The sequence below is a fragment of the Psychrobacter sp. AOP31-B2-9 genome (genome assembly GCF_052378005.1).
Classification (GTDB): domain Bacteria; phylum Pseudomonadota; class Gammaproteobacteria; order Pseudomonadales; family Moraxellaceae; genus Psychrobacter.
Genome location: NZ_JBQSXG010000008.1, coordinates 1 through 49552 on the forward strand (window position 1 = coordinate 1; position 49552 = coordinate 49552).

The window sequence follows — 49552 nt, forward strand, 5'->3', positions numbered from 1 at the left end:
ATAACGACTTCCCACAATACAATTCCACAATAGATAGCTGCAAACTACCTCTTTTCTCGCTACAATACGCGTATGATGTGCACGCTGTATAACTGAGCAACCACCGCCTTTTATTTACCCATTATCCGAGAATCCTATGAGCCACCCACTAAATCATAAGCCACCTGCTGACCTATTAAAAAATGCCGAACACTGGCGCGAAGATATTAACTTTCGCCAAGACGTATTGGGCAAGCCGTTTGATTTTTCGACCACGTGGGGTATTTTTTCACCGCAAAAGCTCGATGACGGTAGCTTGATGCTGCTTGATTATGTGGATTTTGAAGCTGACGATGATTCAATTGATTTGGGCTGTGGTTATGGCGTACTTGGTATGACGGCAGCACGTGAATGTCCGAATGGTCAACATACGCTGATCGATAAAGACTTTATGGCGGTAGAATACGCATGCCGTAACTGTGAAAAAAACGGTCTAACCAATGTCGATGTGCATTTATCAAACGGCTTTAATCAAGTGGCAAAAGACAAAGACTTTAGCCTGGTGATGTCAAACTTGCCAGCCAAAGTGGGCAAAGAGCAGCATTATTTATACTTCCTTGATGCTTATGAGCGTATGCGTACGGGTGGTCGCTTTTATGTGGTTACTATCAACGGCCTACGTCAGTTTGTGAAGCGCTCATTTACCGAAGTATTTGGCAATAGCGATAAGATCAAGCAAGGTAAGACGTACACCATTACCATGGCAACCAAAGACTAATACCAACCGCCAAAAATACGATTAGCTGTGTCAAAATCGCTTAGCTTACAATGCGTAGTACTTGCGCTCTTTTTCCTTGCTACTCTAATTTTTGTGAATGGTATAAATTTTTGAAAGTGATAAAAATAAGAAGCCCGCTAAAACATAGTGTTTTAGCGGGCTTCTTTATGGTAAATGATATCTGGCTACATCTGCCGTTTGAGCAGATATCCACCCAATGCCGCACTACCGATGATGGGTAATAGCACCATGAGTAGCGGCGACACTCCAGTAGCGAGCGAGATAAAGCCAACCAAATCTTGCATATAACTAAACAGCAAACCAAACAATAGCGCTACCACGATACGCAAGCCCAAACTATGCGTACGCAGTGAGCCAAAAACAAATGAACAGGCGACAATCACCAATGACAAAATAGAAAATGGTGATAATAGCTTTTGCCAAAACGCCAGCTCATGATTCAAAGAGCGCTGACCCTGTTGACTCATAAACTGGCGATGCTCATATAGCTGAGTCAATGACAAGTCCTCCGCCTTGCGAGTGAGCAAATACACAGACTCAGGAGCAAACGGTAGGCTCAATGTATCAGAGGGTGAGATGGCTTGACTGCTATCAAACCCCTGACCGATATTCAGTTTGGTCATATTATTCAGCTGCCACTCATAGCGATACTGCTCACTTGGTGCATCAATGGTCATATCGACTGGTTCACGACCAATATACTGCCCATTTTCTGCATAGATGGCCGTTTGTAAGCTACCATTATTATCCAAATGCCAGCGTTTGACCTCACCGATGTTGCCTTGAACATCAGCATAATCAATATATAACACATCACTGCCATCCGACATGGTACTACCATCAGCAGCATTTTCAAAGCGTGGCTGCACAGTCCAATAACCACGTACCGATGTGACCAATGCGCGGCTATCGGCATCATTGATCTCTTTTGCCAACTGATTAGAGTATGGTAAGACGAACTGGTTAATCGCCAAAGCAAGCAACACAAAAATCATGGCAGGCTGTAACACCCAACCGACAATGCGATATACGCTCACTCCAGCAGCACGCATCACCACCAGCTCGCTTTTGTTAGCGAGTAAGCCTAAGCCTACAACCGCACCAAGCAATGCTCCTGTTGGCGTAAACTGCTCTAAAAAATAAGGTGAGCGATAAAAAATATACTTAATTGCCTGCCCCATCGTATAACTGTCGTCTAGTGAGTCAAGCTCTGACAAATAAGAAAAAACCAACTGCAACGCCCACAGACCTAAGACCGCTCCGACAATCGCAAAAAATGCATTACGTTTGACATAACGGCTAAGAACTTTTAGGTTGGCAGGCTTTTTAACCAACTTAGAGAATAAAGCGCTCATTAAGGCTGTCCTCCTTGTGAGCCAGTGCTTTGACTATCGATAACCGTTAATGGCGCATTTTGTTGTTTACGAAAACGCAGTCGATGCTGTACGCGACTTCCCCAATTCATATAAAGTGCTAGTACCATGAATCCAAGAACCAACCACGCATAAGCCCACACACTCACACTGCCTTTGCTTACTGCATTTTTTAGTGAAATAATACCCAACGCGCAGCTGACAAATAATAAAATAGAGGGAAATAAGCGTAACCAACGACCTTGACGAGGGCGTACTTGTGCGAGCGGTACGGCCAGCATAGGCGCGATAATCATCAGCCATGGTAAAGCAAAACGATATCCAAGCTCACCTTGTGCTGCACGTAGCGTATTGGTATTACTTACTTGTGCACCGCCAGTAGCCGCCTGCCATAATGGTCCTATTGCTTGCGTTTCAATGTTGTTTTCGGTGACGACTTCTTCTGATGACTCAGTCAAAGTGATACGGTAGCGATCAAAGCCCACCTGATTGTATTTCAGACTACCTGCTCCAACTTCATAGCGACGACCTTGGAACAAATCCAACTGGGTTACACCGCTATCACCCGTATCTACTTGTTCCGCACGAGTGGCGAGCGTGATAGTATCTTTGCTGATATTAGAGTTTATAACAGCGGCTGGTAGCTCTGGTATACCCAATGACTCTGCTGTTTCTGGGTCAATGGTATTACCAGCATTGATAGCCTCTTTGTCAGCAGCACTGCCCTTTTCTTCAGGTTCAGACTGAATGAGGATCACATTTTGTAATTGTTTTTTATCATCACTTAAGCTGCCCACATACAAATGATAATTGCCACTACTGATAAATTCATTTGGACGTATCAAATCAAATGCGCTAGTCACAGCTTGCTGTTGCCAAACAGCTTCTGATGAACGCACCCCCCACGGTTTTCCGACAATGGACAATGCAGCTTCACCGACAAACAAGGCCAATATCAGGGGCGTAATCAAACGAGCAAGTTTACCACGCGAGACACCACTGGCATTGATAACAGCCATTTCTTGATCGACATACAGGCGCCCAAATACGAGCATCAATGCGATAAAAAATGCTAAAGGCAGAATTAACTCTAAGAAGTACGGCAAATTATAACCAATGATGGTAAATAATAAGCTGATATCAAGATTACCTTCTGCGGCAATACCAAAGTAGCGTATCAAACGACCACCTAGCATCATCACCACTAAAAACCCTAATACTAGAGCAGTGGTTGAAGCGACTTGTTGGGTCATATAGCGGCGTAATATCACAATAGGTACTCTTAAAAAGGGTTGGTATTCTTAATCATTCGTCGCATAATTATGGACAAAATAATGACAATTTTATGCTCCATAGTTGTAGCATGTTAAACATTCAATCACAGCACTAAGCAGTATAGAAACAATGCCGTTCAGCCCAAGTCTTAAACAGATATAAAGATAGCAGTATCACTTATTAGCAATACCTTATAAATATTGGTGATCAAGATGACCGCTAATGCTAGCATGTTTTGCCTAAGAATGGCGGTGAAATGTGTTTGAAAACATTACGCATGCCTTACTGAATAGGCGACAGGCTCTAAAGATGTATAGCAAGATCGTGCAGCAAATATATACGAAATCTTTACCTAACCCTTGCCGACAGCGCAATCATTACCTGATATGCTACACTACAACTATAGCCGAAGACCCCAACTGCTTTAGCCAACCACTTTAGATAGTTAGGATATATTTAATACACATGAACGATAACGTCATCACTCTCGGTGCAGGATTCACCACTATAAGATGAGTGATGCCTTGTCACGTGTGATGTTTCTTATGTTTGAGGCCTTGATCTAGTAAGTTGCTCTAACCTTGAAAGCTGTCGTTAATAAATAGAGTCATCCATATTGACTCACTGTTACGACACTCGTTTTATAACTCTAATAAGGATAACGATATGAATATTAAATTGTCTCAGCACCTACCAAAAACTCATACGCAAAAAATTCTAAAAAAAGAAGCGAAGAGTAAAGATGAAGCGTGTCTGGTTGTTTTAATCGATGATAACAAAAACATCTTTGCCGAATCTGTTCTGACCGATTACACCTCACGTATTGAGCAACTGATTGATGTGTCACATTTTAATGGTAAGGCTGGTGAAACTGTAGTCGATTACGCATTGGCAGGCGACAAAAAAACCACCAAGCAAAACCCTGTACAACTATTATTAGTCGGTGTAGGTAATACCGATAAGCTTAATAACACTGTCTTGAAAAAAATTGCTAATACCATTTATAGTAGCACGCAAAAGCGTGTGTCTTCTATCACTGTTGCGTTGAGCGATGCCTTAGAAGAAAGCCAGTTTGGTCAATTTGCTCTCAACCTATTGGCAGCAAGCTACCGCTTTGACAAATACAAATCTGAACAAGCTTCAACGATACTGACGGACATCTATCTCGTGGCTGATGCTGCATTACAGCCTGCGCTAGCATTTGCACAATCAGTGTTTGCAGGTCAGAGTCTGACTCGCGATGTAGCCAATGAACCAGGTAACATCTGCTTCCCAGCTTATATGGCAGAAAAAGCCCAAGAGCTTGCAGTAGCCTATCCTGACCTATTAACAGTGAAGGTATTAGGTGAAGATGAGATGTCAGAATTGGGTATGGGCTGCTTTTTGTCTGTTGCCCAAGGCTCTACCAAAGAAGGCAAACTCGTACTCATGGAATACCGCGGTAAGTCTGACTTCAGTAGCGATGCTGGCTCCACTAAAGCCGCGACTAGCAGTGCCAAAGTCAGCGGTGGTCTAAAAGCATTGGCTGATAAACTACCAACTAAAAAGTCTGCTAAAAATACTAATACAACTAGCACTGACTTATCAACTGCAAATGATGACGCTCCTATCGTATTGGTCGGTAAAGGCGTCACGTTTGACTCAGGCGGTATCTCTATCAAACCTGGTGCAGCCATGGATGAGATGAAGTTTGATATGGGTGGTTCAGCCTCAGTACTAGGTACTATCAAGGCGTTATGTGAAGCACGTCTACCGATCAATGTCGTTGGTGCGTTAGCCTGTGCTGAAAACATGCCTTCAGGTGATGCAACTCGTCCAGGCGATATCGTCAAAGCCATGAACGGTCTATCAGTCGAGATTTTGAATACAGATGCTGAAGGTCGCTTAGTACTGGCAGATACCCTATGCTATGTACAGCGCTATCAGCCAAAAGCCATCATTGATGTTGCTACCTTAACTGGCGCTTGTGTGGTTGCACTTGGTCATGTACGCTCAGCAGTCTTTAGTAATAACGAAGACGTATTGTTTGAGCTAGAAAACGCCAGTAACTTATCAGGTGACCTTGTTTGGCATATGCCGTTAGATGATGAGTATCAAGCACAGCTCGAATCACCTATCGCAGACTTACAAAACATCGGTGGTAGAGCTGCTGGTGCCGTCACTGCTGCTTGCTTCTTATCTCGCTTCATCGAAGAAGGTCAAGCATGGGCGCATTTAGACATCGCTGGCACGGCATGGAACTCAGGCAAAGACAAAGCTGCCACTGGTCGCCCAGTACCATTATTTATGCAATATCTAAAAAATAGCGCGGATATGGCATAATCGATTAATGACAGCCAATCAACGACAGTCAATTTATGAAAATTAGCTTTTATGTTCTAAGTGAAAATAAAGCCCAAGAAATCTTGGGCTTTATTTGTCAACTGACCCAAACGGCGCTTAACAAAAGCACTCAGTCGCTGCTTATTCTGATCGAAGATGAAGCGTTACTGTCATCGCTTGATGAGGCGCTATGGGCACAAGATTCTACGAGTTTTATACCGCATCAACGCCTTGTAGATGCTTCTAAAAATACTGATGTGGATACTACTGCTGACACCATTCCCAATACTATCAACACTGGTAACCAGTCACTAGCACCTGTCCTACTTGGCAATCATATGCCAGCCGATTTCAAAGGTATCGTACTCAATACCACGATACATCCTGTAAACAGCTTTATGGCAGTGACCAGTAATGCCCAACCAACTCGAGTCCTTGAGCTGATAAAACCTGATGCGCTAAGTGTTCAAGAAGGTCGCAACAAGTATAAAGCTTACCAACAACTAGGCTATGAGCTGACCCACTTTAAAGTGTAATCAGCCTCTCTTTTTCATTTCTCACGATACAACACTATCCTACCTTTCTCATATTGGGCACTTTTCGGTAGCCCTATCAGCTTATGCGGATACGGGGTAGAGGTAGGCGCTTATCCAAAAAAATGCTACCATCCTTCGGTTATTTTTCTGTTCTTATTACAAACGTCTTATTTACAGTCGAATTATTTCAAAATGGCGACAAAGCACCCCTGCATATACTGCGTATTTTAAGTAAGGATCATGCTGTAGCCATTTATAAATGCTTTGACCATATTGACTAAATCGAGGGTGTATAGATGCGTTCATTGATTGCGATGTACCAACGTATAGGGCTGGTTCCGCTCATTATCATTGGTTTGATTTTAGGGGTGTTGATTGGTTGGCAAGCACCAGACATCGGCATTGCATTAGGATTATTGGGCACGCTGTTTGTAGGTGCGTTAAAAGCCGTTGCGCCTATACTGGTATTTGTCTTGGTCATGGCTGCTATCAGTCAACACCGTAGCGGTAACAAGGTTTATGTCAAACCAGTACTTATTATGTATATGTTCGGCACTTTTTTGGCTGCATTGACTGCGGTAGGTGCTAGTTTTTTATTCCCGACTAACTTAGTGTTGATAAATGCGACGATTGAGCAAGTACCACCCGCCAACTTAGAAGCCGTATTGACTAACTTATTAATGAATTTGGTGGCTAACCCTATCAATGCCATCGCTGAGGCCAATTATATTGGTATTCTAGCATGGGCCATCATCATCGGCTTTGCACTACGTCAAGCCAGTGATACTGCGCGCACCGTAGTCAGTGATTTTTCTGATGCGATCTCGCAAGTGGTCAAATGGGTCATTGCTTTAGCACCCTTTGGTATATTAGGTTTGGTCGCAAATACTGTCGCTGAAACAGGCTTTGCTTCTTTGGCAGGTTATGCACGTATCCTGATGGTTCTCATCGGTTGTATGCTATTTATCGCGTTAGTCGCCAACCCAATTATCGTGTTGGTCAAAACGGGCAAAAACCCTTATCCGCTCGTGTTTAGATGCTTGCGTGAATCAGGTATTACGGCTTTCTTCACTCGTAGCTCAGCGGCTAATATTCCTGTAAACATGAACCTTGCTCGCAAACTGGGTCTGCATGAAGACACTTATTCTGTGACGATACCGCTAGGTGCCACTATCAATATGGCAGGTGCGGCGATTACAATTAACGTCTTAACGCTTGCAGCGGCACACACTTTGGGTATCGAAGTGAGCTTTGCGTCAGCACTACTACTGAGTCTGGTCGCAACCATCAGTGCTTGTGGAGCCTCTGGTGTCGCTGGTGGTTCATTGCTCTTGATCCCACTTGCCGCTAGCCTATTTAACATTCCAAACGAAATTGCCATGCAAGTGGTAGCGATTGGCTTTATCATTGGTGTGATACAAGACTCGGCAGAAACAGCGCTGAACTCGTCAACTGACGTACTATTCACCGCAGCCGCTGATCCGACGTATTCTCGTTAATTTGTAGAAGATTAAACGCTATAAATAGAGAAACTAAAAACAATAAAGGGCCCAATTTATTATTGAGGCCCTTTTTTATTGGCTATTTCTTAGGGCGTGTCTTCATTTACCAAATTATTTACTTTATGTGATCAATGTCCACTTCTATCACTGGCGTTTGTAAGTCTAATTGACGTTTTAGTTGGCGTAACTGTTCCACCTCATCTAACAGCTCCAGTATCAAACCAATCGCTGGGACGCTGGCTTCAAAATCACGGCTAAGGCGTGAGGCACGGCGCACGGTTGTCAGCTGATAGCCAGTAAACTGCTCACGCTCTGGCACATCATACTCAATGATATTTTCTTCCATCAACTCGATGACCCATTGGCGCTCTTGGCCACAGGCAGATACTAGCTCATCCAAGCTCATGATGATATCGGTAAATTCAGGCGAGTGTTTCATAACTATTATCCTCGTTTTCTTTCTATTTCATCGTTATCGTATGCATCTCTATTGCGGTGATAAATGACTGCTATCAAGGAGTTGAGTTAACGGTCAATATGGACATCAGCAAAGGCCTGCTTTAATTGCTCATAAGCATTGGTTGCCGCTTCACTACTGATATCAGGATTGACAATATTTAAGGTCAAATACAAATCACCTGCTTTCTTGGCAGGAATACCCTTGCCTTTGAGACGCAAATTACTACCAGATTTACTGTTTTTGGGGATAGAAACACCAAGCTTTCCTGCTGGCGTACTGACATTGATTTTTTCACCCAATGCCGCCTCCCATGGAGCGATATTGACGGTCTGATAGACGTCAGCACCTTCAACACGAATATTATCTGCATGACGGATTTTTACTTTTAAAAATAAATCGCCGTTTTTGCCACCACCTATACCAGCCGCACCTTGTCCTGCTAGGCGAATCTGCTTGCCATCAGTAATACCTTTCGGAATTTTAATTTTGAGCGTCTTATTGTCATAGTCCACGCTGCCATTGGCCTGACGAACCGGAACGTTTAATTTGATACTATAATCGTCACCGTTATAAACTGATGCCAAATCGACCGTAATCTCTGCATGCTGATCTTGACCTTTGCTATCTTGTGACCCAAAGCCACCACGCTGTGATTGTCCGCTCGCGCCACGACCAAATGCAGAAAAAATATCATCGAAGCGAAAACCACCATCGCCATAAGCTTCGCCGTCACCAAACTGATCTTTGATGTCTTCCCAACGGAATCCACCCTGTCCAGCCCCTGCCGACTGACCACCAAAGCCACCAGCGCCAGCTTGACCCGCAAAAGGATTGTCTAGCATGGCATCATATTCTGCACGCTTGTCTTTATCTCGGATGGTTTCGTAAGCATTGTTAATCTCCGCAATCTTATTATCAGCATCTGGATGATCGCTAACATCAGGGTGATATTGACGAACAAGCTTACGGTATTTTTTTTTGATATCGGCGTCTGAGGCGTCTTTTTTGACCCCTAAAATGTCATAGTAGGTTTTCTCTGCCATGTTATTTTTCCTCAAAATAAAAGTATGTTGATAAGATTGGTATGCCCATTTTCAACGATACGGTATGGAAATTTGTGTGACTGCGATATAAAAGGTTGTCGCTATACTTTAATTATAGTAGCAACCAAAATAAAAATGGTTAGATAAATATTACCAATAATGATGCCAGGCTATAGCAGCATTTAATTTACCTCTATCATCTAATATAGCATTATTATCAGCCGTAACTGTGTCAGAGTATGTCACCACAATTCGAGCATCGTCATTCTTTGATAACTGTTGACGTAATGTCAATTTGGTAAAATCCATACTAGCGCGCCCTTCTCGTTTTGAGGCGGTATAAGACAGCTCAGCACTTTGTCTATCACGTTTTGCACGCACACCTACCTCAATACCGATATCGGCATGCTTGTCTTGATCATGGACAGTCGCATTGACCATACTGTAGCCCAGTATATGCTTGCCAAATTTAGCACCTGCACCAACGCCCGCTTGAGCATAAGGACTGTGACGGTTGCCAGTAAAAACATCTGTACGAGCGCCTGTTTTTAGCTGCCAAGACAGTTTAGGCTCGCCTGATAGCGGCTGCCTAAGATCTTCAATCTGCTGCATGTCCAAAAACACAAAATCCGTCAACGTCAATTGACGCGAATCAAAGTTATAGCCCAATGAAAGCTGTACAGCTTCAAAACGCTTATCAATATCTGTATAGGCGTTGAGTGGGTCTTTCACAAATAATGATAAACCGATTTCTGTCATCTCATCAGATAAAGCGACTTTGGTTTGCGTGGTTTTATTACTCAATGCTGGTGACGCTTTATTTGGTACAGTCAATTGAGCCAAACCATCACTCACTGGTAGTCTAAAACGCTGACTGAGCAACTCACTTTTAAAAGCTTGCTGCTGTGGCGTATCGTCCTGTGATATTGTATATGTACGATGCAAAATCAAAAAATCAAGTGCAAGTGCCTTATCCTCATCATTCAAATTGGCAAGCAGTTCGATATTTTCTGTACGAATTACGGTATTGATAACATCTTGTATAGGCTTAGGTAGTTGTACAAACTTCTCACGCAGTTGCGTTTGTTCAGAGGGCAAATAACGTATCGAAGATACTAATGACTCGGCACCATCTTCATGCTCCAGCAGCTGATCAAACACATAGTCTGGTGCATACCAAGGGCCTATGCGTTCCGTTGTTTTGACATCGCTGATCAGCTCAAGTATCTCACCTGAACGATAGCCACAGTTTTGCTTAATAAAGTAATAATCAAACCGAGCAGATTTTGCTTCATATAAATGATAGTTCAATAATTGGGTTTCATACGATTCAAGGTTAAGTACATACTCCCACATATCTCGCTGTTCATTTTTAGAATACACTGCGTCTTGCTTAAAAAACTCTGTCTCCGAAAATCCAGCATCATAAAGCCCAAAAAGCCCTTTGATAGCGTACATGGCGCCATTTTCATTTGCTGGAATGCTAGCACCAAAGTTATAAGAACTATTAAGCAAATCCTCACTCGATAGCTCTCTGACTTCATTAGTGTTCTTGTTTTTGGCGTTCTCGTTTTTGGCACCTGCTGGTAGGCTGGTTTTTACCAATACATGACCAAAGGAAGAAGCGGGGTTTTTTAGATAATTACTGACTAAAATCAAGCTTATTTCTTGATTGGGATCTGGCAATTGGGCGCACTCGTTAAGATTGACATGCAATTCAGGTAGGTGGTGAGTAAGCCATAAATATCTGGCCGGATATTTACAAACGACCTTTTCATCATCAATGCTTTCTATCGTTGCCATCAGCTCCGCATAAGGATCAACATCCTTTTTTGAGCGTGGCTTTGGGTTGGTCAAATAAAATCCTGGTGAGATAACTTCTGCTTTACCATCTTTATAAAATAATAAATGTTGCCACTGTCGATGCTGGGACAGGGATTGTAGTTTTATGGGGTCAATCGTTACGTCTTTATTGACGTCTTGTTTTGGCTCCGAAAATGACGCTTCATGGGTCGCTTCTATACTGCGTCCATTATCTGGCAAGCTATCCATTTCGCTGTCAGCCCTGCGATAAGCATCGTTATCAGCCGTGGCTGCCTCAATAACACCATCCTCACTAGAGTCGGTTTGTTTGCTCTGATCCACCGATGCGAGCTTAGGCCTATAACCGCTTGAATCGACCATACTCAACTCATCAACTCCTACTGCATAAGCAGTAGATGCCGAAAAACAAGCCAACCATAAAAATACTTTTTGCATGTTATCTAGACACCATAAATACATAAGCAATAAAAAACACGTAAGCACTAGGTTTACGTGTTTTTTATCATTAAATCATTAAAAGCTTCAGCATTAAACGAATTGCTTAATAACTGACATTTTCAATATTTAGATAGCGCAGTTTTGCTGAACGATATTAAATAGCGTTTCTGCATTTTGATCTTGTGTAGCGGTACGATACGCAGAAGTCTGAGCATATTGACCATATTGTGCACGTACGCTCGCAGCTGAATCACAGTTAGCAACGTTCTGTAGTGCAGACAAATGAGCACCTTGGCCTGAAGCTAAGTCTTTTTCAACACTTGGAAAGGCTTCTTTGATCAAAACAGCGGCCCTAACATTACCACCTTGGCAAGTGTTAGGAGACATAGAGTCAGAAGTAGCAGCCGTGGTGCCTAAATCCCAAGTTACGTTAGAGATAATAGCAAGAATAGGGCTTGAATTACCAAATAAAGCGCCGCCAATACCGCACTGCTTATAAATCTGCTCGATGGTACGACCGGTATCTGCTGTCTTAAAATTAGAACCAAGATCAGCATTCGCTGTGCTAAATGGAATCATTGCAGCGACAACTGAAGCAAACGCAATTTTCTTCAACATAAAATTTCCTCACAAGACAATAAAAGATAGATTTTCTCACCATACAATCGAAAACTATGAGTGTTTCTAAAAAATCTAAAACAATGTTCAACCTTTGGTATTTTACAAAATAGTAAGAATATAGCAAGATTTTTTTCTTATATTAATGATATTAACTTATATCCAATAACATGAAACCTTTTATCTCATTATACTTGTCTATTTAAATATAATAGAGGCTTTTTATATTATGAATATTTTCTTAGAAGGCAGAATTGGCTTTTGTTGCAGCTTTAAAGCAAACAAACCTTATTTATTTTTAATGCAAGAGCAGTAAATGAAAATCACTTATATTAGTATAGTCAATTCCACCTAAAAATGTTATAAAATAATTAACAAATTCAATTGTTATTATAAAGACCATGACTTACTCACTAGATTTCCGCAAACAAGTACTAAAAAGCTTAGACGAGGGTATGACCTTTGCCGAGGCAGCTAAATTCTATAACCTCAGCCCAACCACCATACAAAACTGGAAGAGACGTGTTCATAGTAAAACAACCAGGCAAACCAAACCCTATAAAATACCAGATGACGTGCTACTCAATGATGTCAAAGAACATCCTGATGATTATCAGTATGAGCGAGCACGTCGTTTAAACTGTAGTAAAACAGGCATTCATCATGCCCTAAAGCGCCTAGGCATCAGTCAAAAAAAAGACATTAGAGCATCCAAAAGCTTGCCCAATAAAAAGAGCGGTGTATCAGGGAAAGCTTGATAGCTTTAGGCAGCAAAGCTATCCCATCGTTTATATGGACGAAAGCGGCTTTGAGGCTGAAACCATTCGTTCTCATGGTTACGCGCCTATTGGTAAGCCTTGTATTGATCGCTACAACTGGCAAGGTAAAAAGCGAACCAATGTCATTGCTGCTCTTTATGAGAAGATGCTGTTTGCACTTGATTACTTTAAGTACAACATCAACAGCAGCATATTCTACAACTGGTGCAAACAAACCCTCATCCCAAGTCTTAAAACCAAATGTGTGATTGTCATGGATAACGCTCGGTTTCATAAAAGTAGACGTATCCAAAAGCTACTCAACAGACATGGTCATCGTATTCTTTGGTTGCCGCCGTACAGCCCAGACTTGAACCCTATTGAAAAGAAATGGGCACAAGTGAAGTTTCTACGCCAAGGCTGGATGGAAAACGACTTATCCAAATTGTTTTATGATGTTTGCCCTAACCATAACAATTTTATTTTGAGCTGACTATAACCTGAAACATATTATAAAATAGACTGAACTCGTGGTTTTTTACAAAATGGTAAGGACGTGGCAAGCTATTTATTGTAAAATATCTATATTATTCATACTCATAGGGAGTACGGATAACATAGGCAAGAGTACCTGTCTATTTTATAAATTGCTTAAAGGTATTAAATGTCTTATTTAATCAGGTCTTTGGTTATCACTTTGTCACTACTACTTAGTACCACTGTTTTTGCTGGCAATACCAGTTATTACGGCAGCAAATTTCACGGTAAACGTACCGCTAGTGGCAGTATCTTCGACATGAACTCATTAACTGCTGCACATCGCACGTTACCGTTCGGCACCAAAGTCCAAGTAACTAACCAAAAGACAAAGCAGAGTGTTATTGTAAAAATTACAGATAGAGGGCCTTTTATTCGAGGTCGTATTCTTGATTTATCAAAAGCCGCTGCTGGTCAAATAAACTGTCAGTTGTGTACAACGACAATGGAAATATTATCTTATGGTGATGGTAAGTACCGTAAGGAATAATGTAATAAAAAGGGAGGGCGATTGCCCTCCCTTTTTTATAACTACCTTTACAAATATCGTTATCAGCTAAAAATAGCTTAACAAACAATATCTACTAAGCCACATCATCTACTCAAGGCCAGCTTCCATTTCCTCTAACGTCGTCATCGATAATAATAATTTTTCTTCATTATCACTATGTTGCTGTTGTAGTGCTGTTTGCTCATTGAGCAGAACAAGCAAATCTGACTTCCGGCTTTCTTCATACAATGTTGTATCCGCCAACTTTTCTTCAAGTACCGCTAGCTGCTTATCAATTTTAGCCAATGATTTTTCTGTACTCTCAATATCACGGCGTATCGGAGCGGTTAGCTTGCGTTGTTCAGCAGCCTGTTTACGCTGGGCATCTTTGCTAAGTGCAGGCTCAGCATTTTTATTCTTTGATGGTGCAGTAGACGCTTTATTGCCTACTTGACTATCAGTTGTTTCACGTGAAACAAACCTTTTACTCTCTTTTTTACTTTTTTTCTTACCTGTGTTTTTATCTTGTGCGTTTTCCTGCTTACGCTTTTCGGCGAGCCATTTACCATAGTCTCCGATATCACCATCAAACTCTTCGATAATACCGTCATGTACCAAGTACAGCTCATCACAAACGTTAGCAATCAGTTCACGATCATGCGAGACCAATACCACTGCGCCTTCAAAACCTTGTAGTGCGATGGTCAATGCTTGACGCATTTGTAAGTCTAAATGGTTGGTTGGCTCATCAAGCACGAGAACGTTTGGGCGCTGCCAAACAATCAAGGCCAATGTCAAACGCGCACGCTCACCACCAGAAAACAGCTCACTAGGGGTATCAATACGATCACCACGGAAATCAAAACTGCCCAAAAATGAACGTAGTATCGCATCCGAAGTCTTACCCGCTAGGCGACGCATCATCTCTATCGGTGTGGCCTTTGCGTCTAAGATGTCCATTTGATGCTGGTTAAAATAGCCTAATTTCAGCGTATCAGATACTCGATACGTGCCTGTTAATATGCCAAGCTCGCCAACCAATGCCTTAATCAGTGTTGATTTACCTGCACCATTCATACCGAGTAAACCCAGACGCGTATCGGGAGTCACCTGCACATTGGCATTGTGCAGCAGTGGTACGTCGCTATAACCAATGTCTGCTTTCGTCAGCTCAATCAGCGGTGAGCTCATATTTGCTGGCTCATAAAAACGGAAGGAGAAAGGGTTTTCTGCCATCATTGGTGACAGCTCCGCCATACGCTCAAGCTGCTTAATACGACTCTGAGCTTGCTTGGCCTTACTGGCTTTCGCACGGAAACGACGAATAAAGTCATCCAAATGTGCCTTAGTCGCTTCTTGCTTCTCAAACGCTTGCTGCTGCTGTGCCATACGCTCATGACGCGTACGAATGAACTGCTGGTAGTTACCTGTGTAGAGCGTGATTTTTTGTTGTTCTACATGAAGGATATGACCAACCGTCGCATCCAAGAATGCCTGATCATGCGAGATGACAATCACCAGACCCATATATGCATTGATCCAAGTCTCTAGCCAAAGAATCGCATCCAAATCCAAATGGTTGGTTGGCTCATCAAGTAACATTAAATCAGCGCGGCTCATCAATGTTTTGGCAAGGTTTAGACGCATGCGCCAGCCACCTGAGAAACCTTCTACTGGTAGCTCATGCTGGCTAGTATTAAAACCCAGTCCCGCCATAATTTGAGCGGCTTTGGTCGGTGTGCGATAGCCATCAATTTCATCAAATTGCTGATGCAATATGCCAATCTGCTCATCACTGACACTGCTCAAATCATTTAACGCGGCATTAATCTCATACCACTGTTCATCGCCACTTAATACATAGTCAACCGCTGTCTGCTTGGTTGCGCCCACTTCCTGTGCCATGTGTGCCACATGCCAGCTATCAGGAATACTTACTTCGCCCCTATCAAGAGTGACTTCGGTATCGCCCGTACCCATTTGCGTCAGTAATAAAGCAAACAAGGTGGATTTGCCAGTGCCATTATTGCCTGTTAAGCCAACTTTGTGACCCGGATGTAGCTGAAAGCTTGCACCGGCAAACAATTCACGACCATCACGGCGAACACCAACGTCTTTAAATTCGATCATATAATTTCTTCATCTCAACAGTAATATAAAATATAAGGCAATAAGAAAAACACACATCTGGCATGTTAACTGCCGGCTATTATTTCAAACGCTTGCTCCATAGGCAAACAATTAAATAACTATTTCAAAACTAAGTATTTATTCATTCATTAAAAGCCAATTCTGATGCATTAAATTCAGTGAGTGACATCACTCTTGACAAACGAATCACTATCCCCATTATGATATACTGCTATAAAGTAAGTACCAACTATATGCTCAACCATTTTGACGGCACCAATATTGTATTTATAATGTGTTAACAGCCTTGCCATAATGACAGCACCCAATTGAATCAAACGCCGTACGTATCTTTATTTGCAACCATTTAATTGCAAACCCAAACAGGACGACGATAGCATTTGATCCTAGCAACTGAGGTAGATATGAACGAATCAGCCAATCAATTTAGTCCAAGCGCCAGCCAACCAGTAGATCCAACCGTATTAAGCCTAACTGACAGTGCTGCACAAAAAGTACGTCGCTTACGTGAAGAAGAAGGTGATAACAACCTTATGCTGCGTGTCTATGTCACTGGCGGTGGCTGTTCAGGTTTTTCTTATGGCTTTAACTTTGCCAATGAGCTAAATGAAGACGATGCCAACTTTGACAATGGGGATGTGACCTTAGTCGTCGACTCACTTAGCTATCAATACCTACAGGGCTCTACCGTTGATTATACCGAAGGCTTAGAAGGTGCGCGCTTTGTCGTGACCAACCCAAATGCTACCACCACTTGTGGCTGTGGTTCATCCTTTTCTATTTGAGTTAACCGCACACATAACTCTTGATCTAAATACCCAAGTTGTTGGCTACAGCGATGCTCAATAACTGAACGCTGTATATCAAAAACCTCTATCTGCTAGGTAGATATTTTTTTATTTGCAGAGGGCTTTAATCAAAGACTGCTTACAAATAATACGGTCTAAATATCCTCTAATATTCAGGCAGACAAGCCATTGTAAAGCTTGTCGTATTTGTAACTATCCGTGGTTTTAAAAGCTGCTTTGAGCTAAACTGACGAAACTCTTAACCCAATATCTACCTCTTTTATGGTCAAGCGCTAGTCGTGTTTTGAACCACCATAATGAATAACAATAGATGACTATTATGACTAATTTTGTGAGTAGCTTTGTTAACTTTGAAATTCCTAACTGGTTTGATAGCAAGCATTTAACAGGCATGCTCCGTGGTATCGAAAAAGAAGGACTGCGTGTCAAACCTGATGGCTACTTGGCTCAAACACCGCATCCGACCAAACTCGGATCAAAACTTACACACCCTTTTATCACCACAGATTATTCAGAAAGCCTACTTGAGCTGATTACCGATCCAAAAGCCTCTCCAAAAGAAACCCTTAACATGTTGCGTCAACTGCACGTACTGGTGTATCAAGCCATGCCAGAAGGTGAGCTGATGTGGCCATTGTCTATGCCATGTATGCTGTCCTCAAATGATGAAGATATTCCACTAGCCGATTATGGCAGCTCTAACACTGGCAAACTTAAAACGCTATATCGTAGTGGTCTGGGTATTCGTTATGGTCGCCGCATGCAAACCATCGCAGGTTTGCATTATAACTTGTCTTTTGGTGACGGACTGTTTGAAGACTGGCAAGCAAAAACACCTACTGCGCAAAGCCAAACGTTGGCAGAGTTTAAAAATGAAAAGTACTTGGGACTTATTCGTAATTTCAAACGACTAACCAGTCTTGTACTGTATTTATTGGGTGCTAGTCCAAGCGTCTGTCCTTGCTTTTTGGCCAATCGTAAGCATGATTTAGAGCAGATGAACAGTTCTACTTATTATAAACCTGCTGCCACCAGCCTGCGTATGGGTAAACTTGGTTATACCAATAGCGTGCAAGAGCAACTCGATATTCGTTACAACTACTTGCCAGAATATGTCGCTGGACTACGCCGTGCGATTCAGACACCACATGAAAGCTTTGCTAAGCTTGGCTTAGATGATGCGGATGGCAATCCTATTCAAATCAATAACCATATCTTACAAATAGAAAATGAATACTACAGCCCTATCCGACCAAAACAAATAGCAATGAGCGGCGAAACACCGACTGAAGCGCTTGAGCGTCGTGGTATCGCTTACGTTGAATTCCGCGCCATTGATTTGGATCCTTATAGTGATGTCGGTATCCGTTTATCTAGTGCTTGTTTCTTAGAAGTAATGGCGCTCTACTGCCTACTTAGCGACTCACCTGACTTGCTACCTGAAGAAGAAGAAACACTCGCGATTAATCTTGAGCGCGTGGTAAACGAAGGTCGTCGCGATAATCTACATATTATCAATAATGGTGAGGAGCAATTACTTGAGAGCTGGATGCTGACACATCTAGAGCGCATGCAACCACTTGCTGCACTACTTGACGCGCATTATGGTGGCAACGACTACCGTACTGCTGTTGCCCTGATGCAAGGTAAAGCTGGACATTCTGAGGCAACCATCTCTGCACAAGTAAACTCTGATAGTCAGCGTTTGGGTAGCTTATGGCGGCTTGGTTTCACCTTAGCACAGCAGCATCGTAAGTCTTTATTACAGCAAACGCTCAGTCCAAATACCCAAGCCAAATACGAAGTACTGGCAGAAAAATCGATACTCCAACAAGCAGATATCGAAAAAGCAGAAACAGAAGATTTTATGGAGTTTTTGCAACAATATCGCTAATTTTGATAATTAGATATTTATAACCATGTTCTGATCAGTATTTAATGTCTGTAGATGACTAATTTATAAGAGTAACTGCCCGATGCTAAAGCTAACCACTTACCGTAACTTGCAAGTATTTTTAGTAATAATGAGCATAGTAGGAATGAGTTTTGCGCTGTTCTTTTTACAGCGCTATTTAGGGTTTTCCCCTTGTCCACTTTGTATTTTCCAACGTATTGGCTTGATTATTATGGGTATTTTTGCCCTAATGTCAGCACTGTTTAATCCAAAATCTAAAATAATCAGACTGCTATTGTGGCTTGGTAGTGTGGCTGGAATAGGCTGGTCTACGGCAGTAGCCGCGCGTCATGTATGGCTACAGCACTTACCTGCCGATCAAGTGCCTTCCTGCGGTCCTGGTCTCGATTATTGGCTAGACACCTTACCAATTCTACAAGTGTTCAAAGAAGTTTTCGCAGGTTCTGGCGAATGCGCTTCTGTTGACTGGACATTCATAGGATTGAGTATTCCTGAGCAGTCTCTGATTTTGTTTAGCGTACTATTGCTAGTACATGTGTTGATACTGTTACATATCATTCGACCAAGCACCAGCAACCGTCTTGGATAATAAACAGTTATGATATGTTAAACATATCACCACGGCAGTGACAGTGACTATTTTTTGGGTAGTACAATGTTGAAAATAGAGGTTTAGTTCATTCTAAGCCTTTATTTTTAACTATAAAAGGTCGAAAAATAGTCCTGTCCTTGCGAGCTAATACCATGCACAAAAATTAGAGTAGCAAGGAAAACAAGTGCAAGTACTACTCACTGTAGACTAAACAAGTTTGACACCGCTAATCGTATTTTTTGGGATTGGTATAACTTTTCTAATTCATCAAATCTCCAGTACCTTATACCCCCTCTTTTGTATAAAACCGCCATAACAAAAATTCTACAGAGATATCCTCAATCTTTGCTATCTTGACACTGCTTATTTGCTGTTTCGGTTAATCAATACGACCAATATTATTCAACAGAATTAAAGTAACCAGCGCTATCTCTTATAGACTGAATGATTTTGACACTTATGCCTTCTATTATCTGTCGTTTTTGACAATAAAATGACATTATCGATAGCATGGACAATCTTTAAAAACCCTATGTACAAACTGTTTTTTGGTGTGACCATGATGTACTTTGCGCCTATTGGCTCTACCACATTGACTGTCATAAAACGCTATGGTCGGTCTTTGCTAGCGCTCCCTATCTGTGTCGTTCTTATTGGCTGTGACAACGCTGAACCCAATGATCATAAGGACTTGGCAACGCAAGTCACACCTGTTGATAGCACCGTACCTTCTAACTCAGAGAATGCCAAAAATAACTTGCAAGATAATGACGATCGTTTATCTAGTGTTGATGACCAGTCTAATGAAGCAGTAGAAGGACAGTCATTGATTGCGGCAGCTCAGCCGAGAAACGAGGCACTTACCTCTGGGTCACGAACGACCAATGACACACATAGTAATATCCTACAAGCCACACTAATGGGCGACTACGGAGGCATGGTGCCTTGCACTTCTTGTGACAGTGTCGATATCACACTAAACCTATTTGCTGATGGTTCAGTGCTAAAAACCAGTATTTATAACAACCCTGACACACCGCATACACCACTTTTTGAGTCTGGTATTTATCGTCAAGATAATAATAATATTACGATTGTCTACGAAGACAAAAATATTGAGACGTATCGTATTCAAGACAATCATCTTATCTTAATGAACAAAGACAAAAGCCCTAATAATGACTATACCTTGTCACGTAAATAAAAAACACACAGCGAGTTAGATATAAGTAGTCTCAGATAAAAAACTAAGACACCAAGTACCGTAGCAAACAACGCCTACCTTTAAGGCGTTTTTTATTGGTCATCTAATGGGCTTTACTTTACAATGAGTGACTGTTCACCGCGTTGATATTTTGACAACCGTTTGCTATTTCTGCGACAAAAGGTCGTTAACATGACCATAATCATGTGGGTCGGTTCTATCATGAGCAGCCATGTATTGCGGCTAGACTCACAGATAACGCTTTATTCTATTCTCTTAATTTAAGCTCGTACGGAACGTCTATGCATATTCATATTCTTGGTATTTGTGGTACTTTTATGGGCTCGCTAGCCCTACTGGCGCGAGAGCTTGGACATACCGTCACTGGCTCCGATGCCAATGTTTATCCCCCTATGTCCACCCAACTCCAAAATGCAGGCGTGACTATCGAAGAGGGTTATTTGATAGAACACTTACAGCCAGCGCCAGATTTGGTCGTCGTTGGTAACGCGATGAAGCGCGGTATGGATGTGGTTGAGTATATGCTAGACACAGGACTGCGTTATACCTCAGGTCCACAGTTTTTATCAGAGCAAGTCTTACAATCTCGCCACGTGATAGCCGTTGCTGGTACTCATGGTAAGACGACGACAACGACAATGCTTGCGTGGATATTGCACTATGCTGGTATCGATACTGGGTTTTTGATTGGTGGTGTACCATTAGTCGATACCACTGACGAGCACCTACAGCAGGTCTTCGCGCATAGTAGCTATTTGGGTGCAGAAGCAAGCAGCAATGACAACGCAAAGAGAGGATATTTCGTCATTGAAGCGGACGAATACGACTCTGCCTTTTTTGATAAGCGTTCAAAATTCGTTCATTATCGCCCGCGCACAGCTATCTTAAACAACCTTGAATTTGATCATGCCGATATCTTCGCTGATCTCAATGCCATTCAGACTCAGTTTCATCACATGATACGTATGATTCCAAGTACTGGACAAATCATCATGCCATCAGCTACCAGCAGTTTAGAGGACACTCTAGCAAAAGGAGTTTGGACGCCTGTTTGGCGCACGTCAGTGATTGACAAGAACGCAGCTGACAACCTCGGAAATGATAGCGATTGGCACGCTGAACTTATTAGCGAAGACGGTAGTCAATTTAAAGTGAGCTTTGGTGCAGATAATGACGCTATCGGCACTGTTAATTGGGCAATGAGTGGCATCCATAACGTTAATAACGCTCTAGTTGCTGTGGCAGCTGCTTATGATGTTGGTGTTAGTATTGCCACGGCTTGTGAGGCATTATCCGCATTTGCTGGTATCAAACGTCGCATGGAGTTAATCGGTGATGTGAATGACATCTTAGTTTTCGATGATTTTGCACACCATCCGACTGCCATTACCACGACTTTAGATGGTGCCAAAAAGAAACTGGCTGATAGACGGATTTGGGCCATCATCGAGCCACGTAGTAACACGATGAAAATGGGTATTCACCAAGACAGCCTAGCTGAATCTGCTGCCCTTGCTGATCACACGCTATGGTATGAGCCTACTGGTCTAGAATGGGGCTTAAAAGACGTCATCGAGCAAGCCAATGTGACCAATCCTAATATCAGCAACCAGCAAGTACTGACTAGCACTGATGATATCATCGAACATATCAGCACGCATGCTCAAGCAGGTGATGCGATTGTCATTATGTCTAATGGTGGCTTTGAAGGAATCCATCAACGTCTATTAACAGCATTAGGTGACAAATAGCAGATTTACTGTCCACTTATCACAAGCATCTACATTAAAGCGTGGCATCGTGATCAACGAGCCACGCTTTTTTATTATCAAACAGCCTACCTGTACCGGTGATTAATCAGTATGCATCGCGGTCAGTATTTGCGACTTTGCTACCTTTGTAACCTTTCATTTACCTATCCTGTCTTAATATTAGCAAATTGGCAGTTTTCCTCACATAGCTCATACACTGGTAACATTTCGTGCTTACCTTTACTTCTATGCAGTGCATACAATAACTTCATCAGAGTTCGTTATACATTATAAATGATAATAAATTAGGAGAATAACATGAGCTTTATTTGGATGATTATTGTAGGTTTGGTCGCAGGTCTGTTGGCACGTGCTATCAAGCCAGGTAATGACTCTATGGGCTGGATTATGACTATTGTCTTAGGTATCGTCGGCGCATTAGTTGGTGGTTTCCTTGCCCGACTAGTCGGTATCAACGCTGACGGTGGCTTTACTGGTCTGATATTCTCAGTGATTGGTGCCATCATATTACTGTTTTCCTATGAGATGATTACCAATAAACGTGGCGTATAACTGAACGTAGCATTGACGGTTATGAAGTAGTGATATAAGAAGAAGGTCTCGCTAATTGCGAGGCCTTTTTACTTACCTCAACTATAGAAATGCGCCCTACATTTTTAAAATAATAAAAATCGATAGTTACGGGAAAGTATTGATAAACATTACTTTTGCCCCCATTTATCTTATAATACCAACCCTATTTTATCCTTATCATTGAGGTAAGCGTTATGGCATTACTCCCTATATTGAATTATCCAGACCCACGCCTGCGCACAATTGCCAAGCCTGTAAAGGAAGTGACAGCTGAAATAAAAACCTTAATCGCTGACATGACTGAGACGATGTACGATGCTCAAGGCATTGGTCTGGCAGCCAGTCAGGTAGATCGCCACATTCAACTTATCGTGATGGATTTATCTGAAGAGAAAGACAGTCCGAGAGTTTTTATTAACCCAAAAGTGACACCGCTAGTAGAAGAAAAACAGCCGTATGAAGAAGGTTGCTTATCAGTGCCTGATGTCTATGACAAGGTTGAGCGTCCTACCAAAGTACGTATCGAAGCGCTAGATGAAAACGGTGACAAGATTGACGAAGAAGTAGAAGGCCTACTTGCAGTATGTATCCAACATGAAATGGATCATCTAAATGGGGTTATATTCGTCGATTATCTATCACGTTTAAAGCAGACCCGTGCGCGCGATAAAGTACGTAAAGTTATCAAAATACGCGAAAAAAACCATGAAGAAGCAGCCAATAAGCAGCCTCAGCCCACCAGTTCTTAATGACTTATCGTGTCAGCTGATAGTCATATATACTCAGAATCATTAGCTGCTCGATGACGATACCATTAGTCTGGCTATTAGCCTCTAGCAAAGGCTGTTTCTATTAAAGGTTCCTTAACATGACCATGATCAAAATTGACCAGTACTTTAACCCTGCCAGTTGGCAGAAATTTACCAAAGCGGCTGAAGGTCGCGAGACGCCTTTTTTGGTGGTGGATCTCAGTCGTATCAAGACTAAATACCATGAAATGGTAAGCTTATTTCCTAATGCAAAACTGCATTATGCTATGAAAGCTAGCCCTGCTGTGGAAGTGATTGATCTACTGGCAAACCTTGGTTCAAACTTTGATTGTGCTTCTATTTACGAGCTTGATCGCGTGCTAAATTGCGGTGTCGAGCCATCTCGTATTTCTTATGGCAATACCATCAAAAAAGCTGAACACGTGAAATATGCCTTTGAAAAAGGGATTGATCTGTATGCAACCGACTCAGAAGCAGATCTAAAAAATATTGCAAAACAGGCGCCAGGCGCTAAGATATTCGTTCGTATCTTAGTTCAGGGCTCAGATACTGCAGAATGGCCGCTATCACGTAAGTTTGGCTGTCACCCGAATATGGCCATCGAGCTATTGATTCAAGCACGTGATTTGGGCTTGGTTCCTTATGGCATCTCGTTTCATGTCGGTAGCCAGCAAAAAGACGTCGCTGCGTGGGATGATGCTTTGGCTAAGGTCAAATACATATCTGACTGGATGAAGAACGAAGAAGGTATCAAGCTGCAAATGATTAATTTGGGCGGTGGATTCCCAACCAACTACATTAGCGAAGTCAATCCTATCAAAGTCTATGCCGAAGAGATTACCCGCTATTTGACTGATGACTACAATGAAGATGAGATGCCAGAAATTATTTTAGAGCCTGGTCGTTCATTGGTTGGAGGCTCAGGGGTATTGGTTAGTGATGTGGTACTGATCTCCCGAAAATCCAATACTGACCTGACTCGTTGGGTATATACAGACGTTGGTTTATTCCAAGGATTGATCGAGACACTGGGTGAAGCCATTAAGTACCCTGTTTATACGCCTAAGATGGAAACCTCTACCAGTGAAGGAACGGTTGTGTTGGCAGGTCCTACCTGTGACTCAACTGATATCATGTACGAAGAAGCAGGTTATCAATTACCAGAAGAGCTTGAGATTGGTGATAAAATCTATTGGCTAACCACTGGGGCTTATACCAACTCTTACTCATCGGTTGAATTTAACGGTTTTCCACCACTCGAAGTCGTTTATATTGATTAGCTTTGAATCATTACTCGTTAATAGAAATAGAAAAAGCGCGGCACTGTTTATCGTAGTGACGCGCTTTTTCGTATTTGTCCAAAAACTGGATTGATAGCTGCTTGGCTACTGTACTAATAGTGAAATAGGCACATTGTTATTACTGTTAGTTGTCTGATTACCACCATAGCTGCTACTTTGGTTTTGACTGCTTTGAGAGATTTTTCCGATAGTTACCCACTGCCCGCGAGACACGATAATCGTACTATTCAAACGTTGGCCTTGAATGGCATGATTAACAGAACTGCTGCGATTATAAGGCGAATTGGATCGCGCTAGGCTTTCCTCTACTTGGGATAGTTGCACCTCGACTTGACCTGTGGGTAGCAGTCTTGGTGTTACCGTAATTCCCTGTGTCGTTGGTAGCAATACTTGCTGCTGGATAGTAATCTGCGGCCTTATATTATAGCGATTAGCACGATAACTCTGAGTCAGTGAATAGAGCGTGCCAGTGCTGATACTTGCCGCACTACCAGATAAGGTTTGTACTTGATATGAATTACTGCCCTGCTGCTGACGGTTACTTTGGTTAATGATACCTGACCCTTGGACACCGCGATTAGTCATAATAACCTGACCTTGCTGGATACTACTCTGTGTGCTGCTATTATTGCCAACGCGCACTGAGACGGTTAAGGCTTGTGGTTGACCATCAATTTGAGTCAAGAGCTGTTGTACTGCTTGATAATTAGCTGCTGTGGTATTCAATACTAATTTGTCTTGATACGTTGTGACTGTGCCGCCATCACGGCTGCTGTTTAACTGCTGACGCACCGCAGGTAGTAATGTGTCACCGCCATAAGTATGAATGACATAGGTGTCATAAGTCGCTGCTTGTACCACGACAGGTAAGGCTACCAGACTAGTCGCTAAGAGCGTATGGCCCACATAGCCAATGTTTTTACTGGCCATAAAAGCTCTACTAACCACCTTTATTAAATTTTGTCTAAACGTATCCATGTCTATCTCCTATAGTCAGTCCTAAATAAAACAGATACAAATGTAACCATGCGATACTGGTATACATTTTCCTTGCTTGCTATGCCTGCGCAGACAGAGGCTACGCAAAATGCACCCAGTATCGCTGTATTTATTTTATAGTGGATCGACTATAGCAGCGACTCATCATTTATTAAGATGTAATCAAGAGAGGCTGAAAAATTAATCATCCCAGCACTTACCATTTAAGCCTTAATCATTTAAACCTAACACATCCTGCATATCATACTGCCCTACTTTTTGCTCGATAATCCAAGTAGCTGCACGCACTGCACCAGCAGCAAAGGTCATACGCGCACGGGCACGATGGGTGATTTCAACCACTTCACCATCAGCGATAAACATCACGGTATGGTCACCGATGATTTCGCCACCACGAATCGCATGGATACCAATCGTACCTGCTTCACGTTCACCTGTTTGTCCTTCACGGCCATAAATGGCGACGTCTTTTAGGTTCTGTCCACGAGCTTCTGCGACGGCTTCTGCCATCATATAAGCCGTACCTGATGGGGCATCAATTTTGTGCTTATGATGCGCTTCGATCACTTCTACATCGGCGTCATCACCAAATGCTTTGGCTGCCATGCCCAGTAGTTTTAGTGATAAATTCACGCCAGTTGAATAGTTGCCAGCATAAACGATCGCAATTTTTTCACTCGCTGTAGCCAGTACTTGCTCTTGCTGTGCATTGAAACCTGTCGTACCGATAACCATCGCGACATTATGCTCGGCACAAACCTGCATGTTTTGTTCGGTGGCATCAGGCAAGCTGAAATCAATCAGCACATCAATATCGTTCACGACGGCTGTTAAATCATCAACAATTTGTACATCTAAGCAGCCTATAGCAGCAACTTCACCAGCGTCAGCACCGACAAGACTTGATCCTTGACGCTCAATCGCTGCATTTAAAGTGGTTTTTGGGTTTTGTTGTACCGCTTCGATAAGCATACGACCCATACGACCACCAGCACCGATGACACCAACATTGATGGTTTGTTCTGTTATTTGTGAACTCATATTTTTATCCTGAATATTTTATTTTTAGTGAAACAGCTGTTACATATTATTTATGGTCAGTTTAGCAAATATCACTACCTGAGTGGTTTTTTATACAGCTGATAACATACAGTTGATAAAAAGCCCCAAAGTTTCATGTGAAACCTTGGGGCTGGTTTAGATAACTTTTTAACTGATACTTTTTTTGGCTATGACCAATTAGTCAGCCGTATCAGTCAAACAACTCGCCAATTTTTTTGAAGAATGATTTTTTATGTGGCGACTGTTGATGCTTACTATCACCATCCAAGGTATCTTGGAATTGACGTAATAGGTCTTTTTGTTCACCCGTTAGATTCACTGGCGTCTCAATGATAACACGGCAAATCAAATCACCTTTCATCGTTGTACGTACTGGAGTCACACCTTTACCGCGTACACGCAGCAACTTACCACTTTGCGTACCTTCTGCAACCTTCAGCTTCACTTTGCCATCTAGTGTTGGAATTTCAACCTCTTTACCCAATGCAGCATCGGTAATACTAACGGGCACATCCATATACAGATCAGCACCTTGACGGGTAAAGACATTATGCGCTTTGACACGAACTTCAACATATAGGTCGCCGTTTTGAACACCAGCGCCGCCCGCTTCGCCTTCACCTGCGAGACGAACGCGATCACCATCATCGACACCAGCTGGAATAGAAACTTCTAGCGTACGTGATTTGTCTTTGACGCCATTACCATGGCAATCAGGACAAGGGTTTTTGATCTGCTTACCTGTGCCGCCACAATGCGGGCAAGCTTGCTGAACCGCAAAGAAGCCTTGCTGCATACGAACTTGACCTTGGCCGTTACACGTTGGACAAGTCACAATGTCAGAGGCATTTTTTGCGCCTTTGCCATCACAAGTGTCACAAGGCGCAGGAGCCGTGAAGCTGATTTCTTTTTTGCAGCCACGCACCGCTTCTTCTAGCGTCAATTCAATGACATAACGTAGGTCTGAACCACGGCGCGAACGTCCACCACCGCCACCACCACGCTGCTGACCAAAGATATCGCCAAAGTTACCAAAGATATCGCCAAAGATATCTTGGAAATTACCGCCTGCACCACCGAAGCCGCCGCCACCGCCCATACCATTTTCAAAGGCTGAGTGACCCATACGATCATAGGCTGAGCGCTTTTCTGCGTCACTCAATACCTCATAAGCCATTGACGCTTCTTTAAATTTATCTTCTGCATCAGGGTCGTCAGAGTTACGGTCTGGATGGTATTTCATGGCCAGCTTACGGTAAGCTCGCTTAATTTCCTTGCTATCAGCAGTTTTGCTGACACCTAACACTTCATAAAAATCACGCTTGCTCATGGGCTCTCCTATCGTCTTTACAGTCCACCGGCCAGTCGATTCATCAGCCTCAATCAACCATCACCACTTAGTATCACTCACAGTTATTCATAAAGGTTTCACATGAAACACAATGAACAATCAGAAAGGATAGATGATAATGATGTGAATCCTACAGGTAGATACGGCGGATTACTGCTTAGCCAAATCAATTATTAAAAGTTTGCGCTATTTATGGAGATGGCATAGTGATTTATCAAGCTTTTAGCGATGGAAAGTATCGCTTAGGAATATTTCGTCATTACAAAAAGGTTTTATTAAGGAATGAACAAAGCTTTTCATACCTCAATAACGTTAAGCCATGCTAATATTTATCGTCCAAGTTTTTGGTCTTTTATATTAATAACTATCCAAATTACTAAGTTTGCGACAAGGTATCGATTTTTATGAAGAAGCTGATTGTTTTATTACTCCTCATCGCAGTAACTATCTATGCAGGTTCGCCTTATTATAGTGCCTATCAGCTCAAAAATGCTTATGATGCCAACGACGGTGCGACGATTGCAGCAGCGATTGACTATGATCAAGTCAAACCTAGCATCCAAAACCAATTGACCAACCAGTTTACTCAGACAATGACTCAATACCCTCTCGTCTCTCAATTAGGCGGTGAGGCTCTGACTAAGGCCGCCGATGATTTTATCGTCAAGGCAGTCGATGGTGCGATTACCTCAGAGAATATCGAAAAGGTCATTAGCACTCAAGGTCAAGCCAACACGGCTACTAAAGAGCTAGCGGCAGCTTGGGCTATCGCTAGCAATCAAGTCAACCTCCAAAGCTTGATTCAGAACCTGATCGCCCAGCGCGGTGATATAGACGCTGTGATCAAAACCCAAATGCAGCAAGTGATGGAAAAACAAGCCGCTGAACTAGAACAGCAAGTGGCGCAAGGCTCTGATAGTGACAAACCTAAGCTAAGCTACTGTGGTATCAACTGCTTCACTGTTAGCGGACAAGTTAAAGGGTATCCACTGACTATAGAGATGCAACGTGATGGTCTCATTGATTGGAAAATCGTGGACATCGTGCTGCCGTAATACACAATACAGCCATAGCAGATAGCATGGCTATAGCAAACAAAATGCTGTGTCTATTTTTTAAATAGAAGAGTTTAAAACTGAGGACTTGGAACTATTAAGCTATTTTATAAGTGAATTTATGATGCAAACTAAAACAACACCGCAAGAACTACCCAACCAGACTCATCATTCGTCTACTGCCCCAGAGCCTGCTACATCAGCACCTATGACGATACTAGATGGCGGGATGGGCCGTGAGCTTGAACAGCGCGGTGCGCCTTTTCGCCAACCTGAATGGTCAGCGCTATCATTGAGCCTAGCTCCAGATAGTGTGCGTGATATCCATTTGGACTACATAAAATCTGGTGCAACTGTCATCACTGTTAATAGTTATGCCGTTACCCCTTATCATTTAGGAGATGCGTTTTTTACTGAAGGCGAAGCACTTATAGAAACAGCGGCAAAACTCGCCTTTGAGGCCGTACAAGCCAATAATTCACAGACAGATAAAAGCCTTAACAGTCCAAAAAATGTGAAAGTCGCTGGCTGTTTACCACCGTTATTTGGCTCTTATCGACCAGATTTATTCGATGCTGAGCAAGCGCCCGCTATTGCGCGGCCACTATTATCAGCGCAAGCAAACTATGCGGATATGTGGTTGGTAGAGACGCAAAGTAGTATCGTGGAAGCGCAAACATGGCATCAGCTGATTGAGGGTTTCACAGCAACCAAAAAAGAACTCATGGCAAAAACAGATACCCTGTCTAAACCCATTTGGATCGCATTTACATTAGATGACAGTCAACTACCACTAGATGTCACTACTGATAACACTGCCGAAGCTGACCAAGCCATTAGTCCACCTGTACTGCCTACACTGCGTTCTGGCGAATCAGTGGCAGAGGCCATACAGGCTATGATGGCGTTGAATGTTAATGCAGTATTATTTAACTGTAGCCAACCCGAGGTCATGGCCTCTGCACTACAAGTCGCAAAGGCTATGATCGATGAAGCAGGGTCACCCATGCAGCTGGGTGTATATGCCAATGCCTTTGTATCAAAACAAAGCCACAAACAGGCAAACGCACAACTGCGCCAGATACGTGAGGATACAACTCCTGAGCATTATCTGACTTGGGCTAAGCTTTGGCAAGGCTCTGGTGCAAGCATTATCGGTGGTTGCTGTGGCATTGGTACCGAGCATATTGAGCAGCTCGCACAGCACCTGACCCCGCAGTAATCATTCTTTATCAGAAGTAAGTATGTTTTATATAGCTACTAGTCTGTCAAAGCTATGTTCCAGACAAGGCGCAGTCAAAAATAATATTAATACCTGAGCAAGACTGGTAACGCAGTATGGGGCAACTTACTCTACGCCTAAGAACTCTAAGAATTCAGGGCTCTCAAAGCTGGCTTGGTAGAGCACGCCATCCTCGCGGTAGATAGCAGGCGTGGCTATGACGGCCAGTCCAGCTGCTTTTTCGCGGTTAGGGGTCACATGATCTGTACTACAGCTCGCTGGTGCAGGTGTCATCTGACCCGCTAGCATGGCTTTATCAAAAGCTTTACGGCGCTCGTCTTCACTGCCCTGACACCAGATACCACGCATCTGCTCAGGTGATGCTTCGTATATCGGATAACCAATCACGTTGACGGTGACACCTTTCGCATTGAGCATTGGTACTTGCTGATGCAGGCGGCGGCAGTATGGACAATTCACATCGTCAGCCACATAAATGACAGCACGTTCTTTACTGGTTGCCGGATAGGTAATGATTTGGCTCTTATCCAGTGTCGCAAACACAGACTGGTTCTTCAGTGCTTCGAACTCTTCATCAAGCCCCACAAACTGACCGTTTTCGATGACCGATATCTCGCCATCGGTGATGTACTGTGCATCATCTGATAATAAGAAAGGCACGCCTTCTAACGTCGCACCCCAAATCACACCCGGCACGGCGGTATAAAAGAACGGTGTTTTGGCGCTCATGTTTTTGAGCGCAGACATATTGGCCAATATGTTTGATTTAGTGCTAGCACTGACCGGCTGGCCCAGTTGCGCGCTCGTACTACGAGCAGGCGCTTCGGTCACGACACGCTTGCTCGGGTTCTTTTGTAGCTCGCCTTGGATGACGTACTTACCGTCTTCAGTAATGTGCAATGGCAACTGTCCTGCCAAATTGACTTGATACATATTGGGTAAGTTGGACGGCACAATAGAGGTAATTTGCGTTTTGATACCTGCCTGAGTCAGTAATTGGCGCAAGCGATTGTCAACAGACTGACTGACACTTCCATCTGCTTGTGTGCCTGTAGCAGTTGTGTTTTGGGAACTCATATTTTGGGCGCTTTGAGCGTTTTGGCTCACATTATTACTGGTGGCATCAGGTGTACTGGGCTGAGCGCAGGCTGTGGTTGCCAATAGTACAGTACTAATGAGACCAGCAGATTTTAAGGCGAATAATTTCACAGAGACAGTCCTATCGAATTGGTCATAATGACAGTTTTAATAAAAAAGGTAGTTTATGGCCGCCACGTGGTATTGGACTAGTAACGACTATAGTTGAGTTCAAATAATTTCGATACAAGGAAATCGAGTGCAAGCGATACATTAGTATGGTCAGCGAGGATGACGATGTAGCGGACTTATATGGATTTGATTATATATTATGTAAAAATATAGATTAAAGAGATAGTAAGACTTTAGCACAAGCACATCCCTTACAAAGCCTTAAAAGCTTGGTTTTGCAAAATTGCTACCTAGCTTTAAGAGATAGGCAACACATCCTGCCCTAAAAATAAGAGAAAAAAAGCAGCACACTGTTTAGTGGCTGCTCATTTTAGACAAATGCTATGTGTTATTTGAAGGTTAAATTATATGAAAGCGAGATAAAGCAGCTTTTTAAAATTTAACAGTCTCTTAAAACTTAGCGACTTCTTCTGGCGTTAAGAAACGGCTATCGCCTTTTTCTAGGCCTTCTAGATTGATGTGACCGATACTGGCGCGGTGCAATTCCGTGACTCTATTGCCAAAGTAACCCATCATACGTTTTACTTGATGGTATTTGCCCTGCTCTAGCGTCAGGCGTGCATGTTTTTCATCAATGAACTCAAGAGTAGCCGGTTTGGTTGGCTCGTGATCACCTTCTAATAAAATACCTTCCGCGACTTTTTTGATTGCATGGGCCTGAGCATCGCTGTCCATTGCCTCAGCCAAAGTCAGCTCATAAACCTTGGCATGTTCATGCTTAGGGCTAGTCACACGATGTAGCCAGCCACCGTCATCACTGATTAGTAGCGCACCAGTAGTATCGACATCGAGACGTCCTGCGATACGCAAGCTACCAAGCTCTGGCACAGCGATGAGCTCAGTGACGATTGGGTATTCTTTGGCCTTTAGCGTACATTCAAACCCTTCAGGCTTATAAAGTAAGATATAACGACTGCCAGTTGCGACTGATAACGGCTCACCGCCCCACATCACTTCGTCATTGATGATATCGACATGCAAGCCAGGATCTTTGACGACCTGCTCATTTACCATCACTTCACCAGCATGCATGATTTTTTTGGATTCTTTGCGTGACAGCTCAGTGGCTTTGCTAATAAATTTATCTAGACGCATACTATTTACTACCATCCGTTTTATGATACCTACTCTACCTCAGTAGCAGCAATGCAAGCGGTCATACTAAGCTTGCTCACTATCTTGACGGGTAAGAAATGGTACTATAATAAAAATTAAATAAACACTGCGCCAAATACGGACAACAGTGAAAGTTAGACAAGTTTACCATATCCAACCTATAGACCTGATGAAATATGAGTTATCAAACGTTAAAACGTGCCGTCACTGCTCGCTTAGAAATCAAAAAATCCGAGTTTATTGCCTATGCTTATCCAGTAGCTACACGCGAAGACGCAATGTTTCACGTGGAACAACTACGCGACAAATATCCCGATGCGCGTCACCACTGCTGGGCTTATATCATTGGCGATCCAAATAATACCACTAGTGCAGGCTTCGATGACGATGGCGAACCAAGCGGTACGGCTGGACGTCCGATACTAAATGTGTTGCAGCACAAATCTATCGGCAATGTGATTATCATCGTGGTGCGTTATTTTGGTGGTATTAAACTGGGTGCAGGTGGTCTCACCCGTGCTTATGCAGGATCGGCACAAGCAGCAGTCGATCAGATGACCTTGAACGCTTATGTACCAATGGCGAAAGTGCAGATAGTGGCAGAGTTTGCCACCGAAGCGCAATGCCGTTACGTCGTCGATAGCCTGAGCGGTCGCATCGACGATGTCGCTTACAGTAAACAAGTCACCCTGACTGTGACCCTTGCTGAGGCAGATATTAATAGCTTGAAAGAACGATTGGCGATGAATGGGCGGGTGTTGGAGAAATAGTTTGAAGACACGCATTAAGCGATACGTATTTGACTGACTGATACTCAGTAGCTGACCCTGAGTAACCATGCGTTCACTCAAAATTATTGGTTTTAAACATTAGCCTCGGTATGATAAGACATTGCTTTTTAACAATAATTAAATAAGAGCCATTTATGTCAGCATCCAACTCGACCAAACCTTTCTCTCCAGCGCCTTTTAAACCGCCATTTTGGCTGACCAATCCACATCTACAAAGCATCTTGCCCAAATTCTTTGCACCCAAAGCTCCGACCTATCGGCGCGTGGTCGAAAAAGACTCATTGGACGAGAGTGATATTGCCTACGACTTTTATGATGCGCACCCTGTAACAGAATCGACAGCTGGTGAGCTTGAACAGACACCGTTAATCGTACTATTTCATGGAATGGAAGGCAGTAGTGACAGTCATTATGCTCGTGCGTTGGCGTATCAAATGCATGCCCAAGGCTGGCACTTTGTCGTCGCCCATTTCCGTAGTTGTGGCGGTATTCCTGCCAGCGGTACCGTATTTTATAATGCTGGTGATACAGATGAGGTACATCACGCGCTACAGAATTTGCGCGAGCAGTATGCCAATATCTATGCGGTTGGCGTGTCACTCGGTGGTAATGCACTAGCGAAGTACATGGGCGAGTATGGTGACGAAGCCATCTGCAAAGGCGCTGCGGTCATCTCTGCTCCCGTCGATATGTCGTCAGCGGCCATTACCATGCACAGCTTTTTGAGTCATCGTATCTATACGCCGTATTTGCTTAATCCAATTATCAAAAAAGCACTCGCCAATGACTTGAGCAAAGACGAAATCGACGCTATCAAATCATCCAATCGCATCAGTGATTTTGATGATATTTTTACCGCGCCGCGTCATGGTTATCGCTCTAAGAACGACTATTATCATACGGCCTCCGCTCTACCATATCTAAGAAACGTTACCCAGCCACTACTACTCATTAGCGCTAAAGACGATCCGTTTATCGGTTTCACTGCGACGCCAAACGATGTCTCAGATAGTGTGACTATTTTGGACACTCCGCACGGTGGTCATATCGGTTATCTGCGTTATCGTTCAGACAATAATCAGGCCAAAAATAAATCGTCTGTCACCGAAGGTAAAGAGTCTAAAACTTCAAAATTCGATATCAATTGGATACCCGAAACCGTCAGCGCTTATTTCAATTGGATTGGTGTGGCTTCTATTAGCGAACCTTCTCAGGATATAGGCTCTGACAATAAATAATCATTGTCATCAATGATAAAACAATAATGTTATCTTTTAACCCTTTTGAGAGTGCGCTATGTACCCATTTATCCGTTATGCCAGCACCATCGCTCGTGCCGCCCTAAAAACGAAAAAAGGCGATACATTAACTTTTAAAGACACCAGTGAGATTCAGTTTCGCTGCCGCTTATCTGATATCGATAATTTTTTGGAGATGAATAACGGCCGCGTATTTACGCTGTATGATTTGGGACGTATGGATTTTGCGGTACGTACTGGACTTGGCAAGCAGCTGTTAAAACAACGTTGGGGGTTGGTGATCGCGGGCAGCACCATCCAATATCGTAAGCGTATTCGCGCCTTTCAAAAAGTCACGCTAAAGACCAAAATCGTCGGTATCGATGCGCGCTGGATCTATATCGAGCAATCGATGTGGGTGAAAGGTAAACCCTGCTCCTCTGGGCTACTGCGTACGGGTGTGACCAAGGGTGGCAAAGTGATCGACCCGGCACAAGTACTGGCAGTATTAGGACAGTCTGATTGGACGATGCCTCCGACCGGTTATGTGGCCGAATGGATAGAGAGTGATGCCGACCGCCCATGGCCGCCTATCGCTTAAAATGTCTAAAACTCACGCATATCTCTGTAAACAGACGCCTTGTGACGACAGCGTAAAAAGAACGATACTGTTTGATAACAATACATTATACAAAAAAACATAATAACTGCTAGGATACTAGTAAGCGTATCAAAAAAAACAAATACCTTACTAGGAGCATCACGCAATGAATACTACTGATTATGTCGGCACGTTATTTGATAATAGTGAATCAAATCCAAACAAGATCACTGTCGCCTTTACTATGGCAGGTGTGGCACTGAAAAAAGGCCATTCTGCCTCAGTGATACTGATGGTGGATGCGGTACATTTGGCACTGCCCAACGCTTTGGCTGATGTGAGTATTGGTGCACCGTTTGAACCTGCTGGTGAATTGCTAGAAGCCTTTATCGAAAAAGGCGGTCAAGTATTGGTCTGCGGTGCTTGCATGAAACACAACGGCGTGGAAGAGTCAGATATTGATAAGCGTTTTGAAGTGATTAGCGGTGATGATGTGGTTGAGCTGCTGATGAATGCAAAAGGGTCTTTGCAGTTGAATTAAACAGTAAACAAAATCAGTCAATAAATATGTTGGTTTTCTTAATACCTTAAGAAAACCAACTTTTATCTTATGAACAATTTCGTTGTTATTTATCGACAAATATTGTATGTTCATATTGTTTAGTAAACTCTGATATTGAATATAAGGTCGATAAACTATGAGTGATATAGTGCAACAATATATAGATATAACTAGAGAAGAGTTATTTGCCTCAAAGAACAAAATAGATATTACTTTATCTGATGAACTTTTATTCGGCACTATATGCTACAAGTATTTCTATAATGAAGGTAGATTTGATATCACTGACTTTAAGAACTCATATACTGACGGTGCAAACGATGGTGGAGTCGACCTTATAGCCGTGAATGAAGGTGATATTTACAAAAGCTTAGTATTAATTCAATCCAAGAATGTTAAAAACTTTAACTCAAAAGATGAGATAAAAGATATCTTTACTAAGATGGCTCAAACTGTAAAAGACTTCAGAAATGATAAGGTAGGCTCATATAATAAAAACTTGAGACGTATATATCGTGAAAAGTATGATGATGCAGTCGAAGATGAGAATTTTTCTATAGAGTTAGTGTTATTTATCAATACCAACAAATCTGAAGAGTATCGAGATGAGATATCTTTGCATCTCAAAAAAATAGAAGAACTCGAAGACTTTGAATTATCTATATTTTACAAAAATGAAGTCGAACAACAAATTAAAAATTTTGAAAATGGACAAAGATATGTCCGAGAAGGAAGAGTAGATATATATAAAGACCATGGGTTTATAAAAAATGGAGAAAATGGTTTATTAGTTAATATATCAGCTCTTTCAGTTAGAAAGCTTTATGATAAATATAGAGACGAAGGCTTATTTGAACAAAATTTTAGATATTTTGTCAGAAATAAAAAAATCGATGATCAAATTAATAGTTCTCTTAAGAAAAAAAGAGATAAATTCTGGTTTTTAAACAATGGGATTATCATTGGTTGCAAAGATTTTCACTTAGATGGTGATAACATTAAACTAGAAGATTTTTCAATAATTAATGGGTGCCAAACTACTACTATACTGGGTTCTTATAAAGGTTCAAATGAAGATTTAGACTTCCCTATATCTTGCAAAATTGTTAAACCAGATCATGGGGGAGAAGATTATTTTAATGTTTTTATTTCTGAAATTGCTGAGGCATCAAACTCGCAAAAACCTATCTCAGATAGAGACTTAAAATCCAATTATCCTGAACAAAGGAATTTACAGCTAGAGTTAAAGGCCCAAGACCCTAAAATATATCTCGAAATTAAACGTGGTGAAGGTATTTTAAGAAAAAGAAATCTTCAAAGTTGGCAGAAAATAAAAAACGATTCATTAGGACAATTAATACTTAGTGTTTTGCTACAACGTCCTGGAACAGCTCGAAGTAATAAGAAAAAGATTTTTTCTGATCGTGGGACTTACAACAGCATTTTCAAACGTACTCATGATAAAGACACTATTGTAGATTTACTACAGTTGGCAAACTATTACGATGAGTTTGTAAAGTCATCGAACTTGAGTGAGAAGCCATCTAATATAGCTAAAAATGGTAGGTTATGTGTTCTTGCAATCATAGGATTTATTATAAAGTATAATCATCAGCAAATAGATATCAAATTAGAGAGTAGTAGTGCAGAGTGGGTATCTGACCTTACTAGCGATACTCTAACTGGCCCGTTGTTTGATAAAAACAGACCTGACGATTATAGACATGCTCTCAACTCGTTATTCAATCAAATTATTATGGCATTGCTAAATTTATACACATCCCGTGGAGATACTGAGACCTCTGTAACAAACTTTTTTAAAACTGATAAAAAATATTTTTCGGTTATACTTGAGTTTATTAAATCTAGTATTATTTTAGATGAATATGAATTTCATAAAGTTAAGGAGAAAATGGATAAAATATTTTATTAAATCTCACTGTTCATTGATTGCCTACATTTTTATAATCAAATATTCTAACTATAGTTGAATTCAAATAATTTCGATACAAGGAAACCGAGTGCAAGCTATACATTAGTACGGTCAGCGAGGATGACGATGTAGCGGATTTATATGGATTTGACTATACAAAACTGTAGCCAAAAACCCACCTCCCTATTTTCTAACTAAATACACACTATCTAACACAGACGATATTCAGCTTTGTTAAAGTGGCTCATGCAAACACTCTACTAAAAGGCAGCCAGTCATGAGCTTACTTGATACCCTGAACCTCTCCTACCCTATCGTCCAAGCACCAATGGCAGGTGCAACCACGCCTGAACTGGCGGCGACGGTGAGTAACTTTGGCGGACTGGGCTCATTAGGATCTGGTATGACAGCACCAGATGTTTTAACCGGCCAAATTGATACCATCAAATCGCTCACCGACCGACCTTTTATGATCAACCTGATGGTGCTCTCCAATCAGGAATATACGACCATTGATACCGAGCTCCCTGCTTGGCTAAGTAAGTATTATCAGGACAATACTATCGAATTTACACTACCTGAATGCCCTGCTCAGAACTTCTCAGAGCAGCTGCAAGTGCTCTATGACAACCCTGTGCCTGTCGCCAGTTTTACCTTTGGCATTATCAGTGCAGAGCAAGTCCAGCATCTGAAAAATCTAGGTACACTCGTCATCGGCACCGCCAATCACCCGTTAGAAGCGAAGGCATGGGCAGATATTGGTGCAGATGCGGTATGTGTACAAGGGGTCGAAGCTGGCGGACATCGCGGTGGTTGGTTGCCGCAAAGTGAGAGCGATCCATTGGGGCTATTGACGCTAATTAGCCAAACGCGCGCCTGTACCGACATTCCACTGATTGCAGCGGGTGGCATCATGAACGGGCAAGCTATCAAAGCGGTTCAGATGGCTGGTGCTGAGCTGGCACAAATAGGGACAGCGTTTTTGACCACTAACAAATGCGGTATCAATGATATTTATAAACAAGCGTTAATTGATGCCAGTCAAGATAAGCGCAGCTCAGAAACGCGATTGACTCGTCTGTTCTCAGGTAAGCTCGCTCGTGGTTTATTAAACGACTATCTACGTGATTTTGCTGAATTTGAAAGCGCTGATACGCTACCGCCCTATCCACAATTAAATGCCATGACCAAATTTATGCGAGCTCATGCATCTCAGAATATGGATGCAGAACATCTATCTCTATGGGCAGGACAAGGGGTGGCTCTGGTCAAAAAAGAAAGCACGCTTGAGCTGCTTGAGCGATTGGTAAAGGATTTATAAAATTACTCATCTTTTAACGTTGCGCGAAATTTTTTATAATCCTTGGCGGTGTCTTTTACCGACTCTATCATGGGTACGTGACCGACCTCTGGCATCATAATAACCGTCGACTGCGGAATGAGCTCTTTGATCAGCGCGGTCGTTTCAGGCTTGATGACTTGGTCCTACTCACCCCAAACGATAAGCGTCGGAATCTTATAGTTCGCAATGATTTTGGCACGCTCCTCGACATTGTCTGTGACGATCTGCTCTAGTATTTTGGACTCAAGTACCTGATTAGCGATACGCTCTTGCGCAAACACCGCTTGCACAGTTTTGGGTAAATAAGGTGGCTTATACATCACAAAGTCGTACATCTTATAGATATCTTCCGTCTTATTGACCAGCAGTGGGTTGTTCTTAATAGTGGCGTTTTTTAATGATTCAGAAACACCAGCTGACCAAAACCCTGCGCTGTCGATGAGCCATAGGCTTTTGACATCGTCTGGATACTTTGCCGCATACGCCACACTAATGGCGCCGCCCATCGAATTACCGCCGACATGAATATTGGATGCCAAACCTTTGGCTTGCATCAATTCGTGCAGGCGCTGCGCTTGAGCATCCGCGCGATAGTCTGCGGTTTCAGGCTTACTCGAATCGCCAAATCCTAGCAAATCTGGAATAATAAGGTGATAGTCTGCCAACTGATCAGCGATACGAGTGAAATTATCTTTATTACCACCAAAGCCATGAATCAATAACAAAGGCTCCGCATCAGTAGCATTAATAGTACTGGTATCATGGGTAGCATTGCTTTCGGCATACGTGAGCGTTTCACCAGATTCCAGTGTAAACATCTTGGTACTGAGGTCTGCTTTATTGCGTTCGTGTTGGATAATTTTTTGAGTGGTGGCAATAGTAAAACTATTGGGTGTTGTACAACCGACCATCGATAAAGTGAGTAAGGTTGCTAGCCCTGTACGTCGTAATGCCATCAAAAACTCCCTATTAATATATCGTTAGCGAACCATCGAACTACGACAGCTGTACCTTCTTACTTACGCCTTGTTTTTTGCCTTGCGGCTTAGCTTCTTAGCAAGTACTACTTATAAAATCTGTACTCGATATGACATTGAACTATAATACTCATAATCATCACTATTTATCTTATAAAATATACGCTTATATCATTCATGCATGCCGGTGGCATCATGCAGGACAACTCAAAACTATGGCAAAACTTCCCATCATTAGGATACGTACACGGCGAAAATACTATCGACTTATCTTCACGGGTATCATGGCGACAATGATGTCGTTCATTATTTCGACAGCATTGTTGGTGGTAAAACAAGGCTTTATCGATGGCTTCTTTATGGAGCTGATGCATTCGTGGGGACTGGCCTTTATGTTTGCTTGGCCAAGCGCTTATGCCTGTGCCTATGTCGTGCAGGAGCATATTCTTAGTCGTATTGAGTTTTATTAGGGCGTGTCATCAATCAGATTATGAGCATTAAAATGAAATAAATTGATGCTAAACAAGGAAAAATTCGCAGTGAATATGAATATATTGACGAGGATTTTGACACCCTTTAGCGAAAATTTAGCCATTTTAAGACCATAAATTGCATCAATGTGCTAATTGATGACACGGCTTAAGTAATACAAAAAACACTACTGATGTAAGCCAAGCTTTCTATAATGAAATCCCGTTAGCGCAAATGTATCCGATATCTAGACGACCAGTCTATTTTTAAGTATAGTGGTTTTTTTAAGTATTTTTTAAGTATAGTGACTTTGTGAGTCGATAACCTATCAGCATCATTATCATGGTATCGTTTCTACTAAAATAAAAATTACATTGGTGGATAACCTTGCTTAATAACATGATGTTTATAGTCAGTTATTCATACTCTTAGCATACTTATAAAACCACAAAACCATAAATAAGCAAAGGAAATGATTATGCGCAGTGCTATCTATAACAATTTTGGCAAACCCTCTGATGTACTGAGTCTAAATGACAGCCCCATTCCAGAGCCGCAGGCAAATGAAGTCCGAGTCAAAACGATACTCTCATCTATCCATAACCATGATCTACTGACTATCCGTGGGCAATATGGTTTCAAACCTGAGCTACCAGCGATAGGCGGTAGCGAAGCGGTTGGGATTATCGATGCCGTGGGTAGTGACGTCAAAGACCTAAAAGTTGGGCAACGTGTGGCTGCCGCAAGCGTACAGGCGACATGGGCGGAGTATTTCGTCGCGCCTGAACACATGATATTTTCTGTGCCTGATGAGCTAAAAGACGAGATGGCAGCACAGCTGATTGCTATGCCGCTCAGCGCTCTGATGCTGATTGAATTTTTAGATTTACAAAGTGGACAGTGGGTCATCCATAACGCTGCTAATGGTGCAGTCGGAAAATCACTCGCTATGCTAGCAGCGGCGCGTGATATCAATACCATCAATGTCGTGAGAAGTAGCGACGCGGTAAAAGAATTAGAATCGCTAGGTATTAAAAACAACATTAACTCCTCAGATGAGGCCTGGAAAGACCAAGTCCGTAAAATCCTTGGTGATGACAAAATCAGTGCTGCGGTGGACTCGATCGGCGGTGAATCCAGTAATGACTTGCTCTCACTGTTGGGCCATGGTGGCACCTTTGCATCGTTTGGCATTATGTCAGGAAAACCGATGGTACTAGACCCAACCCACATCATATTTAAACAAGCGACTCTCAAAGGATTTTGGGGTAGCAAGATCAGTCAAGAAATGAGTGTAGAGAACAAACAACGTCTAATCGATGAGTTGGTCGAACGTGGTACCAGTGGTAACTTAAAACTGCCTGTCGAAGCGGTATTTGATTTGGCCGACATCATCAAAGCAGTCAATGGAAAACTACAAGCGAGTAAAAACGGTAAAGTGCTATTAAAAGCGTAAATAAAATCACTCTCTCAAATACGTCTCTGTATTTACCAATAAAGACGTAAACCAAATATTTTTATTAGGAGCTATATAATGTCTAATAATACAGCTTTCAAAGCCTTAGTCGTCAGCGAGGTCAGCGACGGCGAATTCAAAAAAAGCATTCAAGAGCGCAAAGTTAGTGACTTACCAGAGAACGACTTGCTCATTGAAGTGCATTATTCATCGTTGAATTATAAAGATGCGATGTCGGCATCAGGTAATAAAATGATTACCAAAAACTACCCGCATACGCCTGGTATCGATGCGGCTGGTGTGGTCATCAGTGACAAATCAGGCACGTTTAGCGCAGGGCAAAAAGTATTGATATTCGGCTATGATCTCGGCATGAATACCGATGGCGGTCTGGGTCAGATGATTTCTATACCAGCCGATTGGGCGCTGGCTTGCCCAGAAACGCTGACACTAAAAGAAGCAATGATTTATGGTACTGGCGGCTTGACCGCAGCCCTAAGTATACAAAAGCTAGAAAAAATGGGCGCAAAACCAAGTGATGGTCCAGTCGCTGTGAGTGGTGCAACAGGCGGCGTCGGCACGATCAGTGTCGCTATCTTAAAGCAGCTCGGCTATGAGGTGATTGCATTCTCAGGTAAGCCTGAGCAAAGCGAGCATCTAAAAGAGCTTGGCGCGAGCGAAGTACGTCATCGCGACACCATCAATGAAGTGGGCAAACGACCAGTTGGCCGCGAGCTATGGGCCAATGCTATTGATACCGTAGGTGGCGATTACTTAGCCAATCTACTCAAACAAACCAAAGCTGGCGGTGCAGTCACCAGTTGCGGCTTGGCGGCGTCTCCTGAGTTATCGATGACGGTATTGCCATTTATCACACGCGGCGTGTCCCTACTCGGTATCGATTCGGTCTATATTCCATTGGCGGATAAAGAAACGATTTGGCAGCGTGTCGCCACCGATATGAAACTGCCTAACCTTGAGAGCTATGGCGAGGAGATTACGCTGGAGCAAACGCCAGAGTACTTAGATCGCTTTATGGCGGGCAAAACGGTTGGGCGTTATGTGGTGAATGTGAAGGGTTAGTTATTTAAGAGTTAATATTATAAATAAAAAGCAGCATCTCTTTTAAGGTGCTGCTTTTTATTTATAATATTTACGATATTTTTAACGCTTATGCAGCACTTGACAACAAGATCACGTCGTATAATAAAAATACCAACCATTATAAAGCTTAGTTAGAGATATTACCGTGAGTCCATAAGGCGGTATCATGTAGCCAACTTCGATATTATCATTTGGTGCTTTTAAGTAGCCAAACTCATTATCCAAAAAACCACCCATTGTTAGCACTAGATAACCATCTTCTCTAGCCATATGAACGATACCTGAGCGATCCAGCTTCTTACGTAATTTAGCAACTTTTCTTGTATCTAAATTATCTGCCATAATCGTTCCAGCGTAAGCAGTCGCTATTTCTTTTTCGGTCTTATATTTATCATCATTAGAGATAAGCTGGTCATTGAGTATTTTGTGGTGCCGACGCATATCACTCATCTCATAGACATTAGCTTCTTGGCTGAGTGTATCTATGGTTTGCAAATTGCTTTTATTTAGCAAAAAATGAACTTGATTGCCCATACCGATTGCTGAAAGATAAAGTGCAATCACAGTAACTATGGGAAATATCGCTAAAGGCATATAAGAAGATGGCTTTTTATATCCTTTGCTAAATATATTTAAAACCGAGAATAGTAACCCAGCAATTAGAAAAAATAGCAGAGTTAGAAGACTTAAAATCGGCCCAAAGCTGCCAAAATAGGGAGAATTAAACAAGCTTATCGAGAGAATAAATAGGACAAGATATGTGACGTATTTTTTATTTTTTGCTGTCATAACAGTCTCACACTGGGTTTAAATATTGCTAATATCTTAGCGTGAGTCTGTTATAAGTAAGATGAAATAAGGATGAAATTAATATGGAGCGGATGACTTACGATTAAATGCAACTATTTCTACACTACCAACACCTAACCACACGCCCAGTCAAACTGATCATTCAGCAAATCAATTTGGCCATTACCACCACCCATATTGGCATCACCAAACTCTTCTTCAAATTCAATATAAAAAGGGCTAAATTCTGGCATGCCCTGAATGGGATTAGCCGTACCGCCAAAGTGGTTTTTTGCATGAAACCTATTAAGCTTTAACGCCTCCCCTTTTTCAGAGAACATCGGAATATAGGCGTTCACATCATCTTCATTTGGCCACTCATCGAGCACCTTTCCAACATTAGGATCATCTGTTCGGACAACGTGCTGAATAAACTGAGCAGGTGCATCTTTGGCGAAACAGGTACTACCCCACTCATCTACCTCATAGTCTGGATGTATACTATTTTCTTTATTAGGCAGCGGTGTGGACTTACCTTCAAACTCATCCTTGGTCAGCCAAATCAATGCCCAACTACCACCAATAATATCTTCCAGATAGGTTTCTTGAGGATGGCGATGGTTGACGTAACAACTCAATGACGCCCAAAATTCATTAGCATCTATATTATTCATCTCGGTAGAATTAGTAAGCATGTCTTCAACACCATCCACCCTATCTTCAAAGGCATCTTCCGCTTGAAAAAAAGAGATGGCCACAAGATCTTTACCTTTTACCCGATACGCTTCAGGCACTAATATCGTCCATAAATGCGCCATCGGTAGACCGTGTATTCTACTTCGTGGCCATTGATCTGTAGTGATGCCGACTGGGCGGCCAAAGGCCCAACCTTGTCCATGATCTTTATCCGTTAGTTCCAAATCGAATGCTTGTGTTAATGAGTTCATCGTTAGTTGTCCACCTTTTTAATTTGGCACTATCTTTATTTATCAGACAAACTACACCAACCAAAACCAATCAGGGGCAAATAAGTAGGATATAGCCATTGATAGTAATACCACCAATATACTACCCACCATTGCGCCAACCCATGACGTGCCACCTTTTTCCGCTAACGCCTGTTCAAGCGTAGCTGGATCTGCTGTACCTCTCATAACTGTTTTTATATTTCTAACGCTATGACTAAAGTAAAAATAATTACCCAACATACCTGTAAGTACAGCCCATCCGATAAAAAAGCTGGTTTGACCAATAGAGTTATAGGTTTCCATACCAAGCATATACATTAGAACCAAGTCGACCGCATTAATACCAACTACAATACAAAAGGCTTCTAGGTACATTTTACGATAACACAACCAAGATGCTCCCAAAAGAAGTCCAGCAATATTAAAACTATGAATGCTCGAACCATCCTTATTGACTTCTATGCGTGGCTCACTATCCTTAAACCATTTGGCACGGTAAAAACTATCATACCGTTCACCGACAAAGGCAGCTAGTAAAGTATCAGCTGTCTCAGAGTCATAAGATAATGTGTTTTGTGGGCTTTGCGCATCTTTTGAGATATTGACGGCAGTAAGCGGTGGCGGTGTTTGTCCTTGAGTGTCAGAAAGGTTGTGACCACAACTTGAGCAGAAAGCTGACTCGTTTGCGTTTTCTTGATTGCAGCTGTTACAAAGCATTTTAGCCCTTAGTTCTAATAAATATAAATTTTCTAGCATCCTGCGCCTGTAATGACAGGCAAAGAAAACCAATTAAAGTCGACTACATTATAGATAATAAAAACAAATGTTCAATGGAAAACTATAATCTTCTTAGCTACCTACTTATTTGAACCAAAAAAAACACCCAACCAAGTTGAGTGTTTTTATCGACGATAAGTTGTATATCAACTCAAAAAATTTGAGTTGAAAAACTATTAGATAAGTTTACGTAGTCTAAGATGGTAACAAGGCAACCGAGCGCAGATAGTACGTGTTTGTACATCTAGCGAGGTTAACAAAGTTACCGTTTAGAATACTTAAACAGCTTATTCCCACTCAATCGTTGCAGGCGGCTTGCTCGACACATCATAAGTCACACGTGATACTTCAGCGATTTCATTCATAATGCGGTTCGATACCGTCTCGATCAAATCATACGGCAGATGCGCAAAGCGAGCGGTCATAAAGTCTACCGTCTCGACCGCACGTAGCGCGATGACCCATGCATAACGGCGGCCATCACCGACCACGCCCACTGATTTGATCGGTTGGAATACCGCAAATGCTTGTGCCGTCTTGTCATACCAGCCTGAACGCTCAAGCTCTTGCATAAATATCGCATCAGCTAAACGTAACACGTCAGCGTATTCTTTTTTGACTTCGCCAAGGATACGCACGCCCAAACCTGGACCTGGGAACGGGTGGCGATAGATCATTTTGGCTGGTAAGCCAAGCGTGATACCAAGCTTGCGCACTTCGTCTTTAAACAAATCACGTAACGGCTCAATCAATTTGAATGCCAAGTCATCTGGCAAACCGCCTACGTTGTGATGGCTCTTGATCACGTGCGCTTTGCCTTGATGTGATTTAGCGGATTCGATGACATCTGGATAAATCGTACCTTGTGCTAAGAATTCAACGACTTTACCATCGCTCTGCTCACTCACTTGACGCGCGCTATCCGCGAATACGTCAATGAAGGTTTTACCGATGATTTTGCGTTTCTTTTCTGGATCAGACTCGCCCGCTAGCGCATTTAAAAACAAATCTTCTGCATCAACACGCACGACTTTTACGCCCATGTTTTCGGCAAAGATTTGCATGACTTGATCGCCTTCGTGCAGACGCAATAGACCATTATCGACGAATACACAAGTCAGCTGATCGCCAATGGCTTTGTGCAATAACGCTGCAACAACTGAGCTATCGACACCGCCCGATAGACCTAGCAATACTTGCTTGTCACCGATTTGCTCTTTTAGCTGGGCGATACGCATATCAGCGATATTGTCTGGCGTCCAGTCGCCTGCACAGTCGCAGATTTGATGAACGAAACGACCAAGCAATTCCTGACCTTGTAGCGTATGCGTTACCTCTGGATGGAACTGTAGACCGTAATATTGCTTGTCATCATTGGCCATAATCGCAATCGGACAGCTTGGCGTGCTAGCCACGATGTCAAAGCCTTTAGGCGCTTCGATAACCTTATCACCATGACTCATCCAGACATTGAGCGTGCCAGCAGCGTCTTCAATGCCATCGATCAAGGTAGAGGTACCATCGATATTGATCGTCGCTGCGCCAAACTCATGGATATCACTGGCATGAACCTGCCCACCGAAACGATCTGCCATCGCTTGCATACCGTAGCAAATACCCAGTACTGGCACACTCAAATCAAACACAGCGTCGTTGATACGTGGGCTGTCTTCAGCATGGACGCTCTCAGGGCCACCCGATAGGATAACGCCTTTTGCGCCAAAATCGATGATGCGCTGAGCATCGATATCATAAGGGAACATCTCACAAAACACCCCAGAATCGCGCACACGGCGAGCGATTAACTGACTGTATTGCGAGCCAAAATCGAGAATTAAGATGCGGTCTTCTTTAATAGTAGGAGTGGCAGCAGTTGTGGTCATAAATCGATGTCCATCAATAGATAAATTGGTGCCCTATTTTAACAAGTTTACGCCCTCTATTGGCTATTAGATGTTCGATTATTAACAGTTATGCATAAATATTTAAATTCATGGAGCACCAAAGCAGGAAAACAACCGATTAAAAGACCAGTGTTAAGGAAAACTAAAACTTATTGATTAGAGTGATATATGAAACTAATCAAACAAAACCTCTCATTTACCGTTACTATACTATAGCCAATCTACTCTTAGTTGATCGCTTTTAGTCAATCTGCTTTTAATTAATCAGCAATAACGATTAAATTGGCAATCATCTAATAGCGCCTGCCTAGTAGTATTTAACTGGTCAGGCGCTGTAGACGACGATGATTTTTCGAATAGCCGAATGTTTGTCATGGGCTATATAACACGTACAAAAAAAAGGAATTTCTAACCCTAGGAGCGCTGAGAAAGCTAAAACAGTAACGTCACATTATGGAGAAAAAAATGAACAACCTTGATCATGATCAAGACAACCAAAAACCAAATAAGGGCACAAGCAAATCTTCGAAAGAATACCTACCAGATTATGTAAAAGCACGATCAAAGCATCACAAGCCTCCGCACTTAGGTACGTTTGATGTCGGTATGTCAGTACCACAGTGGCGTCCTGACCACGTACCTGACACCCGTATCGATAAATTCACTTTCTTTATGGTGCTAGTCATCCTGTTTAGTATCGCCATACCTTTGATACTGTTCCCTGAGCAGGGCAAGGCTTGGGTAGGCATAGCCCGCAGCTTTGTAGTAGATAACTTTGGCTTTGCTTATCTCACATTCGGCGCGCTATCCATAATGTTTGTGATCTACATCGTGATATCTGATATCGGTAAGATCAAACTAGGCCGCCCAGAAGAAACACCTGAGTTTTCAGATTCTTCTTGGGCGTCCATGTTATTTTGTGGTGGTATTGGTGCCAGTATCCTTTATTGGGGTCTGATTGAGTGGGCTTACTATTATCAAGGTCCTCCTTTTAATTTACCTGGCGGCTCACCTGACGCCATACGCTGGGCGACTACCTACGGGATTTTTCACTGGGGGCCCGTGGCTTGGTCTATCTACTTGGTACCTGCTGTGGCTATCGCTTATTTTTATTATGTGCGTCAAAAACCGGTACTCAAAGTTAGCCAAACGCTCATGCCATTATTGGGCGAAAAGCTAGCAAGCAGCAACTGGGCCAAGCTATTAGATGTGTTATTTATCTTCGGCATGGTTGGTGGTGGCGCCACAACGCTCGGTCTGGCATCTCCACTGATCAATGAAGGCTTATACAATCTATTTGGTTTGCCACGTAACACCACGATGCAGATTGTCGTGTTATTAGTCACGACTATAATTTTTGCTTATAGCGCCTATCAAGGGCTAAAAGGCGGCATCCAAAAGCTCTCTAACATTAACTTTTACTTGGCTGTCATTTTCTTATTATTCATTTTGGTTGTCGGTCCAACTGTCTTTATTTTGAAT

At 42.4% G+C, this 49552-nt stretch carries 44 protein-coding genes; 27 read left to right on the forward strand and 17 right to left on the reverse strand.

Annotated features, from left to right (window positions below):
* The first annotated feature begins 136 nt into the window (after positions 1 to 136).
* Positions 137 to 757, forward strand: a complete 621-nt coding sequence (locus tag ACT3SX_RS01960; RefSeq protein ID WP_192518516.1) for a class I SAM-dependent methyltransferase — start codon at positions 137 to 139, stop codon at positions 755 to 757.
* A gap of 185 nt (positions 758 to 942) precedes the next feature.
* Here the strand turns inward: ACT3SX_RS01960 and lptG are convergent, their stop codons facing one another.
* Together lptG and ACT3SX_RS01970 are read right to left on the reverse strand one after the other, a co-directional pair.
* The gene (lptG, locus tag ACT3SX_RS01965) at positions 943 to 2133 is read right to left on the reverse strand and encodes an LPS export ABC transporter permease LptG (protein WP_192518515.1); all 1191 of its coding nucleotides are present in this window, start codon (positions 2131 to 2133) and stop codon (positions 943 to 945) included.
* Positions 2133 to 3404, reverse strand: coding sequence for an LPS export ABC transporter permease LptF (locus ACT3SX_RS01970; RefSeq protein ID WP_192518514.1), 1272 nt, complete (start codon positions 3402 to 3404; stop codon positions 2133 to 2135). The genes lptG and ACT3SX_RS01970 overlap by 1 nt, the downstream gene beginning before the upstream one ends.
* A 688-nt stretch (positions 3405 to 4092) precedes the next feature.
* Between ACT3SX_RS01970 and ACT3SX_RS01975 the strand changes: the two genes are divergently transcribed.
* The 3 genes from ACT3SX_RS01975 to sstT all read left to right on the forward strand — a co-directional run bounded on the left by ACT3SX_RS01975 (position 4093) and on the right by sstT (position 7783).
* Positions 4093 to 5748 carry a leucyl aminopeptidase gene (locus ACT3SX_RS01975; protein WP_192518513.1) on the forward strand — a complete coding sequence of 552 codons (1656 nt, stop codon included), beginning with the start codon at positions 4093 to 4095 and terminating at the stop codon, positions 5746 to 5748.
* 35 nt (positions 5749 to 5783) lie between these two features.
* The gene (locus ACT3SX_RS01980; protein WP_192518512.1) at positions 5784 to 6284 is read left to right on the forward strand and encodes a DNA polymerase III subunit chi; all 501 of its coding nucleotides are present in this window, start codon (positions 5784 to 5786) and stop codon (positions 6282 to 6284) included.
* A gap of 296 nt (positions 6285 to 6580) precedes the next feature.
* Positions 6581 to 7783: a serine/threonine transporter SstT gene (sstT, locus tag ACT3SX_RS01985; RefSeq protein WP_192518511.1), complete on the forward strand. Its 1203-nt coding sequence runs from the start codon at positions 6581 to 6583 to the stop codon at positions 7781 to 7783.
* A 118-nt stretch (positions 7784 to 7901) separates the two neighbouring features.
* Here sstT and ACT3SX_RS01990 read toward each other — a convergent pair whose 3' ends face one another.
* From ACT3SX_RS01990 to ACT3SX_RS02005, 4 genes are all read right to left on the reverse strand, one after another.
* On the reverse strand, positions 7902 to 8225 hold the full coding sequence (locus ACT3SX_RS01990; RefSeq protein WP_192518510.1) for a chaperone modulator CbpM: 324 nt from the start codon (positions 8223 to 8225) through the stop codon (positions 7902 to 7904).
* A gap of 86 nt (positions 8226 to 8311) precedes the next feature.
* Positions 8312 to 9289 (reverse strand): DnaJ C-terminal domain-containing protein, encoded by a 978-nt coding sequence (locus ACT3SX_RS01995; RefSeq protein WP_192518509.1) that lies wholly within the window; start codon positions 9287 to 9289, stop codon positions 8312 to 8314.
* A gap of 150 nt (positions 9290 to 9439) precedes the next feature.
* Complete coding sequence (locus tag ACT3SX_RS02000) at positions 9440 to 11548, reverse strand: lipoprotein N-acyltransferase Lnb domain-containing protein (protein ID WP_192518508.1); 2109 nt, start codon at positions 11546 to 11548, stop codon at positions 9440 to 9442.
* Between the two features lie 129 nt (positions 11549 to 11677).
* Positions 11678 to 12169: a DUF3015 family protein gene (locus ACT3SX_RS02005; protein WP_192518507.1), complete on the reverse strand. Its 492-nt coding sequence runs from the start codon at positions 12167 to 12169 to the stop codon at positions 11678 to 11680.
* Positions 12170 to 12570: 401 nt separating this feature from the next.
* On the opposite strand from ACT3SX_RS02005, the gene ACT3SX_RS02010 reads away from it, so the two are divergent.
* The 3 genes from ACT3SX_RS02010 to ACT3SX_RS02020 all read left to right on the forward strand — a co-directional run bounded on the left by ACT3SX_RS02010 (position 12571) and on the right by ACT3SX_RS02020 (position 13954).
* Positions 12571 to 12927, forward strand: a complete 357-nt coding sequence (locus ACT3SX_RS02010) for an IS630 transposase-related protein (RefSeq protein ID WP_105244989.1) — start codon at positions 12571 to 12573, stop codon at positions 12925 to 12927.
* A complete protein-coding gene (locus ACT3SX_RS02015) occupies positions 12908 to 13420 on the forward strand; it encodes an IS630 family transposase (RefSeq protein WP_318779510.1) in 513 nt (170 codons plus the stop codon). The genes ACT3SX_RS02010 and ACT3SX_RS02015 overlap by 20 nt, the downstream gene beginning before the upstream one ends.
* 171 nt (positions 13421 to 13591) lie before the next feature.
* Positions 13592 to 13954 carry a septal ring lytic transglycosylase RlpA family protein gene (locus ACT3SX_RS02020; RefSeq protein ID WP_192518505.1) on the forward strand — a complete coding sequence of 121 codons (363 nt, stop codon included), beginning with the start codon at positions 13592 to 13594 and terminating at the stop codon, positions 13952 to 13954.
* 108 nt (positions 13955 to 14062) lie between these two features.
* Here ACT3SX_RS02020 and ACT3SX_RS02025 read toward each other — a convergent pair whose 3' ends face one another.
* A complete protein-coding gene (locus tag ACT3SX_RS02025) occupies positions 14063 to 16084 on the reverse strand; it encodes an ATP-binding cassette domain-containing protein (protein ID WP_192518504.1) in 2022 nt (673 codons plus the stop codon).
* A 425-nt stretch (positions 16085 to 16509) separates the two neighbouring features.
* Between ACT3SX_RS02025 and erpA the strand changes: the two genes are divergently transcribed.
* The 8 genes from erpA to ACT3SX_RS02065 all read left to right on the forward strand — a co-directional run bounded on the left by erpA (position 16510) and on the right by ACT3SX_RS02065 (position 25041).
* Positions 16510 to 16890, forward strand: a complete 381-nt coding sequence (erpA, locus tag ACT3SX_RS02030) for an iron-sulfur cluster insertion protein ErpA (RefSeq protein ID WP_192518503.1) — start codon at positions 16510 to 16512, stop codon at positions 16888 to 16890.
* A gap of 343 nt (positions 16891 to 17233) precedes the next feature.
* Positions 17234 to 18808, forward strand: coding sequence for a glutamate--cysteine ligase (gene gshA, locus ACT3SX_RS02035; protein WP_192518502.1), 1575 nt, complete (start codon positions 17234 to 17236; stop codon positions 18806 to 18808).
* Between the two features lie 82 nt (positions 18809 to 18890).
* Positions 18891 to 19418 (forward strand): disulfide bond formation protein B, encoded by a 528-nt coding sequence (locus ACT3SX_RS02040; protein ID WP_192518501.1) that lies wholly within the window; start codon positions 18891 to 18893, stop codon positions 19416 to 19418.
* 496 nt (positions 19419 to 19914) lie between these two features.
* Complete coding sequence (locus ACT3SX_RS02045; protein ID WP_225739080.1) at positions 19915 to 20625, forward strand: copper resistance protein NlpE N-terminal domain-containing protein; 711 nt, start codon at positions 19915 to 19917, stop codon at positions 20623 to 20625.
* A 302-nt stretch (positions 20626 to 20927) separates the two neighbouring features.
* Positions 20928 to 22397 carry a UDP-N-acetylmuramate:L-alanyl-gamma-D-glutamyl-meso-diaminopimelate ligase gene (gene mpl / locus ACT3SX_RS02050; protein ID WP_192518500.1) on the forward strand — a complete coding sequence of 490 codons (1470 nt, stop codon included), beginning with the start codon at positions 20928 to 20930 and terminating at the stop codon, positions 22395 to 22397.
* A 318-nt stretch (positions 22398 to 22715) separates the two neighbouring features.
* The gene (locus ACT3SX_RS02055) at positions 22716 to 22970 is read left to right on the forward strand and encodes a GlsB/YeaQ/YmgE family stress response membrane protein (protein WP_442069584.1); all 255 of its coding nucleotides are present in this window, start codon (positions 22716 to 22718) and stop codon (positions 22968 to 22970) included.
* A gap of 215 nt (positions 22971 to 23185) precedes the next feature.
* On the forward strand, positions 23186 to 23740 hold the full coding sequence (gene def, locus ACT3SX_RS02060) for a peptide deformylase (RefSeq protein WP_192518498.1): 555 nt from the start codon (positions 23186 to 23188) through the stop codon (positions 23738 to 23740).
* A gap of 125 nt (positions 23741 to 23865) precedes the next feature.
* Positions 23866 to 25041: a type III PLP-dependent enzyme gene (locus ACT3SX_RS02065; RefSeq protein ID WP_192518518.1), complete on the forward strand. Its 1176-nt coding sequence runs from the start codon at positions 23866 to 23868 to the stop codon at positions 25039 to 25041.
* A gap of 105 nt (positions 25042 to 25146) precedes the next feature.
* On the opposite strand, the gene ACT3SX_RS02070 is transcribed toward ACT3SX_RS02065, so the two are convergent.
* The 3 genes from ACT3SX_RS02070 to dnaJ form a co-directional block, all read right to left on the reverse strand.
* Complete coding sequence (locus tag ACT3SX_RS02070) at positions 25147 to 26040, reverse strand: hypothetical protein (RefSeq protein WP_192518497.1); 894 nt, start codon at positions 26038 to 26040, stop codon at positions 25147 to 25149.
* A gap of 231 nt (positions 26041 to 26271) precedes the next feature.
* Positions 26272 to 27102 (reverse strand): 4-hydroxy-tetrahydrodipicolinate reductase, encoded by an 831-nt coding sequence (gene dapB, locus ACT3SX_RS02075; RefSeq protein WP_192518496.1) that lies wholly within the window; start codon positions 27100 to 27102, stop codon positions 26272 to 26274.
* 211 nt (positions 27103 to 27313) lie between these two features.
* On the reverse strand, positions 27314 to 28453 hold the full coding sequence (gene dnaJ, locus ACT3SX_RS02080) for a molecular chaperone DnaJ (protein WP_192518495.1): 1140 nt from the start codon (positions 28451 to 28453) through the stop codon (positions 27314 to 27316).
* Positions 28454 to 28878: 425 nt separating this feature from the next.
* On the opposite strand from dnaJ, the gene ACT3SX_RS02085 reads away from it, so the two are divergent.
* Entirely contained in the window at positions 28879 to 29529 is a 651-nt protein-coding gene (locus ACT3SX_RS02085) for a DUF2939 domain-containing protein (protein ID WP_192518494.1), read from the forward strand.
* A gap of 121 nt (positions 29530 to 29650) precedes the next feature.
* Positions 29651 to 30751 carry a homocysteine S-methyltransferase family protein gene (locus tag ACT3SX_RS02090; protein ID WP_413038427.1) on the forward strand — a complete coding sequence of 367 codons (1101 nt, stop codon included), beginning with the start codon at positions 29651 to 29653 and terminating at the stop codon, positions 30749 to 30751.
* Between the two features lie 126 nt (positions 30752 to 30877).
* Here ACT3SX_RS02090 and ACT3SX_RS02095 read toward each other — a convergent pair whose 3' ends face one another.
* Positions 30878 to 31981 (reverse strand): disulfide isomerase DsbC N-terminal domain-containing protein, encoded by a 1104-nt coding sequence (locus ACT3SX_RS02095; protein ID WP_192518493.1) that lies wholly within the window; start codon positions 31979 to 31981, stop codon positions 30878 to 30880.
* 450 nt (positions 31982 to 32431) lie between these two features.
* Positions 32432 to 33136: a pseudouridine synthase gene (locus ACT3SX_RS02100; RefSeq protein WP_192518492.1), complete on the reverse strand. Its 705-nt coding sequence runs from the start codon at positions 33134 to 33136 to the stop codon at positions 32432 to 32434.
* Positions 33137 to 33333: 197 nt separating this feature from the next.
* Between ACT3SX_RS02100 and ACT3SX_RS02105 the strand changes: the two genes are divergently transcribed.
* The 6 genes from ACT3SX_RS02105 (at position 33334) to ACT3SX_RS02130 (ending at position 39603) form a co-directional block, all read left to right on the forward strand.
* On the forward strand, positions 33334 to 33927 hold the full coding sequence (locus tag ACT3SX_RS02105) for a YigZ family protein (RefSeq protein WP_192518491.1): 594 nt from the start codon (positions 33334 to 33336) through the stop codon (positions 33925 to 33927).
* 155 nt (positions 33928 to 34082) lie between these two features.
* Positions 34083 to 35186 carry a YheT family hydrolase gene (locus ACT3SX_RS02110; RefSeq protein WP_192518490.1) on the forward strand — a complete coding sequence of 368 codons (1104 nt, stop codon included), beginning with the start codon at positions 34083 to 34085 and terminating at the stop codon, positions 35184 to 35186.
* 58 nt (positions 35187 to 35244) lie between these two features.
* Positions 35245 to 35787, forward strand: coding sequence for an acyl-CoA thioesterase (locus ACT3SX_RS02115; protein WP_192518489.1), 543 nt, complete (start codon positions 35245 to 35247; stop codon positions 35785 to 35787).
* A gap of 166 nt (positions 35788 to 35953) precedes the next feature.
* Entirely contained in the window at positions 35954 to 36328 is a 375-nt protein-coding gene (locus tag ACT3SX_RS02120) for a DsrE family protein (protein ID WP_192518488.1), read from the forward strand.
* 157 nt (positions 36329 to 36485) lie between these two features.
* A complete protein-coding gene (locus ACT3SX_RS02125) occupies positions 36486 to 38282 on the forward strand; it encodes an AIPR family protein (protein ID WP_192518487.1) in 1797 nt (598 codons plus the stop codon).
* A 277-nt stretch (positions 38283 to 38559) separates the two neighbouring features.
* Positions 38560 to 39603, forward strand: coding sequence for an NAD(P)H-dependent flavin oxidoreductase (locus ACT3SX_RS02130; RefSeq protein WP_192518486.1), 1044 nt, complete (start codon positions 38560 to 38562; stop codon positions 39601 to 39603).
* Between the two features lie 164 nt (positions 39604 to 39767).
* On the opposite strand, the gene ACT3SX_RS02135 is transcribed toward ACT3SX_RS02130, so the two are convergent.
* The gene (locus tag ACT3SX_RS02135) at positions 39768 to 40580 is read right to left on the reverse strand and encodes an alpha/beta hydrolase (protein WP_226945123.1); all 813 of its coding nucleotides are present in this window, start codon (positions 40578 to 40580) and stop codon (positions 39768 to 39770) included.
* 236 nt (positions 40581 to 40816) lie between these two features.
* On the opposite strand from ACT3SX_RS02135, the gene ACT3SX_RS02140 reads away from it, so the two are divergent.
* The 3 genes from ACT3SX_RS02140 to ACT3SX_RS02150 all read left to right on the forward strand — a co-directional run bounded on the left by ACT3SX_RS02140 (position 40817) and on the right by ACT3SX_RS02150 (position 43611).
* Entirely contained in the window at positions 40817 to 41071 is a 255-nt protein-coding gene (locus ACT3SX_RS02140; RefSeq protein ID WP_192518485.1) for a DUF2798 domain-containing protein, read from the forward strand.
* A gap of 479 nt (positions 41072 to 41550) precedes the next feature.
* A complete protein-coding gene (locus tag ACT3SX_RS02145) occupies positions 41551 to 42528 on the forward strand; it encodes a zinc-binding dehydrogenase (protein WP_192992272.1) in 978 nt (325 codons plus the stop codon).
* A 78-nt stretch (positions 42529 to 42606) separates the two neighbouring features.
* The gene (locus ACT3SX_RS02150) at positions 42607 to 43611 is read left to right on the forward strand and encodes a YhdH/YhfP family quinone oxidoreductase (RefSeq protein WP_192992271.1); all 1005 of its coding nucleotides are present in this window, start codon (positions 42607 to 42609) and stop codon (positions 43609 to 43611) included.
* 111 nt (positions 43612 to 43722) lie between these two features.
* Here the strand turns inward: ACT3SX_RS02150 and ACT3SX_RS02155 are convergent, their stop codons facing one another.
* From ACT3SX_RS02155 to guaA, 4 genes are all read right to left on the reverse strand, one after another.
* Positions 43723 to 44421, reverse strand: a complete 699-nt coding sequence (locus tag ACT3SX_RS02155; RefSeq protein ID WP_192992270.1) for a hypothetical protein — start codon at positions 44419 to 44421, stop codon at positions 43723 to 43725.
* Between the two features lie 134 nt (positions 44422 to 44555).
* Positions 44556 to 45368 (reverse strand): hypothetical protein, encoded by an 813-nt coding sequence (locus ACT3SX_RS02160; protein ID WP_442062087.1) that lies wholly within the window; start codon positions 45366 to 45368, stop codon positions 44556 to 44558.
* Positions 45369 to 45419: 51 nt separating this feature from the next.
* Positions 45420 to 46145: a zinc ribbon domain-containing protein gene (locus ACT3SX_RS02165; protein WP_442069585.1), complete on the reverse strand. Its 726-nt coding sequence runs from the start codon at positions 46143 to 46145 to the stop codon at positions 45420 to 45422.
* 308 nt (positions 46146 to 46453) lie between these two features.
* Entirely contained in the window at positions 46454 to 48049 is a 1596-nt protein-coding gene (gene guaA, locus ACT3SX_RS02170; RefSeq protein ID WP_442069586.1) for a glutamine-hydrolyzing GMP synthase, read from the reverse strand.
* A 486-nt stretch (positions 48050 to 48535) separates the two neighbouring features.
* Between guaA and ACT3SX_RS02175 the strand changes: the two genes are divergently transcribed.
* A partial coding sequence (locus ACT3SX_RS02175) for a BCCT family transporter (RefSeq protein WP_442062096.1) occupies positions 48536 to 49552 on the forward strand: 1017 nt, incomplete at its 3' end.

What these genes read in the sequence shown, in the direction of transcription:
- ACT3SX_RS02020 (WP_192518505.1), top strand. Translation starts at nt 13,592, where the DNA reads ATGTCTTATTTAATCAGGTCTTTGGTTATCACTTTGTCACTACTACTT.
- ACT3SX_RS02110 (WP_192518490.1), top strand. Translation starts at nt 34,083, where the DNA reads ATGTCAGCATCCAACTCGACCAAACCTTTCTCTCCAGCGCCTTTTAAA.
- ACT3SX_RS02040 (WP_192518501.1), top strand. Translation starts at nt 18,891, where the DNA reads ATGCTAAAGCTAACCACTTACCGTAACTTGCAAGTATTTTTAGTAATA.
- ACT3SX_RS02145 (WP_192992272.1), top strand. Translation starts at nt 41,551, where the DNA reads ATGCGCAGTGCTATCTATAACAATTTTGGCAAACCCTCTGATGTACTG.
- dapB (WP_192518496.1), bottom strand. Translation starts at nt 27,102, where the DNA reads ATGAGTTCACAAATAACAGAACAAACCATCAATGTTGGTGTCATCGGT.
- ACT3SX_RS01970 (WP_192518514.1), bottom strand. Translation starts at nt 3,404, where the DNA reads ATGACCCAACAAGTCGCTTCAACCACTGCTCTAGTATTAGGGTTTTTA.
- ACT3SX_RS02090 (WP_413038427.1), top strand. Translation starts at nt 29,651, where the DNA reads ATGATGCAAACTAAAACAACACCGCAAGAACTACCCAACCAGACTCAT.
- lptG (WP_192518515.1), bottom strand. Translation starts at nt 2,133, where the DNA reads ATGAGCGCTTTATTCTCTAAGTTGGTTAAAAAGCCTGCCAACCTAAAA.
- def (WP_192518498.1), top strand. Translation starts at nt 23,186, where the DNA reads ATGGCATTACTCCCTATATTGAATTATCCAGACCCACGCCTGCGCACA.
- mpl (WP_192518500.1), top strand. Translation starts at nt 20,928, where the DNA reads ATGCATATTCATATTCTTGGTATTTGTGGTACTTTTATGGGCTCGCTA.
- ACT3SX_RS01990 (WP_192518510.1), bottom strand. Translation starts at nt 8,225, where the DNA reads ATGAAACACTCGCCTGAATTTACCGATATCATCATGAGCTTGGATGAG.
- ACT3SX_RS01975 (WP_192518513.1), top strand. Translation starts at nt 4,093, where the DNA reads ATGAATATTAAATTGTCTCAGCACCTACCAAAAACTCATACGCAAAAA.
- ACT3SX_RS02165 (WP_442069585.1), bottom strand. Translation starts at nt 46,145, where the DNA reads ATGCTAGAAAATTTATATTTATTAGAACTAAGGGCTAAAATGCTTTGT.
- dnaJ (WP_192518495.1), bottom strand. Translation starts at nt 28,453, where the DNA reads ATGAGCAAGCGTGATTTTTATGAAGTGTTAGGTGTCAGCAAAACTGCT.
- ACT3SX_RS02155 (WP_192992270.1), bottom strand. Translation starts at nt 44,421, where the DNA reads ATGACAGCAAAAAATAAAAAATACGTCACATATCTTGTCCTATTTATT.
- ACT3SX_RS02135 (WP_226945123.1), bottom strand. Translation starts at nt 40,580, where the DNA reads ATGGCATTACGACGTACAGGGCTAGCAACCTTACTCACTTTATCGATG.
- ACT3SX_RS02130 (WP_192518486.1), top strand. Translation starts at nt 38,560, where the DNA reads ATGAGCTTACTTGATACCCTGAACCTCTCCTACCCTATCGTCCAAGCA.
- ACT3SX_RS02005 (WP_192518507.1), bottom strand. Translation starts at nt 12,169, where the DNA reads ATGTTGAAGAAAATTGCGTTTGCTTCAGTTGTCGCTGCAATGATTCCA.
- ACT3SX_RS02140 (WP_192518485.1), top strand. Translation starts at nt 40,817, where the DNA reads ATGGCAAAACTTCCCATCATTAGGATACGTACACGGCGAAAATACTAT.
- ACT3SX_RS02065 (WP_192518518.1), top strand. Translation starts at nt 23,866, where the DNA reads ATGATCAAAATTGACCAGTACTTTAACCCTGCCAGTTGGCAGAAATTT.
- ACT3SX_RS02125 (WP_192518487.1), top strand. Translation starts at nt 36,486, where the DNA reads ATGAGTGATATAGTGCAACAATATATAGATATAACTAGAGAAGAGTTA.
- ACT3SX_RS02120 (WP_192518488.1), top strand. Translation starts at nt 35,954, where the DNA reads ATGAATACTACTGATTATGTCGGCACGTTATTTGATAATAGTGAATCA.
- ACT3SX_RS01995 (WP_192518509.1), bottom strand. Translation starts at nt 9,289, where the DNA reads ATGGCAGAGAAAACCTACTATGACATTTTAGGGGTCAAAAAAGACGCC.
- ACT3SX_RS02085 (WP_192518494.1), top strand. Translation starts at nt 28,879, where the DNA reads ATGAAGAAGCTGATTGTTTTATTACTCCTCATCGCAGTAACTATCTAT.
- ACT3SX_RS02105 (WP_192518491.1), top strand. Translation starts at nt 33,334, where the DNA reads ATGAGTTATCAAACGTTAAAACGTGCCGTCACTGCTCGCTTAGAAATC.
- sstT (WP_192518511.1), top strand. Translation starts at nt 6,581, where the DNA reads ATGCGTTCATTGATTGCGATGTACCAACGTATAGGGCTGGTTCCGCTC.
- ACT3SX_RS02160 (WP_442062087.1), bottom strand. Translation starts at nt 45,368, where the DNA reads ATGAACTCATTAACACAAGCATTCGATTTGGAACTAACGGATAAAGAT.
- guaA (WP_442069586.1), bottom strand. Translation starts at nt 48,049, where the DNA reads ATGACCACAACTGCTGCCACTCCTACTATTAAAGAAGACCGCATCTTA.
- ACT3SX_RS02000 (WP_192518508.1), bottom strand. Translation starts at nt 11,548, where the DNA reads ATGCAAAAAGTATTTTTATGGTTGGCTTGTTTTTCGGCATCTACTGCT.
- ACT3SX_RS02045 (WP_225739080.1), top strand. Translation starts at nt 19,915, where the DNA reads ATGACATTATCGATAGCATGGACAATCTTTAAAAACCCTATGTACAAA.
- ACT3SX_RS02070 (WP_192518497.1), bottom strand. Translation starts at nt 26,040, where the DNA reads ATGGATACGTTTAGACAAAATTTAATAAAGGTGGTTAGTAGAGCTTTT.
- ACT3SX_RS02025 (WP_192518504.1), bottom strand. Translation starts at nt 16,084, where the DNA reads ATGATCGAATTTAAAGACGTTGGTGTTCGCCGTGATGGTCGTGAATTG.
- ACT3SX_RS02010 (WP_105244989.1), top strand. Translation starts at nt 12,571, where the DNA reads ATGACTTACTCACTAGATTTCCGCAAACAAGTACTAAAAAGCTTAGAC.
- ACT3SX_RS02100 (WP_192518492.1), bottom strand. Translation starts at nt 33,136, where the DNA reads ATGCGTCTAGATAAATTTATTAGCAAAGCCACTGAGCTGTCACGCAAA.
- ACT3SX_RS01960 (WP_192518516.1), top strand. Translation starts at nt 137, where the DNA reads ATGAGCCACCCACTAAATCATAAGCCACCTGCTGACCTATTAAAAAAT.
- ACT3SX_RS01980 (WP_192518512.1), top strand. Translation starts at nt 5,784, where the DNA reads ATGAAAATTAGCTTTTATGTTCTAAGTGAAAATAAAGCCCAAGAAATC.
- ACT3SX_RS02115 (WP_192518489.1), top strand. Translation starts at nt 35,245, where the DNA reads ATGTACCCATTTATCCGTTATGCCAGCACCATCGCTCGTGCCGCCCTA.
- ACT3SX_RS02150 (WP_192992271.1), top strand. Translation starts at nt 42,607, where the DNA reads ATGTCTAATAATACAGCTTTCAAAGCCTTAGTCGTCAGCGAGGTCAGC.
- gshA (WP_192518502.1), top strand. Translation starts at nt 17,234, where the DNA reads ATGACTAATTTTGTGAGTAGCTTTGTTAACTTTGAAATTCCTAACTGG.
- ACT3SX_RS02055 (WP_442069584.1), top strand. Translation starts at nt 22,716, where the DNA reads ATGAGCTTTATTTGGATGATTATTGTAGGTTTGGTCGCAGGTCTGTTG.
- erpA (WP_192518503.1), top strand. Translation starts at nt 16,510, where the DNA reads ATGAACGAATCAGCCAATCAATTTAGTCCAAGCGCCAGCCAACCAGTA.